Here is a 57671-nt window from a genome sequence, read left to right as displayed (position 1 = left end):
ATATCGCGATGGTTGTTCGGCTCGGATGAGTTGCACAGCAAGTTCTCGGCCATGACAGCTTCATCACTGGCAGCTGAAGCAGCAAGCTTTGAGTTTTACGGACTCCTGGGCACATAAGATTCACATGATTAAGCAAGTAACAGGGAATAATGGTACAACTGCGGTTTCATGACAATGAAGTAACCCAATGTACACCAAGAGATGAATACACGAATGAGAGGAAGTTAACGTAATGAACAACACATATGGATCGAAAACTCGTAAAGGCTGGTCTTTGACAGCGATTCTGCTGATGACCGTGCTGGTACTTAGCGCTTGTGGAAGTAAGGCAACAGACAATGGAGGCACGAACGGTGCGCAGGCAAGTAATGAACTGGAGCAGATCAAGTCTGCTGGCGTTATCAAAGTGGGCATGATGGGCACATACGCACCATACAACTTCCTGAACGATAAGAAAGAAATGGATGGCTACGATGCTGATATCGCACGTGAGGTTGCGAAGCGTTTGGGAGTTGAGGTTGAATTTGTATCCCAGGAGTTCTCCGGTCTGACACCTAGTCTGCAAGCTAAAAAGCTGGATGCCATCATCAGTCAGATGACGATTACTGATGATCGTAAGAAAGTATTGGATTTCAGTGATCCGTATATCACGAACCAAGTTAAAATCATTGTCAAAGAAGACAATAACGATATTACCAAGCTGGAAGATTTCAAAGGTAAAACCATTGGCGTAGGTCTGGGTACGAATGATGAATCATATTTGCGTAATGAAGTGTTGCCGAAAGTGGGCGACTTCACGATTAAAACCTATGACGATGTCATTTCTTCACTTAAAGACCTGAATGCTGGGCGGATTGATGCAACAATCAACAACATGTACGCACTGAAACCAATTGTGGATGCCAATGGACTCAATATCAAAGCTGTAGGTGAAGCGATTAAAAGTGACCAAGCAGGAATTGCTGTACGTAAAGACAACCCGGAACTCGTAACTGCACTGAATGATGCTCTCAAAGGCATGAAAGATGATGGCACGTACAATACCATTTTCAAAAAATGGTTTGGTGAAGAGCCTGCGCAATAATGAACCTGCAAGGCGAAGGGAAGATTTGACCCATGGAACTGGTATTTGAGAATATCCCCTTCTTTCTGAAGGGGGCTTATTATACGCTGTATGTAACTGTGATCTCCATGTTTTTTGCCTTTATCATCGGCGTGCTTGTTGCGATTGCTCGTCTGAAGGGACCGATGTGGCTTAGGTTGATCGCAAGGTTTTATGTATCCATCATGCGGGGAACCCCGCTGTTGGTGCAATTATTCGTCATTTATTACGGATTGGTCGATTATGGAGTGACCTTGGGATCGCTCACCGCAGCATGTCTGGGACTGAGTCTGAATGCAGGTGCGTTTCTGTCCGAGACGTTCCGTGGAGCCATTCAGGCTGTACCTAAAGGGCAGACGGAAGCTGCATACGCAACGGGAATGACACCGGCTCAAGCGATGAGACGTATTATCTTTCCGCAGGCTGTGCGCATTGCAATTCCGCCGATGGGGAACACCTTTATTGGCATGTTGAAGGAAACGTCACTTGTGGCGGCGATCGGTGTTACCGAGTTGTTGCGTTCAGCACAACTGCTGGTATCACAATATGCATTGAATATGCCGTTTTATCTGGCCATCGGTGTGATCTACTGGATTATGAGTATCGGCTTCTCGGCCATTCTGGAACAAGTGGAGCGCCGGCTGGCCCGCGCTTACTGATAGGAGGAGAGAACCGATGATTACAACAACTGGACTTACCAAACGTTTTCAGAAAAATGAAGTGCTTACGAACATCGATCTGCATGTCGATGCCAAAGATATTGTTGTGTTGCTTGGCCCAAGTGGTTCCGGCAAAAGCACCTTGCTGCGCTGCCTGAATGGACTGGAAGAGCTGTCAGGAGGACAGATCGAAGTGAACGGTGTAGTGGTCAACAGTGCTGATTCGCTGCGTGTCCAGCGTGCGCGGGTATTGGAGATTCGTCGCCAGACCGGCATGGTCTTCCAGCAGTTCAATCTGTATCCGCACAAGACAGTGCTGGGCAATGTGATGGAAGGTCTCGTTACGGTGAAAAAAATTAAACGTGACGAAGCGGCCGAACGCGGCCGGATTCTGCTGGATCGGGTTGGGCTGTCGGACAAGCAAGATGCGTATCCATCCCGGTTGTCGGGTGGACAACAACAGCGGGTTGCTATTGCACGTGCACTTGCAATGGAGCCGGAAGTGATGCTGTTTGATGAGCCGACTTCAGCCCTTGATCCCGAACTGGTCGGAGAGGTACTTTCCGTCATGAAGGAGCTGGCAGAGGAAGGTATGACGATGCTGGTCGTGACGCATGAATTGAAGTTTGCCCGTAATGTGGCGAACAAAATTGTCTTTATGGCGGATGGATCGATTGTGGAAGAAGCAAGTCCACAGGCTTTCTTTGAGGATCCGAAGCAAGAACGCACTCGTCGTTTCCTGCAGCAAATTACTGAATTTTAATGAAGATAAAAGCGATCGGAAGAACGAACGTACCGGAGCGGGTATTTAAGGTCGTGAACGATATCAGTTCAACTAAACTTTTTGCACAAGAACGGAGAGGACAGAAGAAACCTGAAGAAGCGGAGCGTTCGCCTTTATCCCCTGATTTTCCCCTTGAAGAAGGGAATCAAAAAAATCTGGGGATAACAGCGATCGGAAGGTTATTCTGTCATCGGAGTGGCAAGTGCAAACCTTTTTCGCTTGAACTTAACTTATTCTAAGAAAGAAGGATAACATCATGAATGTAACAACCGTATGGAAAGGCAAACGCGCGTTTACTTCCGAAGGACCCTCTGGCTACGCCGTTGGTATGGATGCCACTGCTGCTTATGGTGGTGACAGCAAGGGTGCGACCCCGATGGAGTTGTTACTGGCTGGTCTCGGCGGCTGTATGGGAATCGATATTACGATGATTCTGGACGCTTTCCTGGACAAAATTGAATCGATTGAGATTGAAGCGCAAGGCACACGCAGCGAAGAGATGCCTAAAGGCTTCACATCCATTGATCTGATCTTCAAAGTCGATGGAGATATCCCGGATTATCGCATCTGGAAAGCCATCCAAATGGCCGAAGAGAAATATTGTGCAGTCTCCGCTTCGCTGAGCGCCGATATTCATCCAAAACTGATCCTGAATGGGGTAAGTACACCTCGTCCTTAACAGCATATGAGTAAATCGTATACTGAGCAGGCACTTCCAATCGTGGGAGTGCCTTTTTTGGTTTTTCTAACCCATCAACAGTTCGTAAATAAAGTCAGGCTGGATGTTGAACAAGGTTCCAGATGCCCATGAATTCCGTGATAGCCTGATCGATCGTCGCAAAAGGTACGCCGTCCCGGGCTTGTGTAGAGATGCCTTGCATAAAGGTATCAAATACGGTGGTTAGCATGGCTACATTCGTGGAAGATGGAATTTCACCAATATCTACTGCACGCTGGATGCAATCCTGCAGGCGGTTACGAGTCAGCTTTCTTTTCTCAGCGGCAATGTCACGGATATGATTGTTTTTGGAAGAACATGTGCTGGCGGACAGCACAATTAAACAGCCCGATGGATGTGCGCTGTCAGTTTGCATTTTTGCGGTACTTCTTAGTGTTGTTTCAATTGCTTCTTTTGGTGACAGCATGAGATCCGAGAAGCTTTCGGTGACACGTCCAAACGTTCCCATATATCGTTCTACCACTTCTTTATATAGCGCTTCTTTGGATTCAAAGGCTGCATAGAAGCTGGCTGCTGAAATATCCCCCATGGCTGCTCGAAGCTGAAGTAATGAAGTGGCCTCGAATCCTTGCTCCCAAAAGAGCATCATCGCCTGTAATAGAGTTTCATCCCGATCGAAAATACGCGGACGTCCCGTTCTTGCCATAAGAGTTTCCCCCTTTTTTTCTTAATTATATACTAATCGATCCAAAAGTCATTGACAAGGTGAGACAGTCTGAATAATATAAGGAATGATCGATCCATAATTCGATTACTTATTCTATACTACCTTAAAAGGAGCTGCACAGATGTCGGATATATCTTCTCATCGTTTTCCGTGGTTAGGGTTGCTGGCCCTGGCTATGGCGGGTTTTATAGCCATTATGACCGAAACACTTCCTGCGGGGTTGCTGCCGCAAATTAAAGAAGGGCTGCAGATCTCTGAGGCAGGGGCGGGGCAACTTGTCACCTTTTATGCTGTTGGGTCGCTGGTTGCTGCCATACCTGTGGCGGTACTGACAAAGGGCTGGCGGCGGCGTCCGCTTTTACTCCTGTCCATTATTGGTTTTCTTGTCTTCAATACCATTACTGCGCTCTCTTCAAACTATGTGCTGACACTTTTCGCTCGTTTCTTGGCAGGTGTTGCGGCTGGTGTCTCCTGGGGCCTGATTGGCGGTTATGCATTACGCATGGTACCTGATCATCTCAAGGGAAGGGGCATGGCTGTGGCTATGATTGGAACGCCGATTGCCTTATCATTTGGTGTTCCGGCAGGTACGCTGCTGGGTTCATTTATGGGCTGGCGCTCGGTGTTCTGGCTGATGTCGTTGCTGGCGTTTGTACTGATTTTCTGGGTGCTCTGGAAAGTACCCGACTATCCAGGGCAGTCAGCGGATAAGCGGATCTCCGTCAAGCAAGTACTGTTCACCCCCGGTATCATTCCCATTTTGACTGTCGTCTTGGCCTGGATGCTGGCTCATAATATTTTATACACCTATATTGCTCCGTTTCTCGCTGATGTCGGTTTGGAATCCAAGGTTGGACTCATTTTACTTGTATTTGGTCTGATGGCATTGGTGGGCATTTGGGTTACAGGTATGTTCATTGATCGGTGGTTACGTATGTTGGTTCTGATGAGCCTTGCGGGCTTTGCTTTGGTTTCCCTTGTATTAGGTCTTTGGAGCGAGCATGTTGCTGTCGTCTTTGCTTCTGTTGCCCTGTGGGCTCTGACATTTGGCGGTGCGGCTACCCTGTTGCAGACTGCACTTGCTCAAGCTACGGGCGAACAGGGTGTGGATCTCGTCATGCCGATTAATACAACCGTTTGGAATCTTGCTATTGCGCTAGGGGGAATGGTGGGAGGTGTTCTTCTGAATCAATGGGGAGCTTCGTCATTTAATTGGGCTATCTTGGCTTTATCATTGGTAGCTTTGATTGTAGCATGGCGTGCCAAAGGACATGGATTTCGCCCATCTAGGAGTCACTAAACTTTTGTCAGCAGAAATAATTCGGCAAGCCCGGTCGCCATGTTAATGGCGGCCTCTTCTGTTCGAGGTTCAATGACAATCCGAATTCTGACGGTTATGTGGTATGATAAATTAAAGGGACAGGACATCCTGATCCTGCTCTTTATATGTAAGCGCTTATACAGATGAAGGAAGGTGCAGACATGTTTAAAAGGTTGATACGAACCACGAATAATCTCAAATTAAAGCATAAATTGCTCATTTCCTATGTATTGGTTGTCATGATTCCAGTCCTGATTGTCGGTCTGGCTGTGACCAGTTATTTTCGCCAGCAGGCTCTGGACAATGCGATTGGCCAGACGATCATTAATGTGGACAAGATCAAAAGCCAGACGGCGACCATGCTGCGTGTGCCAACCGACATATCCAACCTTTTAATGTTTAATGCGGATCTCAAGGAGATCGTGAACAAACGTTACGAGAGTGTTGTGCAGCTGACATCGGCTTATCTCGCATACAAAGATTTTCAAGAATACAGGCGTCTGTACCGTGAAGTCGCCGGCATTCGGTTTTACTCGACTAATCCGACACTGATCAACAACCTCGAATTCATTCCTGTAGACAAGCAGACCGAAGAGAGTTACTGGTATCAGCAGGCACTGAAAACGACCAGCATCGGGTGGTTTTACATTCCGGACAAGGGTGATAATCCTGTACACAAGCTCAGTTTGGTACGCAAAGTACCTTTTGCCGAATATCGGACCGAGGGTGTGCTGATGATTGTGATCAATCAGGATGAGCTGAATGGATTGTTGCGTCAAGAGCAGTTCGAGACGTTGATTACGGACGAGCAGGGCTATGTGGTTGCAGCCAAGAATACCGAGTTAGTGGGTAAAACGCTGGACGAACTTGATTTTGGCGTCGATCTGCAGAATCAGGCAAAAGGTACCATTGAAGCTGATTTTCAGGGGGAACCCTCCAACATTGTTATAGATGAGCTGGGCCCTGGATCAAGCATGAACAGCCTGAAGGTGATTTCAGTTTTTGCCACCAAAAATATAGTCAAAGACGCCAATACCGTCAGCATGATCGGTATGATTTTTATTATCCTTGTGCTGGTTATCGCCCTATTATTCGTATATATCATCTCGTTCCTTACTTCGAACCGATTGCTGCGGCTGAGTAAACATCTCAATAAGCTTGCATTAGGAGACCTGAATGTGACTTCGAGAATTGATGGCAACGATGAGATCGGACAACTGTCACGACAGTTTAACTATATGGTGAAAAGCATCAATGAACTCATGACGCAGGTGGTAGAAGCGACCGAACAGAACAATCAATTGGAAATCGCCCAGAAAGAGATTAAACTGAAAATGATGGCGAGTCAGATCAATCCTCATTTCTTGTTTAATGCTTTGGAGTCCATTCGCATGAAAGCGCATATTAAGGGCGAAGCAGAGATTGCCAACATCGTCAGGCTGCTGGGCAAGCTAATGCGCAAGAGTCTGGAGATTGGTAGTGGAAAAACAACCTTCCGGGCTGAACTTGAAATGGTACGTTCCTATTTGGAAATTCAGAAATTTCGTTACGGCGACCGACTTGCGTTCCAGATCCATATCGATCCCGAGGTGGAGAAGATGTACATTCCGCCTTTGATTATTCAGCCTCTGGTTGAGAATGCGATTGTCCATGGTCTGGAGAACAAAGAGGGTACAGTTCGTGTGAATATAAGTATTCGTTTAGTAGAGGACATTGTGCAGATCCGTGTAGAAGATGATGGTGCAGGCATAACGCCGGAACGACTGGCTGAGGTGATGAAGTTCATCTGTGGACCAGAGGAACAGGAGAAGAGCCGGATTGGCATGCGTAATGTACATCAACGCTTAACACTGACGTACGGGGAGCCATATGGATTGCAGATTACGAGTGTATATGGGGAAGGAACAGAGGTTTCTTTCACTTTGCCAGCAGGAGGGGACCAACATGTATAAAGTATTTTTGGTGGATGACGAACCGAGCATCCGTGAGGGACTGACCACCATTATCGAGTGGGAAAAATACGGATTCCAGGTCATTGCTACAGCTGCCAGCGGGCGTGAGGCCATCTCCCGGTTTGAGGAATTGGAGCCTGATCTGACGATTATTGATATTCGCATGCCCGGTATGACCGGGCTGGATGTGATTGAAGAAGTGCGCCGGAATCATCCGGATTCGCACTTTTTGATATTGAGCGGTTATGCGGATTTTGATTATGCCAAAAAAGCCATCAGTTTCGGTGTGGATGGGTATCTGCTCAAACCGGTGGATGAAGAAGAGATTATTGGCGAGCTGGAGCGTATTGCTACGATCCTGACCCGTGAACGGGAGACGATGGCACGTCATGCAGGTGAGGATACCGTCTATAGGGAGCATCAGATCGAGGCTTTGCTCTTTGACAGTCTGGAGGGTGCGGGCAGCATGGAAGATGATAGCCTGGGTCTGCATTGGCCTCACTATCAGATTGTGCTGCTGGAGATGCATTCGGCTCCCGACCTTCAACGGGGCAGTGTCATAAAGCGCAAACTGATTGAAGCATTTGACCAGAAAGATCGAGGCATCGTATTCTCCTTCCATTCCGGTCTGGGTCTGTTAAGGAAGGAAACGATCACATCCGAGTCATCTGCAAGGAATCTCTATGTTGAGCTGGAAGGACTACTGGGAGAATGGGATATTCACATGTATGGTGCTGCAGGAGAACCCGTACATTCTACAGCTGAGATTGCACGGTCATACACTCAGGCCAATCGTACTCTTGGGGAACGATTCTTGTTCACGGAGCAGCGCATTATTCTATGGAATGAAGGAAACGAAGGCGAAGGCGTTATTGTGCCAGGAGTTGAAGCTGTGGATGGAACGCATGAACCAGATGAGGAAGAACTCGCGGACAAGCTGTATTATGCGTTGGACATCCGCAGTAGTGAATCAGTCATGCGGGTACTGGGTGAGATGGAAGAGCGTCTGGTTCCATATCATCGAACAGAGCAAGCGATCAAGACGGCGTTCTCACAGGTATTTTCTCTGGCAATCAACAAGCTCGCAGCGACGAATCAACATATGCACTCCATTATGCAGGAACATTCGGTTCTGATTAACGAAGTCTATCATCAATTCACGATGTCCGATCTCAAAGTGATGGCAGCCGAGCATTTGAATCGACTTATTCAACGTATGGGTGGAGGTAGCAAGGATACTGTACTGAAACAGATGATTGAATTTATCCAGCGTAATCCTGGTGAAAATCTCAAGCTCGAAGTACTGGCAGAAGTGTTTAACTATAACAGCAGTTATCTCGGCAAGTTGTTTAAGAATCATACAGGAGAGTACTTCAATGTATTTCTGGACAAGGTTCGTATGGAAAAGGCCAAGGAATTGCTGGATGAAGGACTGAAGGTCCATCAGGTTGCGGCGAGAGTGGGATATGCAAACGTGGACTATTTTCACGGTAAGTTCAAGAAGTATGTAGGGGAATCCCCATCCGCTTACAAACAAGCAAGAACACAATCCCTTTCCAAAGAATCGGTTACCGATATAAACGAAGAATAAGTACGAAGTGCTGGGCTTTGCCCATGCTTGTTATATAAAACGTTTTCGGGATTACTGGACATTCTCCAGATTCATCATATTGTCCATGCACTTCCCATGATAAGCAATGGTCACGGAATGCTTCACATCTTAGACTGGATTTATAAGAATCCAGATGAAGGGATGGCTATACGATATGAATTTGTCTGATATAGGTGCTGTACGTCATACATTGAACTTAAATGGAACATGGCAGTTTCGCTTGGATCTGGAGTCCGATAAGTCCGATAAGCTCATTGAACAAAAAATAACACGGCCTTCACGGCGTGAAACCACATCCTGGGAAACCATTCAGATTCCCGGTTCATGGGAAGAGCAAGGGTACGGAGATGAGCCTGAATACGAACGAATCGATACCTGGACCAAGGTACGTGAGTATGAAGGATCAGCCTGGTATGCTCAGGATATTCATGTTCCATCAGACGATTCCGGCTGCCAGTATGTATTCAGATTGGAAGGAGTCCGCTGGACCACGAATCTTTGGATCAATGGACAGTATGCTGGGCAGCAAGATAGTTTGGTGAATCAACAGAAGTGGGATGTTACCTCTCTGGTGAAACAGGGAGAAGTGAATCGGATAGAGATTCGCGTGGATAATACGATGAAACTTCCGCTGGCCGGCAGCCATATTCATTCATTGCATACAGCTACAGCCTGGGGGGGAGTCACGGGTGGTGCTTATCTGGACATTCTGCCCCCATGCCGAGTTCAGACGTTACGCATTCAACCAGATGCTGAAACTGGAGCCATTCTGGTTGATTGTACTGTAAGCGCTACCGCAAATGAATCGGCCAGAGCGATGCAATTGCATGTGGATATCCAGCATCCAGACGGCACATGGCTTGATCGCTACAGTTGTCATGTGGAGCTGAGTGCTCCAGTGCATGCTGATATAAGCTCCGTAGTTTCAACTGAAAGCAACGCTGTAATAGACCAGTGGCGATTGGAGCTTGGAATAGAGAAGTCTATCGCAAAATGGTCGGATGAATCCCCTCAATTATACAGAGCAGTGATCCGTCTGCATGACGGTGAACAGGAACTGGACCAGCAGGAGCAATCATTTGGTGTACGTTCCTTTGTAACTAATGGGAAGCAGCTTGAATTGAATGGAACGCCGGTGTATCTGCGCGGGTACGTTGATTGCTGTATCTTTCCACTGACGGGTTATCCCGTCTGGGACAAGGAGCATTATCTTCAGCAGTTTCGAGTCGCCAGATCGTACGGATTCAACCATGTCCGTCTGCATGGGTGGAGTGCGCCAGAACCATTCTGGGACGCCGCTGATGAAGAGGGCATGCTGGTGCAGGCAGAACTTCCACATTGGTCTCGATTTTTTGAGCAACCCGATCAGTCTGCGCCCGCTGAAGTGTTGTCCTATTTGACACAAGAACTGGACGGGTTGCTGCAATCGCTGCACAGACATCCTTCATTCGTCATGTTCTCCATGGGGAATGAACTGATTGGTCCGAATGGCCATCCTGAACTCAATGCCTTGGTATCGAGGGCAAGGGATATGGACCCCACACGGTTATATACGGACAATACAGGTTTTGGACAGCTTCCGGCGCAAGGGCGGGAAGGAGATTATTATATTCAGTCATTGAACTGGCATCCCCCACTGGAGTCCACTTTATCAGCTGTACCGGATACCACGCTGGATTATCATGCGGTTACCCGACTTGCGGAGCAACCTGTTATTGGACACGAACATGCACAGTTCACCATGTATGCGCGGCCCCAAGAGCGAGCAAAGTATACTGGCGTTCTGCGCCCTAGTTGGTTAGGCCCGATCGAAGAATCATTGTCTAACAAAGGCATGATGGAGGACCTGGAGCATTTTCAACAGGCCACCGGCACACATTTGATGCGTTCCTTAAAAGAAGCCATGGAGCGGATTCGACGAACACCAGATGCTGCAGGCGTGCAGCTGCTGGACATCCGCGATTTTCCAGGGCAGGGACATGCTACGACGGGCATTCTGGATGTATTCTGGGACGACAAAGGCATTACAACACCTGAAGAATTCATGCGGTTCAACGCAGATGTGGTGCTGTTGTTAAGCTGCAAGGAACGTACATTCTACGCCGGAGAACCTATTCATGTTGATGTCCGCATATCACACTATGGTAAAGATCCGCTTAAGGATGCATCCATACAGTGGAAGTTGATTAGCGATGATGTGATACTTACCGAAGGAGAATGGAAAACCGGAGAAATCCAATGTGGGTCCGTCATGTCATTGGGAAGCATTGTCACTAGAGCACCTCATGAAGGAGCAGCTGCTTTTCGGATCGAAGCAGAGCTGCGGTCAGGTGATTCGGAGAGACATGTAGCCAATGTATGGCAGGGCTGGTCGTTTCCTTTTTATCAGTCTCACCCGGGTTCGAATCGGTTCTGGAATACCGTGGCAGAGTTGCAGCCATTCCTGGGTGAAGCGCATGATGATTGCGTTGATCACATCGATGGATTTCGTTTGTTGAAAAATCGGGAGATTGACTTGATTATCGTTCAGTCGTTAACACCCAATGTCATTGATTATGTGGTTAATGGGGGGAGTGTGTGGCTACAGCCAACGGCAGAAGGGCTATATGATTCAGTGGAGACCAAGTACCTGCCTGTATTCTGGAATTACCTCATGTTCGCTACACAGCCTGGTGCAACGATGGGCATGTTTTTGAGGGATCAGGTACCACTATTGGGCTCCTTCCCGCATGATGGGGCTTCAGACTGGCATTGGTATCACCTGGTGAACGGTACACCGGCGATATGTTTGGATACGTTGCCCGGGGTAGAGCCGCTGATCGAGGTAGTGGACCATTTCCATCGGGCTAAACGACTCGCTTATGCTTTTGAGGCAAAAGTAGGAAAGGGCAGGATTTTGGTATCCTCACTTCCTTTTACTAACCTGTCATTAATGAAGCGTCCGGAAGCCGCCTACTTATTTCAGGAGATCCTTTCGTATCTGCATGGCGATCACTTCCACCCGGAGATCTCCATATCTGTTGCACAACTGCTCGGGATCGCTAAACTGCAGACGATTCAATTCACATTGTGATTTATAAGGACCCGAAAGGGTCCTTTTTGTGTGTTATTCAATTGGAGTAAACGATTACTATAAAACGTTTTCGGTATTAACCATTTTATTATATATAGTGCCTTTATGTTACTTTAATTGCATTAAGAAGTAGAATTTATCACTGATTTTAACTAAATAATGTCTGATTATATATGTCTATATCTAATTTCTATATGATTTTCTCTAAAATCCAGATGGTATTTTGAAAACGCTCTATCGAGTATGATTATTTTATAAAACAGAGGAGGGGGAACGGAGATGGAAACGCTAACAAAAAAATCCGCTTCCGCGAACAGAAGCAGTGACCCCAAACCGCCTTTAAAGAATCGGCGGAACGGAATTTGGGACAGAATGAAGCAGCAGAAATATCTCTATCTCATGTCATTGCCATTCGTAGCTTGGGTTTTCGTATTTAACTATCTGCCACTATGGGGATGGACGATGGCTTTCCAAAACTATAAACCTGCCAGATCGTTTGGTGATCAAGAGTGGGTTGGCTTTAAACACTTTGTAGAGCTGTTCAGTGATGATCGTTTCTATCTGGTACTTCGAAATACGCTTGCAATGAGCTTGATGGGACTAGTTGTCGGTTTTATCGTGCCGATATTCTTCGCTATTCTCCTGAATGAAATGAGAGGCATGTTCTTCAAGCGTGCCGTGCAAACGGTATCATATCTGCCTCACTTTGTATCCTGGGTTGTTGTAGCCGGGATCATTACGAAGATGCTCTCCACCGATGGAGGGATTATCAATGATCTTTTGGTAGGCCTGAACATTATTGATCAGCCGATCCAGTTCATGGCCAAGGGGAACTTGTTCTGGTACATTGTAACCGCTTCAGATATGTGGAAGGAAACGGGTTGGAATGCCATCATCTATCTGGCGGCGATTACAGGTATCGACAATGAGCTGTATGAAGCTTCCCGTGTAGATGGAGCCAACCGCTGGAGACAGATGTGGCATATTACGCTGCCTGGAATACGGACCACGATTTCCGTACTTTTCATCATGTCAATTGGACATCTTATCAGTATCGGTTTCGAGAAGCAGTTCTTGCTTGGCAACAGTCTGGTCACAGACTACTCGGAAGTACTTGATCTATATGCGCTCAATTATGGTTTGAATATGGGACGATTCTCGTATGGTACAGCCATAGGTATATTCAACTCCGTTGTCAGTATCATCCTTCTGTTTACTGCGAACGGCTTGTTCAAAAAATTCACAAAAGAAAGCATCATGTAGGGAGGGGACGACATTATGGCGAACAAAGCATTCAATGCTACTCGGGGCGATAAACTGTTCGATATATTCAACATCCTCGCGATGACCATGGTGCTGGTTGTAACACTTTATCCATTCCTTAACGTACTAGCTATCTCACTCAATAACTCGACAGATACAGTACGTGGCGGAATTTACTTGTGGCCTCGCGAATTCACATTACAGAACTACAAAACGATTTTCCAATATGATGGATTGTTACAAGGTTTGCAGATCTCCATTCTGCGTACACTTGTAGGTACCGTGCTCGGATTGATCAGTTCATCCATGATCGCCTTTACACTGAGCAGACCTGATTTTGGACTTAGAAAATTTGTATCCACAACACTCGCACTCACGATGTATTTCTCCGGTGGTCTGATTCCGGTGTACATTCTGATGCGTGACTTGAACCTGATCGGTACATTCTGGGTATATGTATTGCCTGGCATGATCAGTGCATTTAACGTGTTCATCATCCGTTCATTCATTGATGGCCTGCCATACTCATTGCAGGAATCCGCGAAGCTGGACGGAGCGAATGACTTTACAATCTATTACAGAATCATCTTGCCACTGTGTAAACCAGTGCTTGCTACCATCGCATTGTTCCTGGCTGTAGGTCAATGGAATGCGTGGTTCGATACGTACCTGTATAATGGTTCAAAGGCACATTTGACCACGCTTCAATATGAGCTGATGAAAGTACTGCAAAGTACGCAGCAAGGCTCAGGTGCTGGACGAAATGCCAATGATATGGCGCAGCAAATGACACAGATTTCACCGGAATCGATCAAAATGGCGATTACGATCGTTGTAACGGTTCCAATCCTCATTGTATATCCATTCCTTCAGAAGTACTTTGTTGGCGGTATGACACTGGGCGCAGTAAAAGGTTAAACAACTGGGTACAGGCTGCCAAATAGAGCGGCCGTACATCTACAAATGAAGCATCAGGATACCCGAAGCGCAGCCATGTGGTCTGCGCTTCACCGTATAGGGCTGCGGTGTGGTATCCATGAAGCTATAGACAGGGACAAAAAAGTCCCGGACAAAACAGACATATGAAACAGGGAGGATTACCATTATGGCAAGTTCCAAAATGAAGATTGCACTGGCACCAGTGCTTGCATTGTCTTTACTCGCAGGTTGCGGTGGAGGAAGTGGCGGTGATACGTCCTTTAAGGATACAAGCGCAGAGACAACTCCACTTACGTTCGATTTCTTTAGTGTCGATCCCAGTCCGAACTGGAATGGCATGAAGGATGAAGTCGGCAAAGTCCTTACAGAGAAAACAGGGATAACCCTTAACGGTGAATTTGCCGTTAGTGGTGGTCAAGATAAGATATCCTTAATGGCGGCGAGCGGAGACTATCCGGATATCGTGTCACCCAAAGGAGAACTCAGCAAACTGGTGGATGCCGGGGCAATGCTCGATCTGACAGATCTGATCGACCAATATGCTCCCAATCTGAAGAAGCTGTATGGTAATTACATGGACCGGTTGAAATACAGTAATGAAGATCAGGCTATTTATGTACTGCCGACGTATTATGCAGTAGACCAGAAGTACTTTGATGCAGGTGGTGGATTTGGTATTCAGCATCGTGTACTGAAAGAACTCGGATACCCAGAAGTGAATACACTTCAGGATTACGAGAATGTATTGAAGGCTTACAAAGAGAAACACCCAACGATTGATGGTCAGCCAACCATCCCGTTAACACTGGACGCGGATGATTGGAGAATCATGATTACCGTAACGAACCCGGCCTTCCAGGCAACAGGTGCACCGGATGATGGTGAATACTACATCGATCCAGAGACGTATGAAGCAAGTCTGCATTACAAACGTCCAGAGGAAAAAGAGTACTTCCGCTGGTTGAACCATATGTACAACACTGGATTGCTGGATCAGGACAGCTTTATCCAGAAAACAGACCAATACAAATCCAAAATTGCAAGTGGACGTGTTCTTGGTGTCATTGACCAGGATTGGGGATACTCCGATGCAGAAAATGCATTGAAATCCGCTGGTAAGACTGAAGCAACGTATTCACACTTCCCGGTAACCCTGTCTAAGGATATCAAGGATCATTCCTTCCAAGACCCTGGTTTTGTATCTGGTTGGGGTGTAGGGATTACAACCACGAACCCTGATCCGGTTCGTACGATCAAATTCTTCGATTACCTGGCTTCTGAAGAAGGGCAAGTGCTGATGAACTGGGGAATTGAAGGCAAACAGTATGAAGTGAAGGACGGCAAACGTGTGATTCCTGCCGATATTCAGGACCAGAAAACCAATAATGCAGCCGTATTCCAGAAAGAAACGGGTATCGGACTGTACACCAATATGTCCGGTCACTATGGAGACGGTGTGAAGGATTCAACGGATAACTACTACACTACGAATTTCCCTGAACAGATCGTTGCAGCATATTCGGATGCAGAGAAAGAAACACTCAAAGCGTACGGTGCTACTACGTGGAAAGATCTGTTCCCAAGTGAAGATGAGTTCCCAATCAAACCATGGGGAGCAGCATATAATCTGCCAACACCAGGTGACTCTAACTACAACGTTATCTTCAAGAAAACACAGGATATCATCCGGAAGCGTATCCCGGAAGCCATTCTGAGTACTCCTGAACAGTTCGATGCTATCTATGACGGCATGATTGCAGAAGTGGACCAAGCAGGAGCAGAGGATATGGAGAAACAATACACAGAGCTCGTACAAAACCGTGTTCAGCTGTGGAGCGGTGAAGAGGCTAAATAAGTACGTGTCAGGTTAGATTCAAACAGAGAAAGAACCCGGGCAACCGGGTTCTTTTATATACCTAAAACGTTTTCTAAAAAACGTTTTCAATTTTGTATATTCACTATTGACAAGGACTATGGGAGCGATTATTATTCAATTATGAAAGCACTTACATTTGCTTGTACATCAGGGAAAACGACATACATTCTGTCCTATTCGTTCAAAGGCAACTTAGAGGATGACGAGTGAATTAAGGTGCTGGAAGATCCATTCACCGTTATAACGAAAGCGCTCTTAATGTTAGATAAAAAAAGTTACATCCGTTTCATCTGGTCACGGTATGCGCAGGTCAGCCTGTTATACAAATATACAGCTTCATTATATCCATAAGGGGGATTACACATGAAGGGCAAAACACCAAAAACATTCGCAATGCTTCTGTTAGCCAGTGCTCTTGCAATTACAGCAGGATGCAGTGGCAGTGGAGGAGGAACTACCGCTTCAGAAAAGCCGGTTGATTCTGGAGATACGACCACCCCGGTAACCTTTACATTCTTTGGTGCAGATGCAAGTCCAAGCTGGAACAACATGAAAGATGCAGTGGGCCAAGAGATCACCAAACAAACAGGTGTTACAATTGAAGCAGAGTATGATGTGAACAATGGTGGCGACCAAAAGATTCCTTTGATGGCTGCCAGCGGTGATTACCCTGATATTATCTTTCCTAAAGGTAACTTGTCGAAGCTAGTGGATGCAGGCGCAATGCTGGACCTGACTGACCTGATTGAAGAACATGCACCAAACCTGAAAAAAATCTATGGCGAGCAGATGAATCGTTTGAAATACAGTCTGGATGATCAGGCGATCTATGCTATTCCAACGAATATGGGAGTAGATAACGTTGCATTTGATGCAGGTGGCGGATTCGAAATTCAGCAAAGAGTATTGAAAGAGCTCGGATACCCTGAAGTGAAAACACTTGAGGATTACGAAAACGTTCTTAGAACGTACTATGAAAAACATCCAACGATTGATGGTCAACCAACCATTCCTCTGACATTGAATGCAGATGACTGGAAGATCATGATTACGGTAACGAACCCTGCCTTCCAGGCAACAGGTGGACCGGATGATGGTGAATATTACATTAACCCTGAAACGTATGAAGCCATGCTTCACTACAAACGTCCAGAGGAAAAAGAATATTTCCGGTGGTTAAACAAAATGTACAGTGAAGGACTGCTGGACAAAGATACTTTTGTTCAAAAGGATGATCAATACAAATCCAAAATTGCCAGTGGTCGTGTACTCGGTCTGATTGACCAGGACTGGAACTATGGTGAAGCTGAGAATGCGCTTAAAGCAGCGGGCAAAGATGACGCCACATACGCTCACTTCTCCGTGTCCCTAAACAAGGATATTGTGGATCACACATTCCAGCCAACTGGGTTTGACGGTTATGGCATCGGGATCACAACTTCGGCTAAAGATCCGGTACGTATCATCAAATTCATGGATTGGCTCGCTTCCGACGAAGGTCAAGTGTTGAGAAACTGGGGTGTTGAAGGCGAGCACTACAACGTAGAAGGTGGCCAACGTGTAATCCCTGACGAGATTCAGGATCGCAAAACGAATGACAACTCGAATTTCACCAAAGAAACCGGTGTCGGATTGTACAATATCTTCAGCGCAAGATACGGTGATGGTGTGAAAGATTCTACAGATAACTTCTACACAACGAACTTCCCTGAACAGATCCAAGCAAGTTACACACCAGCAGAGAAGGAAACGTTGAAAGCCTATGGCATTACAACATGGAAAGATTTCTATCCTTCCGAAGATGAACTGAAGCTGAAAGACTGGGGCGCAGCATATAACATGCCTGTACCTTCGGACACGGATTACAACGTAACGTTCCAGAAAACGCAGGATATCATCCGTAAACGGATTCCGGAAGCCATCCTTGCCAAGCCAGAGAACTTCGACAGCGTATATGATAGTCTCCTGGCTGAACTCGATAAAGCGGGTGCAGTAGAAATGGAGAAACAATATACCGTTTGGATCAAAGAACGTGTTGCGCTGTGGACTGGAAAAGATGTGAAATAAGATTGAAAACAAGGCATAAAAGCCAATGGTTTTCATTTCAAAAAAAGCCCTTGAGAAAGGGCTTTTTTTGTTGTTGACGTAGGGTGGTGGATAGCATATAATCTATCATGTAAGCACTTTCAGTAAGCGTTTTATAGTTATTACGAAAACGTTTTATGCTTGTTAGCAGAATGTTGTATCGCTTAATCCGATTGAGATGCTAGCTTTACAAAAAGCCATAGTGGACTGTATCGAAAGCGCATTCAATAAAAGTGGTATCCTCAGGCCCAGGCCTGTTATACAGATAAAACCTTCATAAATAATAGGGGGAACTAGACAATGAGAGGCAAAATGAAAGGTAATACACCCAAGACGTTTGCAATGTTGATGCTCGCAAGTGCGATGTTGGTCACAGCTGGCTGCGGGAATTCGGAAACGAAAGGGACTACGGAGTCCAGCGGAACCGAACCAGTTACAGTCACGTTCTTTGGGGCGGATGCTAGTCCGACCTGGAACAAGATGCAAGATGCAGTCGGTAAAGAGATTACCAAGCAAACAGGCGTTACGATTGAAGCTGAGTATGATGTGAACAACGGTGGCGATCAGAAGATTGCACTTATGGCGGCCAGCGGTGATTACCCTGATCTCATTTTCCCTAAAGGTAACTTGTCTAAGCTTGTGGATGCAGGCGCGATGCTGGATCTGACGGATCTGATTGAAGAGCATGCTCCGAACCTGAAAAAAATCTATGGCGACCAGATGAACCGTTTGAAATATAACACGGAAGATCAGGCAATATATACGATCCCAACCAACATGGGTGTAGATAATGTTGTATTTGATGCAGGTGGCGGATTCGAAATTCAACAAAGAGTATTGAAAGAGCTCGGATACCCTGAAGTGAAGACACTTGAGGATTATGAGAATGTACTGAGAGCCTATTATGAAAAACATCCAACCATTGATGGTCAGCCAACCATTCCACTGACATTAAATGCAGATGATTGGAAGATCATGATCACGGTAACGAACCCAGCCTTCCAGGCAACAGGTGCACCGGATGATGGAGAATATTACATCAACCCTGAAACGTATGAAGCGACGCTTCACTACAAGCGTCCAGAGGAGAAAGAATACTTCCGTTGGTTGAACAAAATGTATAGTGAAGGACTGCTGGACAAAGATGCATTTGTCCAAAAGGATGACCAATATAAGTCTAAAATTGCCAGTGGCCGTGTACTAGGTCTGATCGACCAAGAGTGGAATTATCAAGAAGCTGAAAATGCACTCAAATCAGCGGGCAAAGACGATGCCACATATGCTCACTTCTCCGTGTCCCTGAACAAGGATATTGTGGATCATACGTTCCAACCAACTGGATTTGACGGATATGGCATCGGGATCACAACTTCGGCGAAAGATCCGGTACGTATCATTAAATTCTTGGATTGGCTTGCTTCCGATGAAGGACAAGTTCTAAGAAACTGGGGTATTGAAGGCGAACACTATAACGTGGAAGATGGCAAACGTGTGATCCCTGAAGAGATTCAGGATCGCAAAACGAATGACAACTCGAATTTCAGCAAGGAAACAGGAATCGGGATGTATAGCGCCTTTAGTGCGAGATACGGTGATGGTGTGAAAGATTCTACGGATAACTACTATACAACGAACTTCCCTGAGCAGATTCAAGCAGGCTACACTGCAGCTGAGAAGGAAACGTTGAAAGCCTATGGTATTACAACATGGAAAGATTTCTATCCTTCCGAAGAAGATCTGAAGCTGAAAGACTGGGGTGCAGCATATAATATGCCCGTACCTTCCGACACGGACTACAACGTAACATTCCAGAAAACGCAGGATATCGTACGTAAACGTATTCCGGAAGCTGTTCTGACTACACCAGCTAACTTTGATACAACTTATGATGCCTTCCTGGCTGAATTGGACAAAGCAGGTGCAGTGGAGATGGAGAAACAATATACCGTTTGGGTTAAAGATCGTGTCTCCCTGTGGACAGGAAAAGACGTAAAATAATATGGATTGTCTGCAATCCATGGTTACACAAGGAAAGGCCCTATATAGGGCCTTTTTTTTGTGGATGATGTGATGATTTGCATTGACGCAAATTTTGAAATCACATATAATTTTATTATTGTAAGCACTTACCGAAAACGTTTTATATACTAAAGAATTCTATAGCTGATTTAGGAACAGGAGCTAATCATGTCCCAACACAATAACCAAACTAAAATCAATCGTCTATGGTATCGACAACCGGCAAAACGCTGGGAAGAAGCATTGCCCATCGGAAACGGCCGTCTTGGAGGCATGGTGTACGGTGGCGCAGCAGATGAACGAATTCAGCTCAATGAAGATACATTATGGTCAGGATTTCCACGGGATACGATTCAATACAGTAGTCAGCGGTATTTGAAACAGACGCGTGAGTTGATTATGGCTGGGCAGTATGGCGAAGCCGAGGATTTGTTGAACCGTGAAATGCTGGGTCGTGATGTGGAGGCTTATCAGCCGATGGGTCACTTTCTACTACACCATGAGGGTCTGGATGATCTTTCGTATGATGCATTTGAGCGTGAGCTCGATCTGGAGTCGGGTATTGCCACCACGGCGTATTCTTGGGAAGGAACTCGTTATGTACGTGAAGTATATTCCAGCGCTTCGGATGATCTGATGGTCTGCACATTGAAAGCTGATCAGAAGGGTGCTGTGAATGTAATTGTTACTTTAGACAGTCCCCATCCTTATCAGGTTCAGACTTCGGGAGATGCACTCACCATGTTCAGCCGGTGCCCAAGTCATGTGGAGTCCAATTACTTCAGGGATCACCCTGAATCCGTTATCTATGAAGAGGATCGGGGAACCGCGTATGCTGTGCGTGTGGCAGTTACGGCAACAGGAGAGCAGGCGAAGGTCTCCAAGCTGGAAGGCAAGCTACATATTCAGGGTGCTGATCAGGTTGTTTTCTATCTGGCAGCAGCTACGTCCTTTGAAAGTTACAATGTGTTGCCTGTAAAGGACAACCTGGTGCTGGAAAAGGAATGCATGGATACGATCTCCAAAGGGATCACACATGGTGCGGAATCGCTTCGTGACCGACATGTAGAAGATCATAACGCTTTGTTTAACAGAGTCTCTATTGATCTCGGTGTATCGGCTAACGCCGAATTGCCTACGGATGAGCGGCTTCAGGCCTATCAGGCAGGGGAACAAGACCCTGGGCTGGAGGCACTCTATTTTCAATATGGAAGATATCTGTTAATGGCGAGTTCGCGTACGGGCAGCCAGCCTGCCAATCTGCAGGGAATCTGGAACCATCAGGTAGAGCCGCCATGGCACAGTGATTACACGATCAATATCAACACCGAAATGAACTACTGGCCGGCAGAAGTCTGCAATCTCAGTGAATGTCATGAGCCGCTGTTTGATATGCTGACAGATCTCAGTGATACAGGGCGTAGAACGGCGCGAATTCTCTACGGAGCCCGTGGATGGACCGCGCATCATAACGTGGATATCTGGAGAACCACGACACCAACAGGCGGTGATGCAAGCTGGGCATTCTGGCCGATGGGTGGCGTGTGGCTGACCTCGCATCTATGGGAGCATTACCAATTTACTGGTGATCAGCGTTTTCTTGAGGAACGTGCCTATCCCATTATGAAAGAGGCTGCACTCTTCTGTCTCGACTGGCTGGTGGAAGGACCGGATGGTTATCTGGTCACGATTCCATCCACTTCACCAGAGAACAAGTTCCTGACAGACGCTGGAGAGGCACGCAGCATATCTATGGCTTCAACGATGGATATGAGCTTGATTCGTGAGCTGTTCAGCCGCTGTATTGAGGCTTCAAAACAACTTGGAATAGATCAGTCATTGGCGAGTGAGTGGAGTGAGGCTCTTAGCAAGCTCTATCCATTCCAAATTGGAAGCGAAGGACAGTTGCTGGAGTGGTTTAAGGATTTTGCCGAATCCGAGCCAGGACATCGTCACGTCTCCCATCTGTATGGACTGTATCCGGGGGAGCAGATCAATCGAGTACACACACCGGAACTCGTGGAAGCTGCACGGATATCGCTTGAACGTCGTATCGCACAAGGGGGCGGGCATACAGGCTGGAGCTGTGCATGGTTGATCAATCTGTATGCACGACTGCTGGATAGCAGCCAGGCACATCAGTTTGTACGCACATTGCTGGCCCGGTCCACCCATCCGAATCTATTTGACGACCATCCACCGTTCCAGATCGATGGTAACTTTGGGGGTACGGCTGGAATGGCCGAGATGTTGTTGCAGAGTCACTTGAAAGAGTTACATTTACTGCCGGCACTGCCTGACCTATGGACTCAAGGTCGTGTGGAAGGGCTTCGTGCAAGAGGTGGTTATACAGTGGGCATAACGTGGGCGGACAATAAGCTTGCGTCAGCGATCATCAAGGCAGACCGAAGTGACTCGCTGAACATTCGCAGTGCATATCCTCTGAGAGTAGAAGGACATGAACAAGCCAAGGCAGAGCTTACGCCTCAGGGCGATTATGTAATTATTTTAACCATGACCGCAGGACAGACGATCCGCGTGTCATCATGAGACGGAGGAGCCAACCATGACTATTTTTAAATTTCCGCAAGATTTCCGCTGGGGAACAGCAACAGCTTCCTATCAAATAGAAGGAGCGGCACAGGAAGGTGGACGCGGGGTATCCATCTGGGATACGTTTGCGCGCACGCCAGGTAAAGTATATAACGGAGACAATGGTGATGTTGCATGTGACAGTTACCATCGGTATGAAGAAGATATCGAATTGATGAAGCAACTCGGGATTAACACGTACCGGTTTTCCATTGCCTGGCCGCGTATTATTCCTGACGGAGATGGTGAGATCAATCGGGAAGGTCTGGACTTCTACCACCGTTTCGTGGATGCATTGCTGGAAGCTGGAATTGAACCGTTCCTCACGCTGTATCACTGGGATCTTCCGCAAACGCTTGAGGATGACGGAGGCTGGGGCAACCGTAGAACTGTGGATGCTTTTGTGAAATATGCCGAAGTGATCTTCAAAGAATTCTCGGGCAAAATCAACTTCTGGCTGACATTCAACGAACCTTGGTGTATCGCGTTCCTGTCAAACCTTCTCGGGATTCATGCGCCAGGAAACAAAGACCTGCAAACGTCAATCAATGTTGCTCATGGATTGCTAGTTGCTCACGGTAAAGCGGTTCAATCCTTCCGTCGTTTGGGTACAACCGGACAGATCGGTATTGCTCCGAACGTATGCTGGGCTGAGCCATACAGCAAATCTCCTGAGGACCAGGCTGCGTGTGATCGATCAATCGCGCTCAATACGGATTGGTTCCTTGATCCGATCTATAAAGGTTCATATCCGCAGTTTATGGTGGACTGGTTCGCAGAAGCGGGAGCTACGGTGCCAATCCAGGAAGGCGATATGGAGATCATCTCGCAACCGATCGATCTGCTAGGCATTAACTATTACACCATGGGGATCAATCGCTTTAATCCGGAGGCAGGCGCTCTGCAGTCGGAAGAAGTTGATATGGGCCTCACTAAAACCGATATTGGTTGGCCAGTGGAATCACGCGGCTTGTATGAATTCATGCATTATCTGCAAAAGTACGGCAATGTAGATGTATATATCACGGAGAATGGTGCCTGCATCAATGATGATCTAGAGAACGGCAAAATTAATGATGATCGTCGTATTGCATATTATGAACAGCACTTGGCTCAGATTCACCGCATCATTAACGACGGCATTAATCTTAAAGGATACATGGCGTGGTCACTGATGGATAATTTCGAATGGGCAGAAGGCTACCGGATGCGTTTCGGTCTCGTTCATGTGGATTATCGTTCACTTGTCAGAACGCCGAAGGAGAGCTATTACTGGTATCAGAATGTCATTAAGAATAATTGGTTGGAAACACGGAACGAACATAATCCCCAATAGATTGGGTGGCAGGTTCTAAGGGAAAAGCAGTTCCTAATTATATAGATACCTTATTAAAGATGAGAAAGACGGTAGCATTGGAGTATTCCGATGTGCCGTCTTTTTTGTGTTTTATTACAGGTGAAAATGATGAGATCATAAAGGTTTGATCAGGTCAAGTGTAGTTCCTGTTATGAAGAGGCTATTTTTGGGTTATAAGAAGTAAGGAAGAAACGAATAATGTTTTGTCAACGGGTGAATTTAAAATAAAGTGTCCAAATTGCGAAGAAAATTTGAACATTTGTTGACTAAAAATCATACTGATGTGGTATATTGGTATAAGGAAAGCACTTACAAAAAGGGAAAAGGAAGTGTTTACTATGGCATCGAAGACAGCAATGGTTAGCCAATTGGAGCGCAAAGACAAAAATATGCGGCGCGCCGTCTTGACGATGACAGTTCTGGCATGGGTCGCACTCATTACAGGAGTGGTCATGTGTCTGATCAATCTGAATGATTTTAATGATCGTAATCTTGGCTTGATGGTCGGTATTGGATTCCTTGTAGGTAGTGTGTTTATCTACGTTATTGCCAAAGCGATAGGCCTTGTTCATACACGCCGGGAAGACGAAGGCGCCGATTGATAATAATCCTGCGTTAATTCGTTCATAATAAGACTGGATAAGTACCCGGAATCCAGTCAATAAAGCCCTTTGCGGATTCGTTGACACTGTTCAACGGGACTGCAAAGGGTTTTATTCTGTGACTTGATGTGTAAAGATTACAATAAGCAAATATCAACCATGCAAGCGATTTGTGAGAAAAAATTCACACATTTAAGGTGTAAAATCGACAAATTTGTTAACAAGAACAAAAAAGTTGTTCATTTCTGATATCTTTAGTAGGAAGAGAGTAGTATACTGATTTTTCAGTATGAGCGAATTTAAGGAGAGGGGATCAAAATGAACAAGAAACCTAGGTCGCTAATCCGGATTATCATTCCGGTTGTCCTGACGTTGGTTACAATTGCATTGATTGTCTGGCCAATGCTGGCAGGCGGGCAGTACGTTGTTCTGGATCCGAAGGGGCCAATTGGCGCTTCGCAGAGAGATTTAATTGTCATCTCGACAATTTTGTGTGCTGTCATCATTGTGCCAGTACTCATTTTGTCTGCCGTAATCGTATGGCGTTACCGCGACAAGCCGGATAACAAAGCTGCTTATGAGCCTAACTGGTCTCATAGTACGAAGGCGGAGGCAATCTGGTGGACGGTTCCAATTATCATTATTGGACTGCTTGCCATTGTTACTGTTCGTTACACGTATGATCTGGAGCCTTCGAAGCCGTTGGCTCACGAGAAAGCACCAATTACTATTCAAGTGTCTTCACTGGACTGGAAATGGTTGTTTATGTATCCTGAGCAAGGGATTGCAACGGTCAACACGCTGAATATTCCGGCAGACCGGCCCGTGAAATTTGAACTCACTGCGGATTCACCGATGAACTCATTCTGGATTCCGCAACTTGGAGGACAGATTTATACGATGTCGGGTATGGCGATGACCTTGTATCTGCAGGCAGATCATGAAGGCAAGTACTGGGGTTCAGGCGCTAACTTCACAGGTGAACATTTTGGAGAAATGCGTTTTGATGTGAATGCTACATCGGACGAAGATTTTGACAAATGGGTAGCTGAAGTTAAACAAAGTTCCCAGGAATTGACCACAGAAGGTTACAAGGCACTGGCTGAACCAGGAACAAGCAATGTTGCTTATTATTCTGCGTTCCCAGAAGGATTGTTCCAAAATATTGTGACGAAATACGTTGTAGATGGTCAAAGTGCTCACAGTAAGCACAGTACTTCAAACGAAGCTGCTGGAGCCATTCAAAGTACAACTGACAAGTCCAATCAAGACGAGGACAAGAGTGCTAACTAAAGATTCGAAAGGAGGCCCCCAATGTTAGAGAGACTTAAAGAGTTTGCATCGGAGTTTTTCGTTACCGGCGACCCGCTGATTTATGGTGCGGACGTGGCGATCGGAATTACGTTGATTACCATCGTAACGGTGCTGACTTATTTCAAAAAATGGGGCTGGCTCTGGCGTAACTGGTTAACTACTGTCGATCATAAAAAGATCGGTATTATGTATATCATTGCTTCCATTATCATGTTGTTCCGTGGTGGTGTGGATGCATTGATGATGCGTCTGCAGCTGGCTATGCCTAATATGGATTTCTTACATCCTGAACATTATAATCAGGTATTCACAACTCACGGTACGATTATGATCCTGTTTATGGCGATGCCATTTATGTTCGGTTTATTTAACGTCATTGTGCCACTACAGATCGGAGCAAGGGACGTTGCGTTCCCGTTCCTGAATGCACTGAGTTTCTGGTTATTCTTCTTGGGCGCAATGCTGTTTAACCTGTCCTTCGTTATCGGTGGTTCACCGGATGCGGGATGGCTGAGTTATCCGCCTCTATCGGAGCTGTCGCACAGTCCGGGGGTAGGACAGAACTTCTATATATGGGGTATACAGATATCGGGTATCGGTTCCCTGGCTACCGGTATCAACTTCCTGGTTACCATCATTAAAATGCGTGCGCCAGGCATGAAATGGATGAAAATGCCGATGTTTACATGGTCGGTATTCTCCACTTGTATCATCATCTTGTTTGCATTCCCAATCTTGACCGTGACGCTTGCATTGCTATTCCTCGACAGGTTTGCCGGGGCGCATTTCTTCACACTTGATTTGGGCGGTAACCCAATGATGTATATCAACTTGATCTGGATGTGGGGTCACCCTGAGGTATACATTGTCGTCTTGCCGGCATTCGGTGTGTTCTCCGAGATTGTAAGTACATTCTCTCGGAAAAAACTGTTTGGTTACAAGTCGATGGTATTTGCGATGTTAATCATCAGCTTCCTGTCCTTCTTCACATGGGCGCATCACTTCTTCACGATGGGTTCTGGAGCGGACGTGAATGCATTCTTCGCCGTAACTACGATGTTGATTGCTATTCCAACAGGAGTTAAGATATTTAACTGGCTGTTTACCATGTATCGAGGAAGGATACGCATGGCGACTCCGATGATGTGGACACTTGCCTTTATCCCGTGCTTTATTGTCGGGGGTATGACAGGCGTTCTGTTATCCGTTGCTCCTGCTGACTTCCAGTTCCACAACAGTTACTTCTTGATTGCCCACTTCCACCAAGTATTGATCGGTGGCGTTGTCTTCGGATACTTCGCAGGTCTGTATTACTGGTGGCCTAAAATGTTCGGTTTCCAACTCGAAGAGAAACTGGGCAAATGGGCATTCTGGACTTGGAATATTGGTTTCTATGTCTGCTTCATGCCGCAGTACGCTGTCGGTCTGATGGGTATGACACGTCGTCTGAGCACATACGGCTGGGATACTGGCTGGTGGGAACTGAACTTCGTATCCACAATCGGGGCATTCCTGATGGGTGTCGGATTCCTGTTCCAAGTTGCACAAATCGCAGACGGTATTCGCAAATATAAAACACTCAAAGCTTCCGCCGATCCTTGGGATGGTCGTACGCTCGAGTGGTCGATTCCTTCACCAGCTCCTGAATATAACTTCGCTGTTACACCGCGCGGAGATGATATTGATGAGTGGTGGGAAGAGAAAGAACGTCGTGCCAAAGGCATCTATCCGCCTGAGCAACCGCTTGAGCCGATTCATATGCCGAAGAATTCCTCGATTCCGTTCATCATGTCTGTCTTCTGGTTCGTTGCCGGTTTTGGCTTCGTATTCGGTTGGCTGTGGATGGCGATTCTCGGACTTGCTGGCGTCGGCATTTGCATGATCGCCCGTTCATTCTCTTACGATACGGATTATTACATTCCGGTCGACGAAATTAAGCGTACCGAAGCGTCGTTAAGGGGGTCGGTATAGATGGCTCAAGCAGCCGCTAAGCACGGTGAGAATCATGCACATGGTCATGACCATGGCCACCATGATCCACAGGAAATGAAAATTCTCGGATTCTGGTTCTTCCTGATTTCCGACGTTATCCTGTTCTCCGTATTGTTCGCAACCTTTATTGTGTTGCGTGACAATACGGCGGGCGGACCGATTTTGTCTGAATTGATCAAAATGCCTGGCGTTATCGCCGAGACGTTTATCTTGCTCACAAGTTCATTTACGAGCGGCCTTGCCGTTCTGGCAATGAATCAGGGTAAAGTAAAACAATTAATCAGTTGGTTGGCTGTTACAGCTGTTCTGGGTGCGAGCTTTATCGCTCTTGAGGTATATGAGTTTATTGAGTTGATTCACGAAGGGTTTAGCTTTACAACGAGTGCTGCTTCTGGCGCATTCTTCACCCTTGTGGGAACTCACGGACTTCACGTATCGCTTGGTTTGATCTGGATGATCGGACTCATGTTCCAACTGAAAAAACGTGGTATTACCGATGTTACTCGCGGTAAAATCAACGTTATCAGCTTGTATTGGCACTTCTTGGACGTCGTATGGATTTTCCTCCTGTCGATCGTCTATCTCATGGGGGTGATGTAGATGTCAGGGCACAACTCACATGATTCCCACGGTCATGAGCAACATGGTTCACTGAAGTCCTATGTCATCGGCTTCATTCTGTCCGTCGTTCTGACAATCATTCCACTTGTGGTGGTTCTCAATGATATGATGGAAAGAACAGGAACACTCATTGTTGTTCTTGGCACAGCAGCACTTCAGTTTGTGGTTCAACTCTTCTTCTTCATGCATATTCGTGAAACAGAGAAACCACGCTGGAACGTTATGGCTCTTATCTTCGGATTGCTGATCATGATGACTATCGTGATTGGTTCGATCTGGATCATGCTTAACAACGCTGTTGCACATTAATATGTGAATTAAAGAAGATCTCCCGGTCTGTTTTACAGACTGTGGGATCTTTTTTTTTGCTCTTTTTTAAGAAATATATCGCATTAATAATTAATCATATCAATTATTTTGAAAATAAAGGTACACAAAAGATACATAATGAACTAAAATGAACTTATATGAACATTATTCAACATCAATGTCAACCAACTCAAATGACGAAGGGAATGGATTAATAATGGAAAATCGCTATGCTGCACACCCCAATGAAGTGAAAACGTATGATACATCTCGCCTGCGTGAGGAATTTTTGATGGAGCAACTGTTTACAACTGATGAATTGGTAACGGTGTATTCTCATGTAGATCGTTATATTGTGGGAACGGCTGTACCTGAGAGCAAGGACATCACCCTTGAGGTGAACCTGAAAGATATCGGAACGAACTTTTTCCTGGAGCGTCGTGAAATCGGTATCATTAATGTAGGTGGACACGGAACAGTAACAGCGGATGGACAAGGTTATGAGATTGGAGCAAAGGAATGTCTCTACATCGGTAGAGGTGTGAAGGAAGTCGTGTTCACGAGCAGTGACAAGGCTCAACCTGCCCAATTCTATTTTGTATCCACACCGGCTCACCATACCTATCCAACGGTAAAAGCAACACAAGAACAAGCTCAGCCGAATCATCTGGGCAGCATCGAAACGTCCAATGAGCGTACGATCTATCGATATATTCACCAAGGAGAAGGTGGAATCCAGAGCTGTCAGCTGGTGATGGGCATTACCGAACTCGACAAGGGTAACATGTGGAACACGATGCCTGCACATACCCATAACCGTCGTTCCGAAGTATACTTGTACTGGAACTTGCCTGAAGACGGTGTTGTATTCCATATGATGGGTGAGCCAAACGAAACACGCCATCTGGTTGTACGTGATCGCCAGGCGATTATTTCCCCAAGCTGGTCCATTCACAGTGGTGTGGGTACAAGCAATTACACCTTCTGTTGGGCGATGGCTGGTGAGAACCAGACATTCGAAGATATGGACGGCGTAGCGATGAAAGACCTGAAATAATAAATTACAGATGTCTGAGTTAATTTGAATAGACAGGGTAGACCCTAGAACCTATTCATTTGACTCAGGTGGTATAGGAAGTTGATTATGATGAATCCATTGAAAAGACATGAAAAAATTATGGAGGCTCTGCTGGAGCGCCAGGAAGTAACCGTCAGTGATCTAAGTGAACTGTTGCAGGTGACGGGGAAGACTGTGCGAGAGGATCTCGACAAGTTGGAGAGTATGGGACTGCTCGTACGTGTCCATGGTGGGGCTATGCTGGCTCAGAATGACCAGTATGGCATCTTGAATAGTCGTGGAGTTACAGAGAAGCATCATCCGGAGAAGACGGAGATTGCTGAACGTGCCCTTGCTTACATTCGACCTGGAGATATCGTTGCCCTCGATGGTGGCAGCACCACGCTGGAGATGGCCAAACGTCTCGACAATCAGCCCATCACGGTAGTGACTAATGATCTGTTCATTATTGCGGAGCTAACCAAGAAGGAGCAGGTGCGACTGGTTGTGCCTGGCGGGGCTCGTGTACGGAATATGCTGGTGGGCGATGATACGGCTGCCTTTATATCCAGTCTAAACATTCACAAAGCCTTTATATCCACGACAGCCCTTCATCCGGAATTTGGGCTATCAATCTACACGGGAGATCTGGTTCCTTTGAAAAAAGCAATGATATCTGCCTCGCAGCAAGTATACGGCGTTGTGGATCATTATAAATTCGGACAATTTGCACTTCGGACTTTTGCCCAGTGTTCGGAACTGGACTACATTATCAGTGACAGTCGTCTGGATGAAGAGACGGCTGCCTTATATGAGCAGAGCGGTGTCACAGTGGATTATCAAAGTTAACCTCATTCATAATTCATGGGATTAAAGAACGGACGGATCTATTGTTTGCATATCAAACCATGCGGAGGAATCATTCATGAACCCATTTGATTTAAGCGGACAAGTTGCACTAGTTACAGGTACATCGGGCGGACTGGGACAAGGGATGGCCATTGGTCTGGCAGAAGCGGGCGCTGATGTGGTGCTGGTCTCTTATTCCAAGCCTGCGGAAACGGCAAGTGCCATTGAAGCCCTTGGGCGCAAAGCCTATGTGATTGAAGCGGATTTAAGTCGTGAAGATGAGTTGTCGGCTGTGTTCGAGCAGGCGCTTGCCTTCCAGGGCAGAATTGACATTCTCGTTAACAATGCCGGAATCATTCGCCGCACACCTGCGGCTGATCATGCAGGGCAGGACTGGCACGATGTGATCGGCCTGAACCTGAACACTGTATTTTTCCTAAGCCAATTGGCTGGCAGACATATGATTGAACGCGGAAGCGGTAAAATCATTAATATTGCATCCATGTTGTCCTATCAAGGCGGGATCAATGTGCCGGGTTATACGGCAAGTAAACATGGCGTTGCTGGTTTAACCAAAGCTCTCGCTAATGAGTGGGCAGGCAAGGGTATTCAGATTAACGGTATCGCACCTGGTTACATGGAAACGGATAATACAACCCAGATTCGTGCAGATGAGAATCGTTACCGGGATATTACAGCCCGCATTCCTGCTGGACGTTGGGGTACTCCTGAAGATCTGAAAGGGCCCGTTGTCTTCCTGGCATCTGCCGCTTCGGATTATCTGAATGGTCATGTGCTAAATGTCGATGGCGGCTGGATGGCACGTTAATCGCTTGATAATCGGATTAGCATAAGGAGGCAGTGAGATGAAACTTGGTATTCTGGCACATACATTTGGCAAACAGCCTACAGCACAGCTTGCGCAGACGATTGCAGATAACGGATTCAATTCCGTACAGCTGGCGCTGGCCAAAGCATTATCCGATGTGGACTCATCGAATGGCAAGCTGAGCCCAGGGTTAGCGAATGAGATCGGAGATCAATTTGCACAGCGCGGGGTGAAGATTGCAGTACTGGGCTGTTATATTAATCCGATAGACCCTGATCCGGTAAGCAGACGTGCAGACATTAATCGATTTAAGGAGCATCTACGTTATGCCCGGGATTTTGGTTGCAGCATGGTGGCAACGGAGACCGGGGGCTTGGATACCTATCAGGATACACATCCCGATGGATATGAAGAGAAGGCATGGAGCGTGCTGAAAGAAACAGTTGAGGAACTGGCTGAGGAAGCGGAGAAGTGGGGCGTTCATGCGGCGATTGAGCCTGTATCTACCCACACCCTTCATACCCATGAACATATGACACGGTTGTTTGAAGAGATTCCTTCATCCAATCTGGGAATGCTATTCGACCCGTGTAATCTGATCAAACAGCCACATGCAGCAGATCAAGGGGCTTTCTTGCGTGAGGTGATGGAATCTCTGTATCAACGCATGATCGTGATTCATGCCAAGGATGTAGCCTTTGATGAACAGGGAGAGAAGTTCAATCCGGTACCTGGGGCAGGCATACTGGATTACCCGCTATTTTTTGAATTGCTAAAAACGTATAAGCCACATATCGATATTTCACTTGAAGGTGTAACTGCGGAGGAAGCTGTGCCTGCGGCCAAACATTTGCGTGAAGTATGGAGTGCAGTTCGGGTCTAACAAAAGCTTGGATGAGGTATTGCATATCGAAGCCAAAATAGCTGAAAAAACCTTTGCGAGGGCAAAGGTTTTTTTGGTAGAGAAATCGATAATTTACATATTAAATATTTCTTATCGGAGAAATCGGAAATAATTCTTTTCAAATGCGACATCTTGTGAGAGAATATGGAAAACATACGCCACCATGCGAATACATCAGGGACTCAGAGAACGTATATATCAAGGGAGGATTCAGATTTATGTCAAACGAACGTGAGCTTTCATTTGAAACATTGGCAATTCATGCAGGCCAGGAGATTGATCCAACCACCAACGCACGAGCTGTGCCCTTGTATCAGACAACTTCTTATGGATTCAAGGACACCGAGCATGCCGCTAACCTGTTTGGTTTGAAAGAGTTTGGCAACATCTATACCCGTCTGATGAATCCAACAACCGATGTGTTTGAGCAACGGATTGCTGCGTTGGAAGGCGGAGCTGGGGCGCTCGCTACAGCTTCCGGTCAGGCAGCCATTACGTTTTCACTTCTGAATATTGCTGGTGCAGGGGATGAGATCGTGTCTTCGGCGAGTTTGTATGGGGGTACGTACAATCTGTTCTCGACTACGTTGCCGAAACTGGGTCTGGACGTGAAATTTGTGGATTCCAGTGATCCTGAGAATTTCCGGGCAGCGATTACGGAGAAAACGAAAGCATTGTATGCCGAAACGATCGGTAATCCGAAGGGGAATGTATTGGATATTGAAGCGGTGGCAGCCATCGCCCATGAACATGGAATTCCTTTGATTGTGGATAATACGTTCCCGAGTCCGTACCTGCTTCGTCCCATCGAACATGGAGCAGATATTGTCGTTCACTCTGCGACGAAATTTATTGGCGGTCATGGTACATCCATTGGTGGCGTTATCGTGGATAGCGGAAAATTTGACTGGAAAGCAAGTGGCAAGTTCCCTGGATTGACGGAGCCGGATTCCAGTTATAACGGTGTGGTATATACGGAAGCGGTTGGACCGATTGCTTATATTATCAAAGCTCGGGTACAGCTGTTGCGTGACTTGGGTGCAACGATCTCTCCATTCAACTCATGGTTGCTGCTGCAAGGACTGGAGACATTGCATCTGCGCGTAGAGCGTCATAGTAGCAACGCTCTGGCTGTTGCAGAATTCCTTGAGAAACATGAGGATGTGTCGTGGGTAAGTTATGCTGGTCTGCCGAGCCATGGTTCTTACGAGCTTGCACAGAAGTATCTGCCAAGAGGACAGGGCGCCATTCTGACCTTTGGAATCAAAGGTGGTGCGGACGCGGGTCGCAAATTAATTGAAAGTGTCAAACTGTTCTCTCACCTTGCAAACGTGGGTGACTCCAAGTCACTAATCATTCACCCGGCAAGCACAACTCACGCGCAGTTGACTGAAGATGAACAAACCGCCGCAGGGGTTAATCCGGAATTGATTCGTCTGTCTGTGGGTACGGAAAACATTCAAGACATTATTTATGATCTGGAGCAAGCGATCAAAGCAAGTCAGGGAGCAAGTGTAGGCGCGTAAATGGCATTGAGTGGATGTGCGAACAATCTCTTAAGCGATAGGCCATAAAAAGGTCAAACGAATATCAATATATGGTTAAAGCCGTTGTCCTTCGGGACAGCGGCTTTTTGTCTTTTTGAACAAGCATTTCTGAGTAACCATCGAAAAAAGCCCATTTACAAATGTGGATCACAGGCATATACTAATTAAAAGTTGTATTAAGTAAAAACAATTGCATAAGTGCAAAAATGATTATCATTCTCATTCGAGATTATTTCAAAATCATTCACAAAACCATGCTGCTGCGGGATTCCCGCAGCAGCATGTGTCATTTTTAGGGCATTAACAATGGCTCTCATTCTCAATACAACTTCATTTTTGGGAGCGGAATTCAGCAGACTCGTCATCCGCAAACCTACCATTCGAAAGGAACGTGATTCATATGCAAGCGATACATCAACCACTACACAGACAGAAACAAGCAGAACAGCGCTCATCCCAAACACCAGACCCAAACCGGGGACGTAAGCCTGATTTTCGAGCCATGTTGCACAATAAAGAGATGCAATCTGCATTGGGCAGCGGGCTGTTGATGCTGATTGCTTGGGGAACTGCACCGTATTTTGGTACCCTATCCATCATGCTCTACATTGTGGCCTATGTCGTTGGCGGTTGGACCAAAGCGAAGGAGGGCATCGAGACACTGGTGAAGGACCGTGATCTCGATGTAAACCTGCTGATGATTGCCGCATCCCTCGGGGCAGCAGCCATTGGCTACTGGAACGAAGGCGCGATGCTGATCTTTATTTTTGCACTCAGTGGTGCATTGGAAAGTTATGCGACAGAGCGCAGTCATAAAGATATTTCATCTTTACTGGCGCTCAAGCCAGAGAATGCACTGCGTATTGAGGATGGACAGATGAAGCTCGTGGCTATTGATGATCTGCAACCTGGTGATCTCCTGTTGGTCAAACCGGGAGAACTGATTCCTGCGGATGGGGTGGTGTACCGAGGGAGTTCTTTTATCAATCAGTCGTCCATCACTGGAGAATCCCTGCCTGTGGACAAAGTTGCGGGGGATGAAGTCTATGCAGGTACGGTAAACGGGGAAGGCGCATTATACGTAGAGGTCACAAAATCGGCTGAAGGGTCACTGTTCGGAAAGATCATTAAAATGGTGGAAGAAGCGCAGGCGGAAGTACCGGATTCTCAGCGTTTCATGGAGCGGTTTGAAGGAATTTACGCACGTATTGTTGTAGGGGTGACCTTACTTGTCATTGCAGGAACTCCGCTACTGCTTGGCTGGGCATGGAATGAGGCATTTTATAAAGCGATGGTATTTCTAGTTGTTGCTTCGCCTTGTGCATTGGTGTCTTCCATCATGCCTGTTATGCTGTCCGCGATGTCCAGTAGCGCCCGCCGTGGCATTCTTTTCAAGGGAGGTGCCCATATGGAGAATATGGCTCGCACGCGGGTTGTGGCTTTTGACAAGACAGGTACATTGACCATGGGTACCCCGCAAGTCACCGATATTATTACGGCTGAACATGTAGATCGCGCCCAGCTGTTAGCTGCGGTAGCGGCCATTGAGAACCTCTCCATGCACCCATTGGCTCGTGCCATCGTAGATCAGGCGAACAAGGAGAATATCAATCTTGAGGAAGCGGAGCACGTACAGGCTCTAACAGGCTGGGGTATCGAAGGCACTGTGAACAATGTGGTCTGGAGCATTGGCAAAACAGATGTATTGGGAGAGGTGCAGTTAGGGGAGATGAAGGGCAGCAACGTTGATCCAGATGAATATGGTGCTAACCATGTGAAGGTATCTTCTAAGTGGGGCGATGTACGCTCCCGTCTTGAGGGGGAGGGGAAAACCGTCTCCGTTGTTATGGCTGATGGTGAATTCGTCGGGCTGATTGCCATGCGGGATACGGTACGGCCACAGGCAGTAGCTGCAGTGAAAAAGCTTGAAGCCATGGGTATTAAAGTTGCGATGTTAACAGGAGATCAAGTCAGATCAGCTTCTGTGATTGCGCGTGAAACAGGAGTAAGCATGGTCTATGCAGACTTGCTGCCTGGAGATAAGGTGAAGCAGGTACAGGCACTCCGCAAACAGTATGGTCCTGTGCTGATGGTAGGGGATGGTGTCAATGATGCACCAGCACTTGCAGCAGCTACTGTGGGTATGGGGATGGGATTGTCCGGCAGCGGAACTGCACTGGAGGTCGCCGATGCGGTACTGATGAACGATAACATTGAAGAGATCGCTTGGGTGATTGGGCAGGCTCGTCGAGCACAGCGAACGGTGAAGCAGAATATGTTTTTTGCCATCACCGTTATTCTGGCCTTAATTGCTGGTAACTTCCTCCAAGACGTCGCATTGCCTCTGGGTGTGGTAGGTCATGAAGGCAGTACAATTCTGGTTATTCTGAATGGGCTTAGGCTGCTACGGTAATCAGATTTGGAGAGGAAAATGGTTAATTGGTTTCGCTGGTAGTATGCGGCTGGTTGAACGGCTCACGTTTGAACCTTGGGTCAGCGGGTAATGATTCGAAGAGACGATTTGATAATAAGGGAGTTGTGAAATATGGGACGTTATGTACAAGTGGAACCGAATGTAAAAGTATATGTTGAAGATATTGGCGAAGGAACCCCGGTTGTCTTTTTGCACGGCTGGCCTGTCAATTATAAAATGTTTGAATATCAGCTGAATGTTCTGCCTAACCATGGCATTCGTGCCATTGCGATAGATTTTAGAGGATATGGCTTATCGGATAAGCCTTCCACCGGGTATGATTATGATCGAATGGCAGACGATGTTCGTGCCGTTATTGATGATCTGGAGCTGACAGACGCTGTACTCGCAGGGTTCTCCATGGGTGGAGCAATTGCAGTACATTATATGGCTCGTCATAAGGGACATGGTGTATCCAAGCTGGCCTTGTTATCTGCGGCAGCACCTGTGTTCACACAGCGCGAAGGATATCCGTATGGATTGACTCCGGAGCAACTGAACGAGCAGATTATTGAGCCGATCTTCGCAGATCGTCCGAAGTTGCTGGAGACGTTTGGCGGCATGTTCTTTGCGAAGGAACACAGCCAGCCATTCATGGATTGGTTCCATGCACTGGGCATGGAAGCTTCATCCTATGGTACCATTCGCAGTGCAATTGCGTTGCGGGATGAGGACTTGCGTGATGAACTGAGTTCGATTCAGGTGCCGACAGCTATTTTGCACGGGAAAAAGGATGAGATCTGTCCGTTCGAATTCGCCGAGCAGATGCACCAAGGCATTGCTTCGTCTCAATTGATTACTTTTGAAGAGAGTGGTCATGGCGCATTCTATGATGAATTGGAAAAATTCAATTCGGAACTGATCCGATTTATTCAATCCTGATTATGTAAGGAGTAATGCCTCATACAGGCACTCCCAGTAATTTCATGGAATCTTCATTTGTGGCTAAACAAAGAACCCGGTCGACAGTCTTGGACTGTTCGCTCGGGTTCTTTAGTCTTCAATTAAAACAGTTCGGTCAGACCGATCATCGTGATGAGTCCGAGTAAAAACGAGATGGTCGCCACACGTGCATTGCCGTCACCGTGACTCTCGGGAATGAGTTCCTTATAGACGATGAACATCATCGCACCGGCTGCAAAAGCCAGTCCATAAGGGACAAGACCGGATACGAGACTGCTTAAAGTATAACCAATCATAGCCGTAATAATCTCTACCGCTCCGGTCAAGGTGGCAATACCCAGCGCTTTGAAGCGGCCAATGTTCTGATTCACAAGAAAGAGGGCCACCAGGAATCCTTCCGGTGCATTCTGCAATCCGATGGAGAAGGCAATGAGATTGCCCAGGTTCTCATCCGAGCTTGCATAGCTGACTCCAACCGATAACCCTTCTGGCAAGTTATGCATGGTGATGGCTGCAATAATCATGAAGGCTTTGGCTTCAATTTTAAAAGGCATTTTCTCGGGATTCTCCAGATCGACGTGTGGAATCTTCATCTCCAGCACCAGTAGCACCAGGCTACCAAGCATAATACCAAATGCGAGTACAAAGAGGTTCGATTGGCCGAGCGCTTCGGGAATGAGATTATACACCGAGGCCGAGGTCATAATACCTGCGGCGTATGCCAGCAAGATATCACGCAGACGGTGCGATATTTTGCGCATAAATAGAATCGGTACGGCCCCTAGGCCGGTAGACATGGCTGATATAAAACTGCCAATGAGTGCATCGTTCATGCTTCCATTTTCCCTCCTGATGAAGACTTCTTCATAATCGCTGCCGAGCATTGACACCGTACATAAAAGAGATCATAATGAACAACAGATTAGAATGATTATAAATTAGAATTCCGTTTCTGCATAGGGCAATTGTCATTACACAGGCAGGTCTTGTGGACATGATGTAGGCTTTTCGTTCTAGTGTATGCAAAAGCATAAGCTTTTGATGCCGGAGGGCCAGACCTTTTTGTAGAACCCGGGGGAGGAACTATACATGTATAAATCAATTATTATTGGAACAGGCCCTGCAGGGCTAACAGCAGCAATCTATCTGGCACGTGCCAACTTGAATCCGCTCGTTATTGAAGGTCCACAACCTGGTGGTCAATTGACAACAACGACTGAAGTAGAGAATTTCCCAGGTTTCCCTGATGGCATTATGGGTCCTGAACTGATGGATAACATGCGTAAACAAGCTGAGCGCTTCGGTGCTGAATTCCGTACAGGCTGGGTGAACAACATCGACATGAGCGAGCGTCCATTCAAGATTCAAGTTGAAGGTATGGGTGAACTCGTATCCGAAACATTGATCCTGTCTACAGGAGCATCTGCTAAATACCTGGGTATTCCTGGGGAAGAAACGAATGTGGGCCGCGGTGTCAGCACATGTGCAACATGTGATGGATTCTTCTTCCGTAACAAAGAGATCATCGTCATCGGCGGTGGCGACTCTGCCCTTGAGGAAGCAAGCTTCCTGTCCCGTTTCGGTTCCAAAGTAACCCTGGTACACCGTCGTGAAGAACTGCGTGGCTCCAAAATCATGCAGGATCGTGCACGTAGCAACGAAAAAGTAGAGATGGCTTTGAACCGTACACCACTCGAAGTACTTGCTGGCGACAACGGCGTGACAGGTCTGAAAGTATTGAACAACGAAACAGGTGAAGAAGAAGTGATTCCGGCGAGCGGCGTATTCGTAGCCATCGGTCACACACCGAACACTGGCTTCCTCGGCGGTCAAGTTACAACGGACGAACACGGTTATATCCTGACTACACCGGGTACATCCGAGACAAACATCCCAGGCGTATTCGCATGTGGTGACGTTCAGGATACACGTTACAAACAAGCGATCACAGCTGCGGGTAGCGGATGTATGGCTGCGATGGACACAGAGAAATACATTGAAAGCTTGGAGCACAGCGCAGTTGTTCTGTAATAGAATGAGCTGATTTCAAACAAACTATAGATTAATATAAAACCATACGAGGTGAATTAAACATGGAAAACGTAATTGTATACACATCAACGAATTGCCCGAACTGCAAATCCGTAAAAAGTTTCCTGGCTGACAAAGGCATCGCTTATGAAGAGCGCAACATTGAAACTAGCGACGAATTCGCACAACAAGTATGGGACATGGGTGTACGTGCCGTGCCTTTGACTGTTATTGGTGAACACCGCATTCTGGGTATGAACAAAACCCAATTCGCTAAAGCATTGGACGCTTAATTCAGGCTGATCATCTGGATCATCATGTGATGAAAGAGAGATTCGATTCATATGCAATTCCGGTTTTCGCGAGCCGTTAGGATATAGAAAGAACCGTACCCGGAAGGGTACGGTTTTTTGTGCACAACGCAGAATATGATTTAGAAAAAAATGCTCATAAAAGTCTGAAATACAACATACACCAGCAATCCTGACAGCATGTACATGAAACCAGCCTTCTTTTTGCTCTGAAACAATCGGAGTATGCCAAGGCTGAACAGGGGCGCAAGCACAATCAGGAACAGGAGTACGGTGACAAACATTTGCGCCGAGATATCTGAAGTATCCACGTAGGTCACGCTTTTTTCACTCCGTTTCATTATCGGAATTAACACAGCTGCATTCACATAGCCATGACAAAAATCACATAACCCCATTATACATCTGGATTTCTTTAACAAAAAGGGAGGAAATGGGGCGAAATGATGTCAATTTTCATCTGTTATTAGACGGAAACTCTTATTCTTCCTAGAAACTGGGAAATCGCAGAGTAAGCGGCACCAACGCGGGTGGAACGGCTGCCCAGAGCTGCCCACTCAATCTGCAAACTGCGGCGGTGATAGGGTAATGTACGTTCCTCAACAACCTGTTTTAACGCCGTTTCAATCCAGGGACCTGCTTCAGATAGTGGGCCACCAATGATAATACGTTCCGGGTTAAAACTGTTCACGATGTTGGTAATGCCAATGCCCAGTTTGCGCCCAATCGTGTCGTATAATGCCTGAACAGTCTCGTCGCCTTGCTCCGCATAATGAATAAGCTCCCGTGTGGTATGAGCAGGTAATTTTAGCTGATGATCCGGATGCTCGTAGGCTTTTTCCGATGCATATAACTCCCAGCATCCACGATTACCGCAGGAGCAGGGCAGACCTTCGGCTTCAATGGACATGTGGCCTGTTTCTCCAGCATAGCCCCATGCTCCTTTGTATAATTCACCATCCACCATGATGCCTGAACCAATTCCCATGCCTGCACTGATATAGATCATATGGCGAACACCGATACCTGCTCCAAAATTCAACTCTCCATGGGCGCCAGCATTGGCTTCATTATCGATGGTTACAGGTAGTTCAAATTCTTCTTCAAGCATGGAGCGCAGAGCTACCTTCTCCCACCCCAGGTTGGGTGCAAACAGAACCGTTCCTGCCTCATCAACCATGCCGGGCACTCCGATGCCAATGCCGATGACACCATGAGGGGAAGGAGGAGCTGCTTCAATGAGTTGCTTTGCCGCCAGTTTCAATTGCTCCAGTACAGAGGACACATCATGATGTTCCAAGATTACTGCATACTCTGTGATGACGTGACCTTCCAGATCCGTAAGCACACCCTTCAAGTGGGTCACACTAAGTTCTAATCCAACAGCATATCCGGATGTCCCTCGAAACAGTAACATAAGTGGTTTGCGTCCGCCACTAGATTCTCCAGGGCCAATCTCCTCCAAGAGTTCATCGTTAATCAGATCGGCTACAAGGTTGGAAACCGTTGCTTTGTTAAGTCCTGTTAGTTCAGACACGCGTGCGCGGGAAAGAGGGGCATGCCGCCGGATCGTATCCAGCACGATCGACTTATTTATTTTTTTGACCAGCATCTGGTCTCCGGTAATTTTCATATGGTTAAGGCACTCCTATTCTTCTGATAAAAGGGTTCTGACCCACATCCGAAACAAGTTATTCGACTATTATAGCGTAAACAAACAGGCAAAAAACATTTTTATTTTTACTTTGTTTAACCAATAGACAAAGTATTATCGATGTGATAGGATAACGGTGTAAACGATTTCTTTAAAACTATTGAGGAGGCATTTTACACATGGCCTATTTTGAATCCGTTAATAAAATTACATTCGAAGGTAAAGATTCCAAGAATCCATTTGCTTTTAAACATTATAATCCGGAAGAAGTGGTAGCCGGCAAATCGATGGAAGAACATTTCCGTTTCGGTATGGCTTACTGGCATACATTAACTGCAGGCGGCAGTGACCCGTTTGGTGCGGAGACAGCTGTTCGTTCATGGGATAAATACTCAGGTCTGGACCTCGCGAAAGTTCGCGTGGAAGCGGCATTTGAATTTTTGGAAAAAATGAATCTTCCATACTTCTGTTTCCACGATGTGGACATCGCACCAGAAGGCAACAACCTGCGTGAATTCTACAGCAACATCGATACCATCGTTGACCTGATTGAAGACCACATGAAATCCAGCGGCAAAAAACTGCTCTGGAACACAGCAAACATGTTCTCGAACCCACGCTTCATGTTCGGTGCAGCTTCCACGTGTAACGCAGACGTGTATGCTCACGCTGCAGCACAGATCAAGAAAGGTCTGGAAGTCGGTAAACGTCTGGGCGCTGAAAACTATGTATTCTGGGGCGGTCGTGAAGGTTACGACACATTGCTGAACACAGACATGCAACTGGAGCAAGACAACATTGCTCGCATGTTCCATATGGCTGTAGACTACGCGAAGGAAATTGGCTTTGACGCACAATTCCTGATCGAGCCTAAACCAAAAGAGCCAACGAAACACCAATATGATTATGATGCAGCAACTTCCATTGCTTTCTTGCAAAAATACGGTTTGGACAAACACTTCAAACTCAACCTGGAAGCGAACCACGCTACACTGGCTGGTCACACATTTGATCACGAAATCCGCGTTGCTCGTACAAACGGCATGCTCGGTTCCCTCGATGCGAACCAAGGTGATATGTTGATCGGTTGGGATACGGATGAGTTCCCGGTTGATATGTACGATGCGACATTGACGATGTATGAAGTATTGAAAAACGGCGGTATCGGCCGTGGTGGTGTGAACTTTGACGCGAAAGTACGTCGTGGTTCCTTCGAAGCAGACGATCTGTTCCTGGCACACATCGCAGGTATGGATACGTATGCGAAAGGTCTGAAAGTGGCAGCAAAACTGATCGAAGATCGCGTATTCGATGACTTCATCGAAAAACGTTACAGCAGTTTCAGCGAAGGTATTGGCGCAGATGTAGTTGCAGGTAAAGCAACACTGGCTTCCCTTGCTGAGTATGCACTGAACAACGAAAGCCCACGTAAAAACCAATCCGGACGTCAGGAATTGCTGAGAGCACAACTCAACCAGTACATCCTGGCTGACTAAAAACGGATTAGGCAGGGTTGGTGCACGCCGACCACTGATGGTTACTCATACGTGGTTGGACATTAGTAACCAAGCTCGCCTATGCACAAGATTAGCTTGTACCATGGAACGCCTGAATAAGCATGACATTCGGACCGTCCCCGACTTTCCCTTGGGAAGACGGGGGCGGTTTTTTTGGATAAACAAATAACGCGGTTTTTAAATTTTTGATATAAATGAATAATTTGCATGCTAAACGAAGTGAGCAGAAAGGACCCGAGGAAGCGAAGCGTACGCTAAGAGCTTTCTGAAAGAAAGCTGGCTTCGGAAGCTAAGGTTTATCCCCGGATTTCTCCCTTGCCAAAGGGATTAAAGGAAATCCGGGGGGAACGGCGATTCGAGGGTTTTCTGATCACGGAGTGACTACATGAGCATCAAGGTTTCATTTATAACCAATGACGAATCAAGGTCATTGGATCAATCTTTCTGTTATAAGAACGAGTATGTTTTTACTCGTTTCATATCCATGTGTGTCCAGGATCATGCATGCAAAACGGAGTGAGCAGAAAGGACCCGAGGAAGCGAAGCGGACGCATTTATCCCCGGATTTCACCCTTGCTAAAGGGTATAAAGGAAATCTGGGGATAACGGCGATCCAAGGGTTTTCTGATTACGGAGTGACTTTCATGCGTACTTGGATCTTTCGTGGATATAACCTGTGATAAACGAGAGGAGTTAACCTATGAGTTACGTAATTGGCGTCGATCTAGGAACCAGCGCGGTCAAAACAGTACTGGTCAATCGTGAAGGAAAAGTGGCATTTGAAGCATCCGAGGCATACCCGTTGTACCAGCCCAAGGCTGGATACAGCGAACAAAATCCTGAAGATTGGGTAGAGCAAACAATTGTCTCCCTGCGCAAATTGCTGGAAGTGTCTGGCGTGCAACCTTCGGAAATCGAAGGCTTGAGTTTCTCCGGCCAAATGCACGGACTGGTCTTGGTGGATGCTGAAGGTAAACCGCTACGGAATGCAATCCTGTGGAACGATACACGAACAACGGCTCAGTGCCGCCGCATTGAAAAAGTGCTGGACGGCAAGCTGTTAAGTATTGCCCAGAACCGTGCCCTGGAAGGGTTCACTTTACCGAAAATTCTGTGGGTACAGGAGAACGAGCCTGAATTGTTAAAACAAGCAGCCTTGTTCCTGTTGCCAAAAGACTATGTGCGTTATCGCCTGACCGGGGATTACGCCATGGATTATTCGGATGCAGCGGGTACCTTGCTGTTGGACGTTGCAGGCAAGCAGTGGAGCAATGAGATTGCAGAAGCATTCGGGTTGCCGATCTCCCTTTGTCCACGTCTCGTGGAATCGTTTGAAGAAGTGGGCACATTGCTGCCTGAGATTGCGGATCAAACGGGTCTGGCTGCTGTGACGAAAGTATATGCAGGCGGTGCGGACAATGCGTGTGGTGCCATTGGCGCAGGCATTCTGAGTGAAGGACAGACGATGTGCAGCATCGGAACGTCCGGGGTTGTGCTTTCCTACGAAGAGCGCAAAGATCTCGATTTCGAAGGCAAAGTTCACTTTTTTAACCACGGAGAGAAAGATGCCTTCTATATTATGGGTGTAACGCTCGCGGCAGGATACAGCCTGTCCTGGTTCAAGGATACATTTGCAGCGGACAAATCATTTGATGTTCTCTTGCAGGGCATTGATCAGGTGCCAGCGGGCAGCAACGGATTGTTGTTCACACCCTATATCGTTGGGGAGCGTACGCCTCATCCGGATGCGAATATCCGCGGAAGCTTTATCGGTATGGATGCCGGGCATAAGCTGGAGCACTTTGGACGCGCGGTAATGGAGGGCATTACATTCTCACTGCGTGAGTCCATTGATATTTTGCGTGGTGCAGGTAAAACCGTGAATGAAGTCATCTCCATTGGTGGTGGTGCTAAAAATGAAGCTTGGTTGCAAATGCAGGCGGACGTCTTCAACGCCACAATTGTGAAGCTGGAGAGTGAACAGGGCCCTGCGATGGGTGCAGCGATGCTGGCCGCTTATGGCTGTGGCTGGTTCCCATCCTTGCAGGAATGTGCAACGGCGTTTATTCGTCCAGCGAAGTCCTATGAGCCGAACCCGGAAACGGTTGCGGTGTATGATGGCCTGTTCGCACTCTATCAGGAAGTCTACGGACAGACACGTAGTCTGAATGATCGTCTGGCTGCGTACCGTTAATTCATTTATTTCACTACATTAAATTTGTTATTACATTAAAGCATCCGCGCAGGCGGGTGCTTTTTTGTCGTTCATCCGGATAAATCTCATGAAAGGTTTTCTTGGCTTGCATATCCGCATTCTAGCTCTGCATAGATTGGAAATAGAGGATTGTGATTCGTCCAGGCATCAAGGTGTTCGACGATTTTAATAGGTAGAAGCTTGAGCATGGGGGTGAAGCTTTGGATGAGCATGAGGAGCAGGGAAGACCACATATTACCTTGTCGATGATCGTTCGTAATGAGGAGAATCGATATCTCAGGCAGGCTTTGGAGACACACCGTCCCTGGATTGATCGCGCGGTAATCATTGATGACGGAAGCACAGACGGAACGGTCGCACTGTGCCGGGAACTTCTGGACGGTATTCCACTCGTATTAGTGGAGAATTCTGCTTCACGTTTTGCAGATGAGGTAAGCCTGAGAAAACAACAATGGGAAGAGACAGTGGCGACCGAACCGGAGTGGATTTTAAATCTGGATGCAGATGAGATTCTGACCCGTGACTTTGGGGCTGTACGCGATCTGTTGCTTAGTGGACACGAGGATGCAATCTATTTCAGATTGTTTGATATGTGGAGTGAGACGCATTATCGGGAAGACGAGTTCTGGCAGGCGCATGCCTATTATCGGCCATTTCTGGTTCGGTATCACCCGGGTATGAGCTATGAATGGAAAGAAACACCCCAGCATTGTGGTCGTTTTCCGTTAACGATTCAACATTGGTCCTATGGCTGTCATGCTCCCCGGGTGAAGCACTATGGTTGGGCGCGGGAAGAAGACCGTATCCGCAAATATGACCGTTATCAAGTACTGGACCCTGAAGCAAGATACGGCTGGAAAGAACAGTACGAATCGATATTGGATCAAGCGCCACGACTGTTGTTATGGTCCGAGAATGGAGAGGGGGAGTAAGCACGTTGAAGGAGAATGAGAAAGAGAACCAACATGAGAACCAGAAAGAGAGCCAGAATAATCATCGACCATCCAGACGTTCTGCTAAATCGAAAGAAACCCGTCAATCGGAAAAACTTCAGGAGCAATATCAGGAAAGAATCCTCATCGCCAGCCCTGTTCGTCAGACTGCTGCGGTGCTCCGTGAATTTCTGGATTCTCTGCATGCACTGGAACGAACAACGGTGAAGACGAACTATCTGTTTGTAGACGATAACGAGGAAGAAGCCGCATCGAATATATTGCGTGAATTTGTGCTTCAGCATGAAGGGACGGTTATTCATACAGATGAACTTGATGGCGACAGTCCTGCCAACAAAGGGGTATACAACAAGGATGAGGGAGGCCATTATTGGCAGGATGAGCAGATTTGGCGCGTAGCTGGTTTGAAAAATCATATTCTGCAATATGCACGCGATAACCACTACGATGCGGTGTTCCTGATTGATTCTGACTTGGTGCTGCATCCGCGGACGCTGGAGCAACTCGTATCGAGCGGCAAAGACATTGTATCCAATATCTTTTGGACACGATGGCAGCCGGGGGCTAGGGAAATGCCGCAGGTATGGCTGCAGGATGAGTATGCCTTGTATCGCCGCGGCGGCAAATCATCATCCGGGAACGAGGCGGAAGACGAGGGCGCGCAAACGACTGCTTTTCTGACTCAGCTGAGGGTCCCAGGTTGCTACGAAGTTGGAGGACTGGGGGCATGTACGCTCATTCGCAAAAATGTTCTGGCAGCAGGGGTTTCCTATGACCAGATTCCGAATGTATCCTTCTGGGGCGAAGATCGTCATTTCTGCATCCGTGCTCAGGCACTGGGTTTTCGACTGTTCGTTGATACACATCTTCCAGCCTATCACATCTATCGTCTGTCTGAGCTGCCGGGGGTATCTGCCTTTAACCGCAGGGCCAGACGAGGCGAAGAGACGATCAGTATTACGCTGTGTATGATTGTGAAAAATGAAGAGGCTTCCCTCGCCAGATGTCTGGACTCGGTCAATGGTATTGCCGATGAAATCGTAATCGTCGATACCGGTTCAACGGATCGTACTCGTCAGATTGCTTCCAGATATACGGATCGTATCGTTGATTTTGAATGGGTAGACGACTTTGCAGCAGCACGTAACTTTGCCTTCGATCAGGCGAAGAGCGAATATATTCTATGGCTGGATGCCGACGATGTATTCGAAGCGGAAGACCGCGCCAAGCTAATTGCTTTGAAACGGTCGCTGGACCCGGATGTTGATAGTGTCACGATGGATTACAATCTGTCATTCACAGCAGATGGCAAGGTCGCCTACAGCCTGCGCCGGAATCGTCTGGTGCGCCGGGACCGGCAATTTCGCTGGATTGGCGCAGTGCATGAATATCTGGCTGTAGCGGGCAATCTGCTGCATAGTGATGTGGCAGTTACCCACAAGAAAGATAAAGAGTATACCGATCGTAATCTGCGAATCTATCGCAAAAGGGAGCAGGCCGGAGAGGACTTCCCACCGCGCGACTTGTACTATTTCGGCAATGAATTGAAGGACCACGGACAGCATGAGGATGCGGTGAAATACTATGAGAAGTTTCTGGATACCGGGCTGGGTTGGGTAGAAGATCAGATCGCTGCTTGCCAGAAAATTGCGGATTGTGAAGCCGCACGTGAACGTCCGGAACAGGAAGTCACGGCGTTGTTCCGATCGTTTGCCTATGATTTGCCAAGAGCCGAGATCTGCTGTCGATTGGGTGGTTATTTTGCTGACCGTGAAGATTATCGCAAAGCCCTGTTCTGGTACGAACAGGCCACTCGGGCTGTACGTCCGGATGATCCTATGGTGGTGCTGAATGAAGCAGCCTGGACCTGGATGCCCCACCTGCAACTATGTGTGTGTTATGACCGGATGGGTAACCGTGCCAAGGCCCGGGAACATAATGATATTGCACTCGCCTATCATCCAACGCATCCAAGTATGTTATATAACGATCGTTACTTTAAAGATTTGGAGAAGGATAACGTATTGGAAAACGCTTAGTATTTCCGATCAAAATAGATGCCTCTTTCGTGGAATTGAGTGGGTGAATCAGCCCATGTTCCATGAAGAGGTTTTTTTGCGTTGTGATAAAAGTACATCATAGAGTTGGTGACAGACGCATTCACTTCGGAAATGGATTAATGTATTTCATCCAGGGGAGGATATGCTTTACAATAATAGTAACGGAAAAGCGGTGAACATGATTGCCTGTCTTCGGCTACCGAATTGATGAAGCAAGGGGAACTGGAATATGAATCTGACGGAAGTACTATTGGAATCGAGGCTGGTCGCGATTGTACGGGGTATTAGCCGTGAAGCGGCGGTAACAGCTGGACAAGGTATGACGAGTGGTGGCATCCGACTGATGGAGGTCACACTGAACACGCCGGGAGCACATGATATTATTGCAGACTGGCGTGAGCGGCATGAAGCGAAGGCTTATGTTGGAGCGGGTACGGTACTAAATGTGCAGATGGCCAAGGAAGCGGTTGCTGCAGGTGCACAATTTCTGGTGTCCCCCAATGTCGATCTGTCTGTCATTGAATATGCTGTAGAACATGGTGTCGAGATCTGGCCTGGAGCCATGACTCCCACGGAGATTGTCGCTGCCCATGAAGCGGGAGCACGAGTTGTGAAGCTATTTCCGATGGCAAGTCTGGGCATTCCGTATCTGCGGGAGATCAAAGCCCCACTGAATCATATTCCACTGCTGGCAACAGGCGGCGCAACTCTGGAGAACATTGCTGACTATTACGCAGCAGGTGCAGCTGCAGTGGGTCTGGGAAGTGCACTTTTGCCACGAGAAGCTCTGGCCTCAGGAGATCATGAGCGGATTGCAGCTTGCGCACAGAAATTTGTGGAAGTAATTTCAAATCAATCGTTATCATAAAAACCGATGTCGTTTAACGTGCCGTTCATTCTATTGTCTTATGATGGATGTATGCCAGAATTCGGAGAGGAGAGATGCCCTGTGAAAGCTAAAACAATGATTGGCGGCATGCTGGCCGTTGCCGCAGTAACGGCAGGTGGATTATGGAAGGCCGCTGTGAAGAGCCAGACACCCCAGAAGATTCCAATCACCCTGACGCCTCCAATGCCATTTGAGGATGTGACCTTTGACAGTGGAGGAGGTCGAGTGCATGGATGGTTCATCCCGGCCAGAGCTGACATTCCGAAACCATGGCCGCTCGTTATTATTGCACATGGCTGGGGCTCCAATCGCTCCCGTGTTCTTCGTTACGCGCGTCCGATCTGGGAAGCAGGATATGCCTTGTTTATGTATGATGTTCGCAGTCATGGGGCCAGTGATCCGGTTCGTGCTGCATCTGCCTACCTGTTCCGGGATGATCTGCTTGCGGCATTGCAGTATACGACTGCACGACCAGAGATTGATGCGGATGCCATCGGTGTACTTGGACATTCTTTGGGTGGACTGGGTACGATTCTTGCAGTGACGGAGGGAATCCCTGTATCAGCGGTAATTACGGACTCGATGCCATCGCAATTTGAGGTAATCGTCAGTTCGGAGCTGAGACGCCGGCGTCTGCCCTTGTTTCCACTGGCCCAGTTAATTCCGAGAATCTGGTTCTGGAGAATGGGTGAATCTCTGAAGTCCTATCGTCAGCGTGATCCGGTGATGATGCTGAATGAACGGCGCAGGGGGATGCAATTGCCGATGCTTATGGTGCACTCTAAGGGAGATAATTTCATTCCCCCGAGCGAGCTTGAATATTTTATGTCCAAAGCCGATCCGCCTGTAGAACATCTATGGGTCAACAGCGGAGGACACAGTTGTTCCGAGGAAGATCCCGCCTTCTGGGACACCGTTATCCCATTTTTGAAAATCCATGTCCAAGGTCGGACGAAGTCGAACGATTCGTCTATAGCGAGCAGTTGACAGGGTAGAATCAGCCTACATAAGAGTGCAGGCTAACAGAGAAAACGCCAACGTGGTTGGCGTTTTTTTTGCTGTTCTGAGCAATATGCAGAAATTCACATTTGTAAAATTGCTCCGAAAACGACCATTAAAAAGGAAGCTTATGGTATCATAGAATAGACTGGCAATATTCATGCGAGGTTATTTGCTATGCTTCTTTGTATGAAATTGAAGGGAGAGGTCCAGATTTGAGTTTGAATTTGAAGTTTAATGTACGTTTCAAAATGTTCGCAACCAAAGCAACAACCGCAGCGATGGCAACACTGCTGCTTGCTTCGCAAACACCAGGTTTTGCAGGCAGTGCATCAGCCGCGAGAGCTGAACAGGTGACCGAAGCGACAACGGGGGAGAATGAACAACTAGACGCAACGAGCAATGACGTGCCTGAGGGAGCGAAAATCTCATCCAGGCAAGCCAGTGAAAATATACTGAAATTATTTCCAATGTTAAAGAAAGCAAAGATCTCATCTGCCCGATTCGATTCACCTAATTCTTATCCACCGCCAGACTACAAGGCATGGGAGATCGGGTTCCAGATCACACAAGGCAATCATACGTCAGGATTCAATGCAACTGTACATGCAGGCACAGGGGAAGTGTTGAGTGTACATTTGCCGTCGGATGTCATGGATAAGCATATCTCGGAATCGGATGTGAAGCTAACCAAGGCTGAAGCCGAAGAAAAGGCCGTGGCACTGTTGTACCAAGCGATTCCAGGTCTGAAGGACACGGAGTATGCTCCGCTTGGAGATCTGTATTCTTCCATTGAACAACAGTCATTGTTTGGCAGAACAGAGTATCGATATGCTTACCAGTTAAAACATGACGGATTGTTATCTGACGCAGAGACAGTCTACATAAATGTGGATGAAAGTGGTTTGGTGACAGGTTACTCACGAGGTACTACCTCAGCTAAGTATCCTTCATCGAAACCGGCAGCTTCAGAAGAGAAAGCCAGAAAGCAGTTTGAAGAACAGTTCGATGTGGAGTTGGCTTATATCTCCAAAGATCGTCTGTCTTCCAAGCAGGGTCAGCAGTATTACCTTGGCTACACACCGAAAAATATCAGTATCGTTCCGATTGAGGCGAATACGTTGGAACGGATTAATACTTTAACAGGTAAAGCTGTAGATGAAGATTCTCTACAGCAGGATACGAAGTTGAAAGGTGATGTGACTCCTTTTGTCCCGGCCAATGGTACGAGGTTAAATGTACAGCAGGCTGCCAATCGGGTGGCAACGAACTTTGATATACCGAAGGGTTACAAGCTGGAGCACAGCCAGTTAAGCAAGGGATTGTATGCAAGTCCGAACAATCAGGTATGGAGTCTGAGCTGGAGCGATCGAAGTGCCAATATGTCCTATATGTTCATGCGGGATATCTCAGCACAGGTAGATGCAGTTACAGGACAGATCTACAGCTATACAATGATGCAACGAATTGGACCGGAGATGGAGCAGGAGAAGCCAACTGAAGAGAAGGCAGAGATATTGGTAACCCGGAAACAGGCTGAGAAACTGGCGATGAACACAGTCATTGCGCTAGTTCCAGATGCAACGGAGCAGTTCCGGCTGGCTAATGTTATTGAGATAGACGATGCACGCACCTTTATGTTCCAACGGTATCTGAACGGCATCCCGGTCAATGATGATACGGCACAAGTACAGGTGTTGAACAACGGGGCAGTTAATGAATTCTATACGCGTATTGCCGCAACGCCTGAACAACTGCCAGTAGAGAAAGAACCAGCCATCAGTTACGAAGAGGCAAAGGCAATCTATTTGGAAGAGTTCAAGCTGGTTCTGGCATATTCTCGTTACGGTGGATGGGGTACGAACAGCGGTGAAGTCATCCCGGTGGGAGTTAACTTAGCTTATATGCCTACACGAGATGATCATTCGATCTACGGCACCTATGAAGTGCTGGATGCTAATACGGGAGAATGGACGTTGTTATACGGAGATACAAGCTCTGCAACCAAGGCTGATCCTACGGATATTTCTGGCCATGTGGCTGAAGCAGCTCTGCGGAATATGACACAGCATGGCGTATTGCTTGCGGATGAGCAGGGACGTGTATTCCCGGATCGTGTGATCACCCGAGGTGACTGGTTTAACTATCTGGCAAGAGCGATTAACCCGAATATGGATCTCTACTATAGTGGGGACGGAGATGACAAGCTGTATGCCGACGTTGCACCTGACAGCCCGTATTATAAGGCAGTTCGGGCATTAATCAATCAGCGCTGGCTTGCCGGAGCAGACCCCGAACAGAATCTGAATCCTCAAGAAGAGATGACACGTGAAGAATTGGCAGTGCTGCTTGTACGTATTTTACGCTATGAGAAGCTGGCTGGATTCTATACGTTGCCATCGGATCTTCCCAACATTGCGGATGCCAGTGCCATTACGAGCAAAGGTGCGGTTTCCCTGAGTTTGAAGTTGGGCTTGCTTCCTTCGATTGAAGGACGATTCATGCCTGCACGCAAAGTGACGGTAGCTGAAGCGTCACAGGTATTGGAACGGCTTGCCAAGCTTCAAGGCAAGACAGATACGTTTATGAGTGGTAATCGTCTGTATTAGACGAGGAATGATGCATATTATTGCCCGTGTGAATCATAAGATGAAGATAACGGGTAATCGTGATTCATTGAACTGAAGATCAGAGGGACCTTCTATAGAAGGTCTCTTTTGATTTAATTTTTACAAAAATCATATCATTTCAACTAACATTTACACGATAACGGAGAGGGCAGAAATAACTTGAGGAAGCGAAGCGTGCGCCTAAAAGCTTTCTGAAAGAAAGCTACGTCGGAAGCATACGCTATCACCGGATTTTTCCTTTTGAATAAAGGATCAAAAAAATCTGGGGATAACAGCGATCGGAAAGTTGTTCTGCCATCGGAGTGTTCGTGTAAATATTCTTTAGTTGAACTGATATAGAAGAATGACGACAGAGCCTTTTGTGATACAATAGGGCGTGAGAACTTTGCAAAGAGGGGTGGGTTCCTTTCATGGGCAAGAACGGGAAACGCATTATCACCATATTGCTGGCAGGCTGTCTGATCGCTGTAGCGTTGCCACGCACAGTTGATCTGGATCAGCTGTATGCCGCATCGGGAACATCAGATATCTCTACGACTACGGATCTGCGCCAGACCTTGCTTACCGCAATGTCACAGCGAACGGAGGAACTTGTTTTTACATACAAAGGCAATGTGAAAGGCCTCAAAAAACAATTGCAAACCTCCATCGATGAGGCAATGAAGAGTGACCCCTATATTCAATATACCGTTAAAAGTTATGCATTTAATTATAAAGGTTCCAATGTGTCGGCCGAAGTACATGTGACGCTCTCCTACCGGGAGACCAAGGAACAGACCGATTATGTGAATCGTAAAGTCACGAACGTGTTGAAAGAAATCATCAAACCAGGCATGACGGATCATGAGAAGGTCAAGGTTATCCATGATTGGATTGTGCTTAACCTTTCCTATGATACCTCGCTGAAGAAATATACCGCCTACGACGGTCTTGTTACGGGCAGTACCGTCTGTCAGGGATATTCACTGCTGGCATATCGGATGTTGGAGCGAGTAGGCATTGATAACCGAATTGTGGAAGGCACAGCAGGTGGGCAGCTTCATGCCTGGAATATCGTGAACCTGGACGGCAAGTGGTATCACATGGATACCACCTGGGATGATCCTACTCCTGACCGTAAAGGTAAGGTAAGCCACAGCTATTATTTGCTGAGCGATGATGAGATGGCACGTGACCATATCTGGACAGGCAAAAGCAAGTATCCTGCTGCGCCAGCTCCTTATCGGGAAGCTTTATTGAAGCTGGTGAAGGCCGGAGATAGCAAAAAGGCTGCCTATCAGAAACTGTACCATGCGCTGGACTACTCTCTGTATGATGAACAGGATGCCGTTAAAGGCCATGCTGCGCTGAAGACCAAGGTTCAAAGTACACTGAAGGAAGGCGGAACATCGCTTACGTTCAGGTATAAGGGTACTGAGGCTGGGCTGATTGAAGATTTGCAAGATTTGTACCAGCTTGGTATGAAATCGATATCCTATTATGTGTCCAAAATGGAAGGTACCACGGATCTGCGTGTTAAAATTAACTGGACATTATAACAACCGTTTTAAAAAGGATGCTCCGCTTGAGGAGCATCCTTTTTTGCGTTCAATGGTGAAGGTTTATACGTTGTCTATTTTTTGTATATGTCGCTTTGCTATTCTAATCTTCGGCGTAAGCCAACACTACGTTAGAGGAGGAAATGCAAAAAATGAGGAAAAAAGTGAGCATAGTGATCATTGCTCTATTGCTGGTCACGCAAATGATGCAGGGTTGGATATTTACACCAACGATGCATGCTCAGGATGAAATGACTAATTTGCCAGCCAGTGCAATGAGCGATACAGCGTCAGAAGAAGGTTCGGCAGTTTCGGCAGAGGGGAAAAACGTTGATGTTGCTGCCAATCCGGAAGAAGATGAGAATGCCAGAACTCCAGGAGATCAGGAAGGAATTGCGATGCGTTTGCTTAATGCATCTGCAGGCCCGGTGATCACAGAACATTTGATTACAAGTGTGCAAATCTACAATCAAGTACCTGAAGTGGTAGACGGAACGGTTCAGCCTCAAGGGGATGAGATTGAGACAGTCAGACCAAGTATCAAGGATGAGGTAGCTGTTTTCTTTACATGGGCACTACCAAACGATTCCCATGGTTATGGAGACGGATCTACGTACACGTTCGACCTCCCAGACAAGTTCAAGATTGAATCGCAATTAACAGGAACACTGGATGGTGATGTTGGGGAATATGTGGTGAATCCCAATGGTACGGTCACGTTTACGTTTAATGATCAAATCATTGGTTCGGAATTAAAAGGTAACTTTTACGTTTGGATCAAGTTTGACGAGAGCAAGATGGACGGTGGCTTGAAGCAACCGATAGATTTTAGCTCTATTGGGCAAGGCATAATTAATGTACACTTTGCCAATACAGCCAAGGATGAACTCACGAAATCAGGACTTGCAAATAATAGTGGTTTCAACTCTGATTCGATTAACTGGACGGTTGATTTTAACCAAGGGGAAAAGGAAATCAAAAATGCCATTCTGAATGATACACTCCCGGCAGGTTTGGAGCTCAAAGGGAATATTGAGATTCGTGAATTGCAGGTTCAATTGAACGGAACTGTCAAAGAAGGAGCTATAGACAGAACCGCAACTCAATTTCCAATTAACCTCGGCAATATCGAGAAAGCTTACCGGGTGACGTACACAACAAGTATTAAGGCGCCAACAAGCGAACCTTATACGAACGTTCCTTATGAAAATAAGGTAGAGCTTACAGGGGATCAGATGGATACAGAAACAGACATCGGTAGAGTGACGGTAAGCTTTAATGAGCCCTTGAACAAATCAGGGCAGGATAGTGCCTATGATCCGGTGACCCAGACGATCACATGGAAAGTACAATACAATTACAATCAACAAGCTATCGCTCAAACGAATGCATGGATTGAAGACCGTTTTGATACTGCAAAACAGGAATTGGTTCCAGGCTCGGTAAAAGTAAATCAAGTGAATATTGATTCTAGCGGAAAGCCTGCGGGGACTACTCTGTTACCTCCAGCATCCTATACACTGCAAGGAGTCGGAACAGGCTTCGATGAAGGATTAAAGCTACAATTTAAGAATGGCATCGCCGAGGCTTATGAAATTGAATATCAAACCCAAGCGATTGACCGTGTGTATGCAGACACTACCGTATCCAATACGGTGAAGATGTATGATGACACTTCGAAAGAAGGAGAAAAGAGCATTCAGGAAGTTATTTTTGCAAAAAGTGTAAAAAGCGAAAAATTCAACACAAAAGAAATCGAATGGCAGATTGTGTTGAACCGTGATTTGAAGGAAATGACGGACATCGTCATTACGGACAATTACGAAGGAAGAAATATGAAACTGATTCCGGGCAGTCTTCAAATTAGCGGGGATCAGCAGGATCAGTTTGAACTTGTGGCAGTTGCTGATCCAAATGATGTGAACTTTGAAAAAGGGTTTACTATTAAAATGAAGCCAAACGGTATGATCAATAAAGAGCATGTGATCACCTATACGACAAGCTTTGATCCAACAGCGGCTAACAAGCCCGTCGACAATGAATATCGTAACGAAGCTACTTTGAATTGGAACGAAGCGAATGTACCTCAAGCTTCGATTACCAAATCGGCTGTGGTTAAACCACAAAGTTATACGATTGAGAACGGTAATAAAAAAGGCGAATATAGCGCTAAAGACAAAACGATCACCTGGACGATCGATGTGAATTATAATTTATATGATATCCAGAATGCTATTCTTAAAGATGCGTACACAGGTAATCAATCTTTTGTAGACGGATCTTTGAAAGTGAACAAGCTCAAGCTGGAGGGAGAGAATAATGTCACCGCTATTGGTGATGAGGTTACACCTACAGCAGGGGATTTTAATTTGAACACTGACGGAAAAGGCTTTACTTTAGACCTCGGCAACATTGGAAAAGAAGCCTATCGGATCGTGTATAAGACAAGTTTGGATGGGGAATTTGATGTTGCGGGCACATACTCCAATCATGCAACGCTGAACGATGGCCATGGCGGCCCATTGCGATTCGAAAAATCAGTGCCTGTGACACCCGCTCATGGTGGGATATACGTACACAAAACAGGACAGCAGATTGGCTCAAGTGATAAAGCTTCCTGGACTGTAAATATCAACCCAAGCCAATCGTATATTGCAGCAGGTTCCGTATTAACAGACACGTTATCGGATAACCAGATTTTGCTTGCCGATACGTTAAAGTTATATGCGACTGATCTGCCCGCAGACAACTCCGGCAACGTATCGACCAAGGCAGGCATAGTTGATTCCAATGAGTATGTACTGGTTGTGGAGGATAACACTTTTACATTCACCTTTAAGAATGAAATGAAAACCGCTTTTATTTTGGAATATCAATCCTTTATTAATGCCGATAGTGGTGCAAGAATAGAGAATAAAGTTCAGTTTGCGGGTAAATCGTCCTCAGTGACGGGTTCAGATCAGCAGAGTGGGATTCGTGTTTCCATGGCGGGTGCTGGCGGTGGTGCATCTACGGGTGTAGGTAAATTGAAAATCCACAAAGTCGATGATGCAAGTCTTCCACTGGAGGGAGCGGTCTTCGCGATTTATAATGCTTCGGGAACGACGCTGCTGGAAACGTTAAAACCGACAGATGAGAAGGGTGAGACGACGACCTCTCGAAACTACAGATTACATGCGACCGATGGTATATCCTATAAGTTGAAGGAAGTTTCAGCACCAGCGGGATACTTGATTGATGCAGACTATGGTACTGCTACAGGTAAAACGATTCAGTTTAGAGATGCTACCGCATCATTTGAAGTGGTTAACGAGAGAATTCGTCAAGGTTTCCAATTAACCAAGGTGGATGCTGCTGACAGTACAAAAACGCTAAAAGGTGCAACATTCGAATTGTACCTGAAAAATGGTCAAACCAGACAGTTGATCGAAACG

General features: G+C 46.7%; 44 protein-coding genes and 1 pseudogene (2 of these 45 cut by a window edge). 40 read left to right on the top strand and 5 right to left on the bottom strand.

What is annotated here, in order from left to right; genetic code table 11:
* The 5 genes from OM416_RS22190 to OM416_RS22170 all read left to right on the top strand — a co-directional run.
* Nucleotides 1–117 carry the end of a TetR/AcrR family transcriptional regulator gene (locus tag OM416_RS22190; protein WP_076333597.1) on the top strand. Its footprint begins 516 nt before the window's first position, so the window shows 117 of its 633 coding nt (coding positions 517–633); its start codon lies off the left edge, out of view; it ends in the stop codon at nt 115–117.
* Nucleotides 118–232: 115 nt separating this feature from the next.
* The gene (locus tag OM416_RS22185) at nt 233–1084 is read left to right on the top strand and encodes a substrate-binding periplasmic protein (protein WP_264933094.1); all 852 of its coding nucleotides are present in this window, start codon (nt 233–235) and stop codon (nt 1082–1084) included.
* 32 nt (nt 1085–1116) lie between these two features.
* Nucleotides 1117–1761 carry an amino acid ABC transporter permease gene (locus OM416_RS22180; protein WP_017692207.1) on the top strand — a complete coding sequence of 215 codons (645 nt, stop codon included), beginning with the start codon at nt 1117–1119 and terminating at the stop codon, nt 1759–1761.
* A 16-nt stretch (nt 1762–1777) separates the two neighbouring features.
* Nucleotides 1778–2524: an amino acid ABC transporter ATP-binding protein gene (locus tag OM416_RS22175; protein ID WP_264933090.1), complete on the top strand. Its 747-nt coding sequence runs from the start codon at nt 1778–1780 to the stop codon at nt 2522–2524.
* Nucleotides 2525–2801: 277 nt separating this feature from the next.
* A complete protein-coding gene (locus OM416_RS22170; protein WP_036606882.1) occupies nt 2802–3224 on the top strand; it encodes an OsmC family protein in 423 nt (140 codons plus the stop codon).
* Nucleotides 3225–3318: 94 nt separating this feature from the next.
* Here the strand turns inward: OM416_RS22170 and OM416_RS22165 are convergent, their stop codons facing one another.
* Entirely contained in the window at nt 3319–3930 is a 612-nt protein-coding gene (locus OM416_RS22165) for a TetR/AcrR family transcriptional regulator (RefSeq protein WP_264933087.1), read from the bottom strand.
* A gap of 142 nt (nt 3931–4072) precedes the next feature.
* Here OM416_RS22165 and OM416_RS22160 point away from each other — a divergent pair, with 142 nt between their 5' ends.
* From OM416_RS22160 to OM416_RS22060, 21 genes are all read left to right on the top strand, one after another.
* A complete protein-coding gene (locus tag OM416_RS22160) occupies nt 4073–5251 on the top strand; it encodes an MFS transporter (protein WP_264933085.1) in 1179 nt (392 codons plus the stop codon).
* A gap of 182 nt (nt 5252–5433) precedes the next feature.
* Nucleotides 5434–7224, top strand: a complete 1791-nt coding sequence (locus OM416_RS22155) for a sensor histidine kinase (RefSeq protein ID WP_264933084.1) — start codon at nt 5434–5436, stop codon at nt 7222–7224.
* On the top strand, nt 7217–8815 hold the full coding sequence (locus tag OM416_RS22150; RefSeq protein ID WP_264933081.1) for a response regulator transcription factor: 1599 nt from the start codon (nt 7217–7219) through the stop codon (nt 8813–8815). Before OM416_RS22155 ends, OM416_RS22150 begins: the two co-directional genes overlap by 8 nt.
* Nucleotides 8816–8990: 175 nt before the next feature.
* Complete coding sequence (locus tag OM416_RS22145; protein WP_264933079.1) at nt 8991–11909, top strand: glycoside hydrolase family 2 protein; 2919 nt, start codon at nt 8991–8993, stop codon at nt 11907–11909.
* A 279-nt stretch (nt 11910–12188) separates the two neighbouring features.
* The gene (locus OM416_RS22140; RefSeq protein WP_036606891.1) at nt 12189–13172 is read left to right on the top strand and encodes an ABC transporter permease; all 984 of its coding nucleotides are present in this window, start codon (nt 12189–12191) and stop codon (nt 13170–13172) included.
* Between the two features lie 15 nt (nt 13173–13187).
* Nucleotides 13188–14090, top strand: coding sequence for a carbohydrate ABC transporter permease (locus tag OM416_RS22135; RefSeq protein WP_036606894.1), 903 nt, complete (start codon nt 13188–13190; stop codon nt 14088–14090).
* Between the two features lie 187 nt (nt 14091–14277).
* Complete coding sequence (locus OM416_RS22130) at nt 14278–15966, top strand: ABC transporter substrate-binding protein (protein ID WP_264933075.1); 1689 nt, start codon at nt 14278–14280, stop codon at nt 15964–15966.
* Between the two features lie 384 nt (nt 15967–16350).
* On the top strand, nt 16351–18054 hold the full coding sequence (locus OM416_RS22125) for an ABC transporter substrate-binding protein (protein WP_264933073.1): 1704 nt from the start codon (nt 16351–16353) through the stop codon (nt 18052–18054).
* A 318-nt stretch (nt 18055–18372) separates the two neighbouring features.
* Complete coding sequence (locus OM416_RS22120; protein ID WP_413775816.1) at nt 18373–20070, top strand: ABC transporter substrate-binding protein; 1698 nt, start codon at nt 18373–18375, stop codon at nt 20068–20070.
* Between the two features lie 189 nt (nt 20071–20259).
* Complete coding sequence (locus OM416_RS22115) at nt 20260–22641, top strand: glycosyl hydrolase family 95 catalytic domain-containing protein (protein ID WP_264933071.1); 2382 nt, start codon at nt 20260–20262, stop codon at nt 22639–22641.
* 16 nt (nt 22642–22657) lie between these two features.
* Nucleotides 22658–24019, top strand: coding sequence for a GH1 family beta-glucosidase (locus OM416_RS22110; protein ID WP_264933070.1), 1362 nt, complete (start codon nt 22658–22660; stop codon nt 24017–24019).
* 359 nt (nt 24020–24378) lie between these two features.
* The gene (locus OM416_RS22105) at nt 24379–24642 is read left to right on the top strand and encodes a hypothetical protein (protein ID WP_091038518.1); all 264 of its coding nucleotides are present in this window, start codon (nt 24379–24381) and stop codon (nt 24640–24642) included.
* 318 nt (nt 24643–24960) lie between these two features.
* Nucleotides 24961–25935, top strand: a complete 975-nt coding sequence (cyoA, locus tag OM416_RS22100; protein ID WP_264933066.1) for a ubiquinol oxidase subunit II — start codon at nt 24961–24963, stop codon at nt 25933–25935.
* A gap of 21 nt (nt 25936–25956) precedes the next feature.
* Nucleotides 25957–27927, top strand: coding sequence for a cbb3-type cytochrome c oxidase subunit I (locus tag OM416_RS22095; protein WP_264933064.1), 1971 nt, complete (start codon nt 25957–25959; stop codon nt 27925–27927).
* Nucleotides 27928–28548 carry a cytochrome o ubiquinol oxidase subunit III gene (cyoC, locus tag OM416_RS22090; RefSeq protein WP_062836430.1) on the top strand — a complete coding sequence of 207 codons (621 nt, stop codon included), beginning with the start codon at nt 27928–27930 and terminating at the stop codon, nt 28546–28548. It abuts the gene before it with no gap.
* Entirely contained in the window at nt 28549–28878 is a 330-nt protein-coding gene (gene cyoD, locus OM416_RS22085) for a cytochrome o ubiquinol oxidase subunit IV (protein WP_062836431.1), read from the top strand.
* Between the two features lie 217 nt (nt 28879–29095).
* On the top strand, nt 29096–29935 hold the full coding sequence (gene kduI, locus OM416_RS22080) for a 5-dehydro-4-deoxy-D-glucuronate isomerase (RefSeq protein ID WP_264933061.1): 840 nt from the start codon (nt 29096–29098) through the stop codon (nt 29933–29935).
* Nucleotides 29936–30025: 90 nt separating this feature from the next.
* Complete coding sequence (locus OM416_RS22075) at nt 30026–30784, top strand: DeoR/GlpR family DNA-binding transcription regulator (protein WP_169481506.1); 759 nt, start codon at nt 30026–30028, stop codon at nt 30782–30784.
* A gap of 76 nt (nt 30785–30860) precedes the next feature.
* Nucleotides 30861–31613, top strand: a complete 753-nt coding sequence (gene kduD / locus OM416_RS22070; RefSeq protein WP_062836432.1) for a 2-dehydro-3-deoxy-D-gluconate 5-dehydrogenase KduD — start codon at nt 30861–30863, stop codon at nt 31611–31613.
* A gap of 37 nt (nt 31614–31650) precedes the next feature.
* Complete coding sequence (locus OM416_RS22065) at nt 31651–32496, top strand: sugar phosphate isomerase/epimerase family protein (protein WP_264933043.1); 846 nt, start codon at nt 31651–31653, stop codon at nt 32494–32496.
* 239 nt (nt 32497–32735) lie between these two features.
* Nucleotides 32736–34043 (top strand): homocysteine synthase, encoded by a 1308-nt coding sequence (locus OM416_RS22060; RefSeq protein WP_036606925.1) that lies wholly within the window; start codon nt 32736–32738, stop codon nt 34041–34043.
* Between the two features lie 197 nt (nt 34044–34240).
* Here OM416_RS22060 and OM416_RS22055 read toward each other — a convergent pair whose 3' ends face one another.
* Nucleotides 34241–34429 carry a hypothetical protein gene (locus OM416_RS22055; RefSeq protein WP_264933040.1) on the bottom strand — a complete coding sequence of 63 codons (189 nt, stop codon included), beginning with the start codon at nt 34427–34429 and terminating at the stop codon, nt 34241–34243.
* A 35-nt stretch (nt 34430–34464) separates the two neighbouring features.
* On the opposite strand from OM416_RS22055, the gene OM416_RS22050 reads away from it, so the two are divergent.
* Nucleotides 34465–36477, top strand: coding sequence for a heavy metal translocating P-type ATPase (locus OM416_RS22050; RefSeq protein WP_264933038.1), 2013 nt, complete (start codon nt 34465–34467; stop codon nt 36475–36477).
* Between the two features lie 132 nt (nt 36478–36609).
* Complete coding sequence (locus OM416_RS22045; protein WP_264933036.1) at nt 36610–37419, top strand: alpha/beta fold hydrolase; 810 nt, start codon at nt 36610–36612, stop codon at nt 37417–37419.
* A gap of 122 nt (nt 37420–37541) precedes the next feature.
* On the opposite strand, the gene OM416_RS22040 is transcribed toward OM416_RS22045, so the two are convergent.
* The gene (locus tag OM416_RS22040) at nt 37542–38273 is read right to left on the bottom strand and encodes a ZIP family metal transporter (RefSeq protein WP_076319651.1); all 732 of its coding nucleotides are present in this window, start codon (nt 38271–38273) and stop codon (nt 37542–37544) included.
* Between the two features lie 256 nt (nt 38274–38529).
* Between OM416_RS22040 and trxB the strand changes: the two genes are divergently transcribed.
* Complete coding sequence (trxB, locus tag OM416_RS22035) at nt 38530–39471, top strand: thioredoxin-disulfide reductase (RefSeq protein ID WP_145152380.1); 942 nt, start codon at nt 38530–38532, stop codon at nt 39469–39471.
* Between the two features lie 62 nt (nt 39472–39533).
* The gene (locus tag OM416_RS22030) at nt 39534–39764 is read left to right on the top strand and encodes a glutaredoxin family protein (protein WP_056693307.1); all 231 of its coding nucleotides are present in this window, start codon (nt 39534–39536) and stop codon (nt 39762–39764) included.
* Between the two features lie 140 nt (nt 39765–39904).
* Here the strand turns inward: OM416_RS22030 and OM416_RS22025 are convergent, their stop codons facing one another.
* Entirely contained in the window at nt 39905–40102 is a 198-nt protein-coding gene (locus OM416_RS22025) for a hypothetical protein (protein WP_017692236.1), read from the bottom strand.
* Nucleotides 40103–40248: 146 nt separating this feature from the next.
* Nucleotides 40249–41415, bottom strand: coding sequence for an ROK family transcriptional regulator (locus OM416_RS22020; protein ID WP_264933027.1), 1167 nt, complete (start codon nt 41413–41415; stop codon nt 40249–40251).
* Nucleotides 41416–41615: 200 nt separating this feature from the next.
* Here OM416_RS22020 and xylA point away from each other — a divergent pair, with 200 nt between their 5' ends.
* The 10 genes and pseudogenes from xylA to OM416_RS21975 all read left to right on the top strand — a co-directional run.
* Nucleotides 41616–42932, top strand: a complete 1317-nt coding sequence (xylA, locus tag OM416_RS22015) for a xylose isomerase (protein WP_264933026.1) — start codon at nt 41616–41618, stop codon at nt 42930–42932.
* Between the two features lie 721 nt (nt 42933–43653).
* Nucleotides 43654–45147, top strand: coding sequence for a xylulokinase (gene xylB, locus OM416_RS22010; RefSeq protein ID WP_264933024.1), 1494 nt, complete (start codon nt 43654–43656; stop codon nt 45145–45147).
* A gap of 221 nt (nt 45148–45368) precedes the next feature.
* The gene (locus tag OM416_RS22005; RefSeq protein WP_264933022.1) at nt 45369–46100 is read left to right on the top strand and encodes a glycosyltransferase family 2 protein; all 732 of its coding nucleotides are present in this window, start codon (nt 45369–45371) and stop codon (nt 46098–46100) included.
* Nucleotides 46073–46660: pseudogene (locus OM416_RS31965) on the top strand (glycosyltransferase); the annotation flags it as partial. The gene OM416_RS22005 and the pseudogene OM416_RS31965, both read left to right, overlap by 28 nt.
* A gap of 429 nt (nt 46661–47089) precedes the next feature.
* Nucleotides 47090–48160 (top strand): glycosyltransferase, encoded by a 1071-nt coding sequence (locus tag OM416_RS31960; RefSeq protein ID WP_062836505.1) that lies wholly within the window; start codon nt 47090–47092, stop codon nt 48158–48160.
* A gap of 250 nt (nt 48161–48410) precedes the next feature.
* The gene (locus tag OM416_RS21995) at nt 48411–49049 is read left to right on the top strand and encodes a bifunctional 4-hydroxy-2-oxoglutarate aldolase/2-dehydro-3-deoxy-phosphogluconate aldolase (protein ID WP_264933018.1); all 639 of its coding nucleotides are present in this window, start codon (nt 48411–48413) and stop codon (nt 49047–49049) included.
* An 81-nt stretch (nt 49050–49130) separates the two neighbouring features.
* A complete protein-coding gene (locus OM416_RS21990; RefSeq protein ID WP_264933016.1) occupies nt 49131–50057 on the top strand; it encodes an alpha/beta hydrolase in 927 nt (308 codons plus the stop codon).
* Between the two features lie 227 nt (nt 50058–50284).
* Nucleotides 50285–52678 (top strand): S-layer homology domain-containing protein, encoded by a 2394-nt coding sequence (locus OM416_RS21985; RefSeq protein WP_264933014.1) that lies wholly within the window; start codon nt 50285–50287, stop codon nt 52676–52678.
* Nucleotides 52679–53109: 431 nt separating this feature from the next.
* A complete protein-coding gene (locus OM416_RS21980) occupies nt 53110–54237 on the top strand; it encodes a transglutaminase domain-containing protein (RefSeq protein WP_264933012.1) in 1128 nt (375 codons plus the stop codon).
* Between the two features lie 152 nt (nt 54238–54389).
* Nucleotides 54390–57671 carry the 5' portion of a collagen binding domain-containing protein gene (locus tag OM416_RS21975; RefSeq protein ID WP_264933010.1) on the top strand. Its footprint extends 1248 nt past the window's final position, so the window shows 3282 of its 4530 coding nt (coding positions 1–3282); it begins with the start codon at nt 54390–54392; the stop codon falls past the right edge of the window.

The sequence above is a fragment of the Paenibacillus sp. LS1 genome (assembly GCF_026013365.1).
Lineage (GTDB): Bacteria > Bacillota > Bacilli > Paenibacillales > Paenibacillaceae > Paenibacillus.
Note: the sequence above shows the minus strand (reverse complement) of the source record. Positions and strands in the feature narration are given on the sequence as shown.

What these genes read in the sequence shown, in the direction of transcription:
- cyoD (WP_062836431.1), top strand. Translation starts at nt 28,549, where the DNA reads ATGTCAGGGCACAACTCACATGATTCCCACGGTCATGAGCAACATGGT.
- trxB (WP_145152380.1), top strand. Translation starts at nt 38,530, where the DNA reads ATGTATAAATCAATTATTATTGGAACAGGCCCTGCAGGGCTAACAGCA.
- OM416_RS22120 (WP_413775816.1), top strand. Translation starts at nt 18,373, where the DNA reads ATGAGAGGCAAAATGAAAGGTAATACACCCAAGACGTTTGCAATGTTG.
- kduI (WP_264933061.1), top strand. Translation starts at nt 29,096, where the DNA reads ATGGAAAATCGCTATGCTGCACACCCCAATGAAGTGAAAACGTATGAT.
- OM416_RS22165 (WP_264933087.1), bottom strand. Translation starts at nt 3,930, where the DNA reads ATGGCAAGAACGGGACGTCCGCGTATTTTCGATCGGGATGAAACTCTA.
- OM416_RS22095 (WP_264933064.1), top strand. Translation starts at nt 25,957, where the DNA reads ATGTTAGAGAGACTTAAAGAGTTTGCATCGGAGTTTTTCGTTACCGGC.
- OM416_RS22135 (WP_036606894.1), top strand. Translation starts at nt 13,188, where the DNA reads ATGGCGAACAAAGCATTCAATGCTACTCGGGGCGATAAACTGTTCGAT.
- cyoA (WP_264933066.1), top strand. Translation starts at nt 24,961, where the DNA reads ATGAACAAGAAACCTAGGTCGCTAATCCGGATTATCATTCCGGTTGTC.
- OM416_RS22140 (WP_036606891.1), top strand. Translation starts at nt 12,189, where the DNA reads ATGGAAACGCTAACAAAAAAATCCGCTTCCGCGAACAGAAGCAGTGAC.
- OM416_RS22175 (WP_264933090.1), top strand. Translation starts at nt 1,778, where the DNA reads ATGATTACAACAACTGGACTTACCAAACGTTTTCAGAAAAATGAAGTG.
- OM416_RS22150 (WP_264933081.1), top strand. Translation starts at nt 7,217, where the DNA reads ATGTATAAAGTATTTTTGGTGGATGACGAACCGAGCATCCGTGAGGGA.
- OM416_RS22180 (WP_017692207.1), top strand. Translation starts at nt 1,117, where the DNA reads ATGGAACTGGTATTTGAGAATATCCCCTTCTTTCTGAAGGGGGCTTAT.
- cyoC (WP_062836430.1), top strand. Translation starts at nt 27,928, where the DNA reads ATGGCTCAAGCAGCCGCTAAGCACGGTGAGAATCATGCACATGGTCAT.
- OM416_RS22110 (WP_264933070.1), top strand. Translation starts at nt 22,658, where the DNA reads ATGACTATTTTTAAATTTCCGCAAGATTTCCGCTGGGGAACAGCAACA.
- OM416_RS22115 (WP_264933071.1), top strand. Translation starts at nt 20,260, where the DNA reads ATGTCCCAACACAATAACCAAACTAAAATCAATCGTCTATGGTATCGA.
- OM416_RS22040 (WP_076319651.1), bottom strand. Translation starts at nt 38,273, where the DNA reads ATGAACGATGCACTCATTGGCAGTTTTATATCAGCCATGTCTACCGGC.
- OM416_RS21995 (WP_264933018.1), top strand. Translation starts at nt 48,411, where the DNA reads ATGAATCTGACGGAAGTACTATTGGAATCGAGGCTGGTCGCGATTGTA.
- OM416_RS22185 (WP_264933094.1), top strand. Translation starts at nt 233, where the DNA reads ATGAACAACACATATGGATCGAAAACTCGTAAAGGCTGGTCTTTGACA.
- xylA (WP_264933026.1), top strand. Translation starts at nt 41,616, where the DNA reads ATGGCCTATTTTGAATCCGTTAATAAAATTACATTCGAAGGTAAAGAT.
- OM416_RS22155 (WP_264933084.1), top strand. Translation starts at nt 5,434, where the DNA reads ATGTTTAAAAGGTTGATACGAACCACGAATAATCTCAAATTAAAGCAT.
- OM416_RS31960 (WP_062836505.1), top strand. Translation starts at nt 47,090, where the DNA reads ATGATTGTGAAAAATGAAGAGGCTTCCCTCGCCAGATGTCTGGACTCG.
- OM416_RS22055 (WP_264933040.1), bottom strand. Translation starts at nt 34,429, where the DNA reads ATGACGAGTCTGCTGAATTCCGCTCCCAAAAATGAAGTTGTATTGAGA.
- OM416_RS22130 (WP_264933075.1), top strand. Translation starts at nt 14,278, where the DNA reads ATGGCAAGTTCCAAAATGAAGATTGCACTGGCACCAGTGCTTGCATTG.
- OM416_RS22050 (WP_264933038.1), top strand. Translation starts at nt 34,465, where the DNA reads ATGCAAGCGATACATCAACCACTACACAGACAGAAACAAGCAGAACAG.
- OM416_RS22020 (WP_264933027.1), bottom strand. Translation starts at nt 41,415, where the DNA reads ATGAAAATTACCGGAGACCAGATGCTGGTCAAAAAAATAAATAAGTCG.
- OM416_RS22075 (WP_169481506.1), top strand. Translation starts at nt 30,026, where the DNA reads ATGAATCCATTGAAAAGACATGAAAAAATTATGGAGGCTCTGCTGGAG.
- OM416_RS22105 (WP_091038518.1), top strand. Translation starts at nt 24,379, where the DNA reads ATGGCATCGAAGACAGCAATGGTTAGCCAATTGGAGCGCAAAGACAAA.
- OM416_RS22170 (WP_036606882.1), top strand. Translation starts at nt 2,802, where the DNA reads ATGAATGTAACAACCGTATGGAAAGGCAAACGCGCGTTTACTTCCGAA.
- OM416_RS22145 (WP_264933079.1), top strand. Translation starts at nt 8,991, where the DNA reads ATGAATTTGTCTGATATAGGTGCTGTACGTCATACATTGAACTTAAAT.
- kduD (WP_062836432.1), top strand. Translation starts at nt 30,861, where the DNA reads ATGAACCCATTTGATTTAAGCGGACAAGTTGCACTAGTTACAGGTACA.
- xylB (WP_264933024.1), top strand. Translation starts at nt 43,654, where the DNA reads ATGAGTTACGTAATTGGCGTCGATCTAGGAACCAGCGCGGTCAAAACA.
- OM416_RS22060 (WP_036606925.1), top strand. Translation starts at nt 32,736, where the DNA reads ATGTCAAACGAACGTGAGCTTTCATTTGAAACATTGGCAATTCATGCA.
- OM416_RS22160 (WP_264933085.1), top strand. Translation starts at nt 4,073, where the DNA reads ATGTCGGATATATCTTCTCATCGTTTTCCGTGGTTAGGGTTGCTGGCC.
- OM416_RS21980 (WP_264933012.1), top strand. Translation starts at nt 53,110, where the DNA reads ATGGGCAAGAACGGGAAACGCATTATCACCATATTGCTGGCAGGCTGT.
- OM416_RS22030 (WP_056693307.1), top strand. Translation starts at nt 39,534, where the DNA reads ATGGAAAACGTAATTGTATACACATCAACGAATTGCCCGAACTGCAAA.
- OM416_RS22065 (WP_264933043.1), top strand. Translation starts at nt 31,651, where the DNA reads ATGAAACTTGGTATTCTGGCACATACATTTGGCAAACAGCCTACAGCA.
- OM416_RS22125 (WP_264933073.1), top strand. Translation starts at nt 16,351, where the DNA reads ATGAAGGGCAAAACACCAAAAACATTCGCAATGCTTCTGTTAGCCAGT.
- OM416_RS22045 (WP_264933036.1), top strand. Translation starts at nt 36,610, where the DNA reads ATGGGACGTTATGTACAAGTGGAACCGAATGTAAAAGTATATGTTGAA.